The organism is Inquilinus ginsengisoli, assembly GCF_050434925.1.
GTDB classification, from domain to species: domain Bacteria; phylum Pseudomonadota; class Alphaproteobacteria; order DSM-16000; family Inquilinaceae; genus Inquilinus; species Inquilinus ginsengisoli_B.
The window spans coordinates 2802416-2857312 of sequence record NZ_JBNDJK010000001.1 but is presented as its reverse complement, the minus strand read 5'-3'; the positions used below and the strand labels follow the sequence as shown (position 1 = coordinate 2857312).

Below are 54897 nucleotides of genomic sequence, written 5' to 3'. Positions count from 1 at the left end.
CGGCCCATGCGCCCGATGTCGGCGAGGACGAGGCCGCGCTCGGCAAGAAGATGCCCAGCGTCACCTCGCAGGTGCCCGGCGCGGTGGTGAAGACGGCGGACGGCTATACCTATCTGCGGCCGGACCTCTTCCCCTCGCATTTCGCCGCCGACCTGCCGCTCGACCAGGCGAAGTTCGAGGCCCAGTCCCAGGTCCTGACCGCGGCGGCGGTGTTCTCGACGCCGATGACCGTGGCGGCCTGGAAGATCAAGCCGAGCTGGGGCATCGTCGCCGCCGCCGACAAGATCATCAGTCCGGATCTAGAGCGCTTCTACTACGAGCGCGCCCACAGCCGCGTCACCGTGCTCGAGGGCGCCAGCCACTCGGTCTACGAGTCCCGGCCGAAGGAGGTCGCCGCCGTGATCGAGCAGGCCGCCCGCATGGCCACGACGGTCGCGGCCCAGTGAATCGCCCCGGCCGTCCGGCTTCCTCGCAGGGAGGCCGGGCGAGCCCTTATCGGACGTCGGTGTGGAAGCGCTCCGGGCGAAACGGGACCAGCATCGGGTGCCGCTCGCCGGTGGCGATCTCGAAGGCCAGCAACTCGCCGGCGATCAGCCCGAGCGTGGCGCCGCTGTGGCTGAAGGCGACGAAATAGCCCGGAATCGCCTGCAGCTCGCCGAACACCGGGTCGCCGTCGCCGGGGATCGGCTTGCGGCCCACGCCGAAGCGGTCGAACTCCAGGGTCGGGTTGCCCTCCAGAACCTTCGAAGCCTCGGCCAGCAGGCCGTCGATGGTCTCCTGCCTTACGCCATAGCTGCCGTCGGGGCGGATCTCGACCTCTTCCTCCGACCACGCCGAGTCGAGCGCGAAGGCGCCGCCGGGTGCGGGGCGGATCGCCACGCGCGGCGTGTTGAGCACGGCCTTCAGCGGCGCGCCGGCCGGCTTGGTGGTGACCAGCAGCGAGACCGGCGTGCCGTCGTCGATCCTCTGCCCGGCCTCGGCCACCATGCGCGGCACCGACGGGCCGGTGGCGAGCAGCACGGAGTCCGCCCGAAGCTCCCCTCCCCGCGCCGTCGCCACGCCGACGGCGTGGCCGCCTTCGATGAGCACCCGCGCCGCCCCGGCCTCGGTGACGAGCCGGCCGCCGCGCTCCTGAAACTCCGTTACCAGGAGACGGATCAGGCTCGGCAGGTCGACCCAGCCCTCGCCGGGGTTGAAGATCGCGCCCTGCGATGTGATCACCGAGACATCGACGCCGGGTGTCACCGCCGGCACCTGACCGGCCTGGAGATGCTGCGCATCATAGGCCAGCGACACCTCGTGGCGGTACGCCGCCTCGATCCGGTTGCCGTCGTCGTCGGCGTCCCAGGTCAGCCCGCCGTCGAATCGCAGCCAGTCCACGCCCGGATGCTGGTGCGCCAGGGTGCGGTAGCGGTCGATGCCGGCCATGCGCAGCCGGTGATAGGCATCGGAGCGCCAGCGCGACGAGTTGAGCCAGGACAGCGACCGGCCGGAGGCGCCGTTCGCGACCGGGCCGTCATTCACCAGCACGGTCGCCACGCCGCGCCGGACGAGCTGGACGGCGGTGGAGACGCCGAAGATGCCGGCGCCGATGACGACGACGTTCGAGACTCTGTTGTTCATCACGGGTCTTTCGCCTGGATTAGAGGACTTCCGCCAGGAAGCGCTTGAGCCGCTCGCTCTGCGGCCGGTCGAAGATCGCCTCGGGCGGCCCGGCCTCGACCACCCGGCCTTCATCCATGAACACCACCTGGTCGGCGACCCGCCGGGCGAAGCCCATCTCATGGGTGACGACCACCATGGTCATGCCGCGGTGGCCGAGATCGGCCATCAAGGTGAGGACGCCTTTCACCAGCTCCGGGTCGAGTGCGCTGGTGACCTCGTCGAACAGGATGACCTCCGGCTCCATCGCCAGCGCCCGGGCGATCGCCACCCGCTGCTGCTGGCCGCCCGACAGCCGCGATGGGCGGTGATGCTGGCGGCCGGCCAGACCGACCTCGGCCAGCCGCGCCTTGGCGATGCGGTCGGCGGCGTCCTTCTTCAGGCGCTTGATCCGGGTCAGCGACAGCGCGACGTTCTCCAGCGCGGTGTGGTCCGGGAACAGGTTGAACTGCTGGAACACCATGCCGATCCGGCGGCGCAGCCGGTCCGGCTTCATACCGAGGATGCTGTCGCCGTCGAGCAGGATGTCCCCGCCCTTGACCTCCACCAGCCGGTTCAGGCAGCGCAGCAGGGTCGACTTGCCGGAGCCGGACGGGCCGATGACGCAGGTGACCGAACCGGCCTTCACGGTCAGGTCGACATCCTTCAGCACCTCGTGCTCGCCATAGGCCATGCTGAGGCCGCGCACGCTCAGGCTGCCGCCGTTGAAGCGGGTGTCCGCCTCGGCGCCCTGCGCGATGGCGCCCCTGAGCTCGCCAACCTCGACCAGGCCGCTGGTCCCCGCCCCGGACAGGCTGCGGCCGACGCGCAGCCGGGTGTCGATCCAGTTGACCAGATGGGTCAGCGGCACGGTGATCAGCAGGTAGAACACGCCGGCCAGCAGCAGCGGCGACAGGTTGCCGGTGACCACCGCCTGGTCCTGGCCGATGCGGAAGATCTCGCGCTCCGACGCCAGCAGACCCAGGAAGTAGACCAGGCTGGAGTCCTTCACATTGCCGATGAACTGGTTCACCAGCGCAGGCAGCACCCGGCGGATGCCCTGCGGCACGATGATCAGCCGCATCGCCTGGCCATAGCTCATGCTCAGGGCCCGGCAGGCGTCCATCTGGCCGCGGTCGACGCTCTGGATGCCAGCGCGGAAGATCTCGCCGATATAGGCGCCGGCGATCAGCCCGAGGGCGAGGATGCCGAGCGGATAGGGCGATGGCCCGAACAGCTCCCGCCCCGCTCGGGCCAGGCCCTGCCCGATCAGGAGGATGGTGACAATGGCCGGAAGGCCGCGGAACACATCGGTGTAGATCCGCGCCGGGATCCGCAGCCAGGGCGACCGCGAGATGCCCATGATGGCGAGCGCCATGCCGATGGCGACGCCGAGCACGGTCGAGGCCGAAGCCAGGATCAGCGTGTTCTTCAGCCCGACCGCGATCATCATGGGCAGCACTTCGCCCATCGCGTCCCAGTCGAGGAAGCTGCGGCGCAGGGTTTCGATCCAGTCCAAGCTGTCTTATCCCGGTCGTCGGCGTCAGGAGGACCTGCCCGGCCGCGGCGGCCGGGCAGGATGCGGCCTAGTTCTTGGGCAGGTACTGGTCCGGCATCGGCGAGCCCGGGAACCACTTCTGGTACAGCGTCTTCCAGGTGCCGTCCTGCATCGCGGCGTGCAGCCCCTGGTTCAGCGCGGTGCGCAGCGCGTCGTTGCCCTTGCGGATGACGAAGCCGGCCGGGGCGTCGAAGCTGGGGATGTTGACCGCGATCTTCAGAGCGGGATAGCGGCCGGTGTAGTCCTTGGCCGCCTCGTAATCGAGGAAGTGGGCGTCGACCGTGCCGTTGTTGAGGGCGGCGACGGCGGAGTTGTTGTCGGGGAACTTCACCAGATCGGTCGATGTGAAGTTCTTGGCCGCGTAGATCTCCTGCAGCGTGCCCTGCACCACGCCGAGCCGCTTGCCGGCGAGCTGGCCGGCATCGGTGACCTTCGGGTCGGAGGTCAGGACCGACAGGTAGCCGGCGAGATAGCCGTCGGAGAAATCGACCGTCTTCTTGCGGGCCTCGGTGGTGCCGATCGCCGCCACCGCCACGTCGAAGCGGCCGTTGGCGACCGACGGCATCAGGGCGGAGAACTCCTGGCCGGTGAAGACGACCTGGTCCTTCTTGAAGCCGATCCGCTCGGCCACGTTGAGGAACAGCTCGATGTCGAAGCCGGTGAACTGCCCGTCCGCCGTCGTGAAGGTGTAGGGCTTGGCGTCGCCCATGGTGCCGACGGTGATCATCGTCGGGTCGATCAGGCCGTAGGCATTGGTCTCCGCCATGGCAGTCCCGGCGACCGAGCCGCCCAAGGCCAGAGCGACTGCCAGCGCCCGGCCGGCCATCGTCAGCATCGCCGTAAAATTCCTCATGTCTCCCTCCGTTGCGTGGTTCGTCAGCCTGCCCATGCCCGGACCATGCCGGACCTCGTTTCGGTCATTGAGACCGATCTCATTTCTAAAGAGACCGATCTCACTAAATATGAGACCGGTCTCTTTCTGAAATTGTTAAAGCTGCATTGACCGTCCGTCAATCTCTCCTGTAGAGCAGCCCGATGGAACAGCCCCCGCTCGCGAAGCCGTCCGTCACCGTCGCCGACGTCGCCCGGGCGGCGGGCGTCTCGAAGGCCACGGCGGCCCGGGTCCTCGGCGGCTACGGCATCGTCAGCGACGCGGTGCGCGAGAAGGTGCTGGAGGTGGCGAAGGCGCTGGACTACCGGCCCAACGAGCTGGCGCGCAGCATGACCACGGGCCGGTCGGGCGCGATCGGCGTGGTGGTCGGGGACATCGAGAACCCGTTCTTCAGCGCCGCCGTGCGCGGCATCAGCGATGTGGCGCGCGCCGCCGGCTACACCGTGATCCTGGCCAATTCCGGCGAGGACATCGCGGCCGAAAAGGACGCCATTCGCACGCTGATCGCCAAGCGGGTCGACGGGCTGATCGTCACGCCGTCACGGTCCCGCGAGATCGACCATCTGCGGGATGTCCAGCGCTCCGGCCGGCCGCTGGCCCTGCTCGACCGCGCCATCCCGGAGCTCTCCGTCGACACGGTCACGGTCGACGACCGCGAGGCGGCCGAGGCGGCGACCCGCCTGCTGATCGAGCACGGCCACCGCCGCCTCGCCTACGTCACTGCCTGCGACACGCCGGAGCACACTTATCGCGACCTCGCCGACATCCACACCGCCTCGGTCCGGCAGCGTGTCGAAGGCTTTCTCGGCGCCTGCGGCAAAGCGCGAATCCCTTCGCCGGCCGTCCGGCTCGGGGCGATCGGCCGCCAGGCGACGCGAGAGCTTGCGATGGATCTGTTGCGGTCGCCCGAGCCGCCGACTGCGATCCTGGCGTCAGACAGCGTGATCGCGCTCGAAATCTTCAAGGTTGCGCGCGAGCTCGGCCGCTCGATTCCCGACGACCTGTCGCTGATCACCTTCCATGACGCCGACTGGACCAGCGTCACCAGCCCGCCGGTCACCGTGATCGACCAGCCGGTGCATCAGCTCGGCACGGCGGTGGCCGAGCTGCTGGTGTCGCGGCTGAAGGGCTATGACGGTCCGGCACGCCACCGGGTGATCCCCACCAGGCTGGTGGTGCGTGCCTCGGTCGCGCGACGGAATCCGGCCGGCGCGTCCCGGTAGCGGCTGCGCCGGGCCGATTCTGATCAGCATGGGGCGGATGGCTGTGGCTCGTGGTCGACGTGCTGCTGGTCGCGATCCTGGCCGGCGGCATGATCTACGGCACCATGCAGTGGCGCCGTCGCCGCCGCAGCCAGGAGATGAAGCGGGCCTCCGAGGGGGCGGTGCGCAGGAACTACCGCGAAGGCGGCTGACGCGACGACTCGGCCGCCATCCTGGTCCAGCGCTGGTCGGTGTGCCGGCCGGCATATTCGCGATCGATCTCGTCGATCAGCGCATCGGCCCGGTCCGGCTCCACCGCGGCGAGGATGGCGTCGAGCTTGGCTTCCATCCGGTCGTCGCCCTCCTTCGACTGCGGCGAGCCGACATAGAGCAGGAAGGCCAGGCCGCCGATCTGCCAGATGAGCTGCAGGAACTCCGATTGCCAGTTCTCCAGCGTGTCGCGCGACATCTCGACGACATAGGCCCCGATCTCCGGCGCGGCGCCGTGCTGCTTCTGCTCGTCGACATAGGCGAACCAGCCGAACAGCCAGTGCCCGATCAGCGAGATGACGAAGAAGCCGAGAGTCACCCAGCCATAGCCGTAGCGCTTCCAGATCGAGTTCGACATCACGGTATCTCCGTTCGGCCCTAGGGTACCGCCTTGTGCGAGTGCAGACGGTGTTACCCGTAATGACTTTCCGAAGACCCGTTCCGTTCCGGTGGATCATGGTTTCACAAGCAGAGCCGGCATGCAGCCGCCTGCCCCAATTGTCCCGCTTCACAATCCGCCCCGTCACGGTCGATACTGCCGAGCTTCGAGGGAACGATCAAAAACCCAAAAACAGGGTAGGCAGATGACCTGGATTCTTCGTTTGGCCACGGCCGCTGCGGCTGCCGTCGCGATGGCTATTGCCGTCCCGGCCGGCGCTGCAGCGCTGGTCGAGACACCGATGTATGAGCAGGACGTTGCGGCCGGCAAGCTGCCGCCGGTGGCCGAGCGCGTGCCGCAGGCGCCGCTGGTGGTCGACCTGGCGGCGGAGAAGAAAGAGCCCGGGAAACCGGGCGGCGAGATCGCCTGGATGGCCGGCCGCGCTCGCGACATCCGCATCATGAACACCTACAGCTATGCCCGTCTGGTCGGCTACGGCCCGGACTTCCAGCTGCATCCGGACATCCTGCAGTCGATCGATGTCGACGGCGAGAAGGTGTTCACCCTGCATCTGCGCCCGGGCCATAAATGGTCCGACGGCCAGCCCTTCACCAGCGACGACTTCCGCTACTTCTGGGAGGATGTGTCGCTGGACAAGGAACTGATGCCCTACGGCCCGGATGCACGCCTGCTGGTCGACGGCGAGCCGCCGAAGGTCGAGTTCCCGGACGCGCAGACCGTGCGCTATTCCTGGTCCAAGCCGAACCCGGATTTCCTGCCGTCGATCGCCGGGGCGACCCCGCTCTACATCTTCGCGCCGGCGCATTACCTGAAACAGTTCCACAAGAAATACACCGACGCCGCGGCGCTGGACGTCCTGGTCAAGGAGGCCGGCGCCCGCAACTGGGTCGCCCTTTACACCCAGCGCAGCAAGCTGATCGATTCGGCCAATCCCGACCTGCCGGTGCTGGAGCCCTGGATCAACACCACCAAGGCGCCGGCGGAGCGCTTCGTCTTCGTCCGCAACCCCTATTACCACCGGGTCGACAGCCAGGGCCGGCAACTGCCCTATCTCGACCGGGTCATCGTCAACGTCGTCGAGGGCTCGCTGATCCCGGCCAAGGCCGGCACCGGCGAGGCCGACCTGCAGGCCCGCGGCCTGCGCTTCGACAACATCAGCTTCCTCAAGGCCGGCGAGCAGTCGGGCGGCTACAAGGTCCGGCTGTGGCCGACGGCGCTGGGGTCCGAGGTCGCGCTGTATCCGAACCTCAACTGCAACGACCCGGACTGGCGGGCGCTGAACCGCGACGTCCGCTTCCGCCGTGCCTTGTCGCTCGCCATCGACCGCGATGAGATCAACCAAACTGTGTTCTTCGGCCAGGCCAGGCCGAGCCAGAACACGGTGCTGCCGGAATCGCCCTATTACGACGAGGCGCTGGCGACGGAATGGGCCCAGCTCGACCTGGCCAAGGCCAACGCCCTGCTGGACGAGATCGGGCTGACCAAGCGGGACGGCGACGGCATCCGGCTGATGCCGAACGGCAAGCGGCTGGAGATCGTGGTCGAGAGCGCCGGCGAGCGCAGCCTCGAGACCGACATCCTGCAGCTGGTTCGCGAGAGCTGGGCCAAGATCGGCGTGGCGCTGCACACCGCCCAGTCGCAGCGCGACGTGTTCCTGCAGCGGATCTTCGCCGGCGACACGGTGATGTCGGTGTGGATGGGCTGGGACAACGGCCTGATCACGCCGACGACGGTGCCGACGCAGCTGGCGCCGGTCGACCAGAACTGGCTGCAATATCCGAAATGGGGCCAGTATGTGCAGACCGGCGGCGGCGCCGGCGAGAAGCCGGATGTCGAATTCGGTCAGAAGCTGATGGCGCTGTACGCCGAGTGGCGCGGCACCACCGACGCGGCCCGCCGCGACGCCATTATGCGCGAGATGATCAAGATCCAGGCCGACGAGGTGACCTCGATCGGCACGGTGCAGGGCGTGCTGCAGCCGGTCGTGGTCAAGGCCCGGCTGCACAACGTGCCGGAGAAGGGCATCTTCTCCTGGGACCCCGGGGCGCATTTCGGCGTCTACCGCCCCGACACCTTCTGGGTCGATCCGTCCTGATCCATCCGAAGCGCCCGGCCCCTGGCCGGGCGCTTTCGCGTCAGGCGACCAGACGCCGACCGATGGCCAGGCAGGCCGCGCGGATGTCGTCGCGATCGGCGAGCGGGCCGAAACGCCCGACGAAACGGTCCACATCCATCGCGAAGGCATCGCGAATGGACGGATCGATGACGCTGAGGCTGCCGCGGCCATAGCCTTCCAGGATCCACATCGCCAGCCAGCCGGCCTCGATCGCCACGCCGGAGCCGAGGTTAAACAGCCCGCCGGGGCGCGCCCGCACCACCTTGACCAGCGCCGCGGCGAACGCCTCGACCGGCAGGAAATCCTTCAGCGTGAAGGGGCTGACGTCGTAGCGGATCACCCCCTCCTCGCGCAGCGACCGCAGCAGCAGGCCGAGGAAGGTGCGGCGGCCAGGCAGGTCCTCGAAGCCGAAGATGTTGGACAGGCGCAGGATGGTGAGGTTGGGGCCGAACCGGTCCTGCAGCAGCCGTTCGGTCACCAGCTTGTTGCGGCCATAGGCGTCCTGCGGCGCCGGGTTCCGGGTCTCGACCAGGGGCTCGTTCCCGGCCGGGCCGTAGACCTTGCGGGTGCTGACCATCACCACATGCGCATCCGCCGGCATGCGGCCGTCGCCCTGCGCCCGGCCGATCGCCTCGGCCACGATGCGGTCGCAATCGACCGCCGGATCATAAGCTTCGCGCTGGTAGCGCGGGTCGATGGCGAAGCTGACGACGCAGCCGATGCCCTCGAAGGTCTCGGGCCGCGCCACATCGGCCCAGGCGGCATGACGGATTCCATCGGCGCCGTGGGCAGCGACGAAGCTGTTGGCGAGAAAGCTCTTCCGCCCGATCACCAGAACGTCAGCCACGCCCCACCCCCAGGCCGATCTTTGCCGCGGTGCTACTGAGTCCGCACCACGGCAGACAATGCACGCCGCCAATCTGGCTGCGCCAGCCCGAACACCCGGCCGATCTTGCCGCAATCCAGCACCGAGTTCGAGGGGCGCCGGGCCGGGGTCGGGTAGTCCGAGGTCGCGATCGGGCGCAGCGCCGGGGCGGCGCCGCCCTTCTCGGCGAAGATCGCCGCGGCGAAATCGTGCCAGCTCGTGGCTGGGGCGCCGGCGAAATGGAAGGTGCCCCAGCCATCGAAGCCCGGCGCCTGGGCGCGCTCGCGGATCGCCAGGATCGCCGCGGCAATGTCGGCCGCCGCGGTCGGGCCGCCGCGCTGGTCGGCGACGATGCGCAGCTCCGGTCGCTCGGCGCCGAGCCGCAGCATGGTGCGCACGAAGTTGTTGCCATGCGCCGCGAACACCCAGGCGGTGCGCAGGATGACGTGGCGCGGCAGCGCTTCGCGCACCGCTGCCTCCCCCGCCGCCTTGCTCTCGCCGTAGACCGACAGCGGCGCGATCGGGTCGTCTTCGCGCCACGGCCGGTCGCCGTCGCCGCGGAAGACGTAGTCGGTCGAGATGTGCAGCAGCGCTGCGCCCGCTTCGGCACAGGCCCGCGCGATCACGCCGGGCCCGGTCGCGTTGACGGCAAAGGCCTGATCGCGCTCGGTCTCGGCCTTGTCGACCGCGGTGTAGGCGGCGCAGTTGGCGACGAAATCGGCGCCGCGCACGGCCGCGGCGACCGCGGCGGCATCGGTGATGTCGACCTCCGACCGCGCCAGCGCCCGCATGGCGAGGCCCCGCGCCTGGGCCAACTCGGCCAGCTCACGCCCGACCTGGCCACCGGCGCCGAGGACGACCAGCGTCATGCCGCGTGCCCGAGGCCGATGCGGCTGCGCTCGCCAGCCCGCGCGCACCAATCCCGATTGGCGATGTACCAGGCGACGGTCTCGCGCAGCCCCTGCTCCAGGCTGTGGTGCGGCCGCCAGCCCAGCTCGGTCTCGGCCTTGGTCGGGTCGATGGCGTAGCGGGCGTCGTGGCCCGGCCGGTCGGTGACGTAGGTGATCAGGCTCTCATACGGCTTCGCCGCCGGCTGCAGCTCGTCGAGGATGCGGCAGATCTGGCGCACCAGATCGATGTTGGTGCGCTCCGACCGGCTGCCGACCAGGTAGGTCTCGCCAGGGCGGCCCTTGGCGACGATCGCCCGCAGGCCGGCGGCGTGGTCGTCGACATGGATCCAGTCGCGGACGTTCTCGCCCTTGCCATAGATCGGCAGCGCCTTGCCCTCGAGCGCATTGAGGGTGACGACCGGGATCAGCTTCTCCGGATACTGGTAGGGTCCGTAATTGTTCGAACAGTTCGACACCATCACCGGCAGGCCGTAGGTGCGGTGCCAGGCCCGGGCCAGATGATCGGAGCCCGCCTTGCTGGAGGAATAGGGCGAGTTCGGCTGGTACGGGCTGGTCTCGGAGAACAGGCCGGTGGCGTCGAGCTCGCCATAGACCTCGTCGGTCGAGACGTGCAGGAAACGGAAGCCATTGCCCTTGGGCAGGCCGCGCCAGTGCTCCAGCGCCGCGGCCAGCAGACTGCCGGTGCCCATGACATTGGTGCGGACGAAGGCCAGCGGGTCGTCGATCGACCGGTCGACATGGCTCTCGGCCGCCAAGTGGTAGACGATGTCCGGCCGGTGCTCGGCGAACAGGTCCCGCATCGCGTCGACGTCGCAGATGTCGGCCTGGGCGAAGCGATGCCGGCCGGTCGCGTCCAGCCCGGCCAGGTTCTCCAGATTGCCGGCATAGGTCAGCTTGTCGATGGTGACGACGGACTCGCCCTCGGCGACGAGCTGGCGGACCAGGGCCGAGCCGATGAAGCCGGCGCCGCCGGTGACGAAGATGGTCATGCTGCACCGTGGTGGAAATGGGCGGGGGCGTCGGCGAGGCGCGGCCAGTTGCGGTCGCGGTCGTTGACGGTCATCTCCGCCGGCGCGATCGGCCAGTCGATGCCGAGCGCCGGATCGTCCCATCGGAGGCCGCCTTCGGCCTGCGGGGCATAGCCGGCGGTGACCTTGTAGACCACCTCGGTGTCGGGCTCGAGCGTGACGTAGCCATGGGCGAAGCCGACCGGAATCCAGATCCGCGAGGGCTCGGACGCGGTCAGCGTCACCCCGATCGAGCGGCCGAAGGTCGGCGAGCCGCGGCGGATATCGACCGCGACGTCGTAGATCGAGCCGCGGAGCACGCCGATCAGCTTGCCCTGGGCGTGCGGCGCGATCTGGTAGTGCAGGCCGCGCATCGTGCCGACCGCGGCGCTGCTGGCCTGGTTGTCCTGGACGAAAGTCATCGGCAGCCCGGCTTCGGTGAACTTCTGCAAGTTCCAGGTCTCGAAGAACCGGCCACGCTCATCACCGAACACGCGCAGCTTGATGAGCTTGACGTCCTCGATATCGGTATGAACCACCTGAACCAAGATGTATCCCCACGAAACCAACGCGATGCCGAAGGCGCAGCAACCTAGTGCGGCTGCCGGACTTTGTCGACCATCGCTGATTCGTCCCCGACGACCGTGATGTGGCACCAAGGGCTCCGTTGGCGTGGCGTCCGGCTCGGGCATCCAGTCGCGGCATGGCGGCATCGATCAGCCCGGTCTCGGATCTGTCCCGCTTCGAGCCGTGCACCGTGTCCGATCTGCTGTTTACAATCCAGCGGCCGCTGGTATCGTTCCGGGCAATCGGGTGGGGGGCTGAGCCACGCCGTGTCCGTCGTTTCCCTGTCATTGCCGGGCCTGACCCGCAAATCCAGAAGCCGACGGCTTCTGGATGCCTGGGTCGAGCCTGGGCGTGATAGTCTATAAGCAATACTCCTTCACCCGGTTGCTCTGGGTATCGTTTCCAAAATTTCGAGAAAATGGGGGATGCCAACATGAAACACAAACTCAAGGAAATGGCTCGATCGTCTCTGGTTCCGCTACTGTACCGGTATCCACCGACGTGTTTGGCCCCGGAGCGGCTATATCTGTATCTGCATTACCTGATCGAATACAAAGACGTCCCGGGAGACATCGTGGAAATCGGCTGCAATCTGGGCGGGACGGCGGCCGTGGCCCAAAATATGATCAGGCGGCTGGGAATCAACAAAAAATATATCTGCTACGACACGTTCGACGGGTTCGTTGAGCAGCAGTTTTCCGACGACGTGGGGCTGGGAACGCCGACCAGCAACCGGCACATGTTCTCCGGCAGTTCGCAGCGGCTGGTCGCGAAGATCCTGCGGCGCCACAATGCCGGGGAAGTCACGCTGATCCAGGGTGACATCACCACGATCCCGGACAGCAAGCTGCCGGCATCCTGCTCGGTCGTGCTGGCCGACGTCGACCTTGCGGAGCCGACCTATCACGCGCTGAAGCGCTTCTGGCCACGGCTTGCCCCGGGCGGCGCCATCCTGGTGGATGATTGCCCGGAAGGGAACGATTGGAAGGCTCGGATCGGCTACAGCCGATTCTGCCAGGAGGCCGGCCTGCCGGAGCAGTATCGCCACGGCATGGGCATACTGACCAGCGACAAGGCACATTGATCCTCCGATAATCTGGGATCCTCCGATAATCTGGCATCGGCGGCGGCAAGCAGAGCCAGGCCGTGTGCCGCTGCGCTCGGAGCATCGGGCCGGCGGCACCGCAGCCGCTCGCCCGGATGCCGCAAAGGTGCCGCTACGGATACCCCCCTACCCAGACGACGCGATGCCTAAGGCGCTGCAACCTGGTGCTGACGCCGGCCGCCGTCGACCATAGCTGGTTCGTCTCCCAAACGACCGGGCGCCTGTGCTGTTGTGACTTTGGCCCGGGCATTCGGTCGCGGCGCGGCGGCATCGCGGCACAATCGCGGCCGGCCGGGGTTAAGGGACGAAACGATCCGGACGGAGGCTGCTGTGGCGACCGTTGCGCTGACCTGCATTGAGACCGTGGCCGACCTGGCGACCCTGGAGGGTGCCGGTGCCGCCCTGGTGCTCGGCTATCACCGGCCGGGCGACGGCGGCGGCGGCCAGTTCGCCTGGGACGCCCAATCGGACGCCGCGGAGGATGGCGGGCTGGCGTTCCGCGGCTCGGCCTCGGCCGGCCGATGGATCCGCCTGACCAAAGGCGCCGTGGATGTCCGCTGGTTCGGCGCCCTGGGCGACGGCACCACGGACGACACCGCTGCGATCCAGCGGGCGTTCGACACCAACCGGGCGATCTATCTGTCGAGTGGCACCTATCTGGTCGGCAATCTGCGCTTCGGCACCAACCGGACCGACGGCCAGCAGTCGCAACACGGTGCCGGCATCGAAGGTGACGGGCTCTGGTCCAGGCTGAAAGCCAAGCCCGGCACCCAGGGATATGTCCTCAACGCCCAATCGACGGCCGGATTGCTGCTGCGTGCCTTCATCGTCGACGGCAACCGCCAATGCGGTGGCATCGACACCGGCTGGCCGAAGGGCCTCGGCAAGGCGCAGTTGAACCGCTATGAGAACGTCTGGGTCGAGAACTATGCCGGCCCCATCGGCTGGCAGGCCCTGCACAACGAGGACAGCAGCTTCGTCGCCTGCATCGTGCGGACGCCGCAGCCGGCCGATTCCGACGCCACCGCCATCAGCGCCTTCTGTTCCGGCGGGCCGGTCAGCTTCGACCGCTGCGTCTGGTACGGCGCCAAGCTGGTGATCGATTGCCAGAATGCACGCTTCAGCGCCTGCGGCGGCCACGGCATCGAGGTGCTCGGCCGTTCGGTCAACCTGCTGACCTTCAACAGCTGCTACCTCTACAGCAACGCCAAGTCGGGTCGGGTGGTCTGGACGGATCCGGCCAGCAAAGGCCACATCAACGCCATCATCTCCCGCGGCAGCATGTGGATCGCCACCGGCAAGGAGAAGGACGTGGCGATCTTCGGTGGGCGGTACTTCGCCGGGATCGATTCGACCGGCGACGAGTTCGTCACCGACGGCAAGGGCACGAAGGGCCGGGTCCTGGACGACGGCGTGGCCAATCACAGCGGCGAGTTCGTGTCCCGGGCCCATTTCCGGAGCGTCACCTTCGTGCCCGAACTGGCGATCACCGACCCCAGCTCCGGCGAGATGAAGGCGAGCTTCCAGAACTGCCGGACGGGGGGAATGAACGTTGCCGACCGGCTCTACATCGGCAACCCATCGACCCAGCGGGTGCTGCTCGAGCCGAACGGCCTCGACGTCTCGAACGCAGCGACCCCGGACACGCAGTTCCGCATGTTCAACGAGACGCGGACGGTCGCCGGCGGCGAATGGCAGCAGGTGTTCGACCAGCCGATGACCCAGGGCAGCGGCCAGGTCTACATCGTCAGCCGGGGCGGCCAGGGCCCGGCGCTGCATGCCCGCCTCACCCGGGCCACGGGCGAGGAAAAGGCGGATCAGATGTCGGTGCTGCAGGACCAGAACGCCGCCGACGGCGGCAAGATCGAGATGCGCTGGCTGGCGGGCAAGAGCCCCGAATTCCGCGTCAATGGGACCGGCAAGATCGTGGTCGAGATCGTGTCGGAGAGCATGGGCCACTGACCAGCCGCGCCGGCCCGACCGGGTCAGGCCGGCGCAGACCGGTCGGTCAGCCGGCCCGGTACATCCATTCCAGCGTCTCGCGCAGAGGGAGGGGCGGCAGCTCGCCGACCGCCGCGCGCAGCCGTTGCCCGTCGCCGCACACCCATTTCGGCTCATTGGCGCGGACCAGGGCCGGATCCACTTCGACGGCAATCTCGTAGCCGGCGATCTCCGCCATCATCCGCAGGACCTCGGCCAGGGACCAAGCCTGGCCGGAGCAGATGTTGAACACGTCGCCCGGAACCTCGCTGGTCAACAGCCGGCGATAGGCCCAGGCGACCTGTCGGACATCGGAAAAATCGCGCGAGACGTCGAGATTTCCGAGCCGTATGACCGGCTCCCGTTTTCGGAAGTGGCTGACGATCTTGGGCAGCAGGAAGCTCTCGCCCTGCCCCACCCCGGTGTAGTTGAACGGCCGCACGACCGTGACGGGCAGGCGGTCGGCGAACATCGCCGCGACATGCTCCATCGCCATCTTGCTGATGCCGTAGTCGTTGGCAGGACGGAGCGGCGCGGTCTCCGGCACCGGCGCGGCCGAGGCGGTGTTGCCGTAAACGCTGGCGCTGCTCGCCAGGATCACGGATTCTGGCCTCTCATCGAGGTCCAGCAGGCTGGTCAGAAGATTGCGCGTGCCGACGATGTTCGCCCGGTAGATCGCATCGACATTGCTGTGAGCCACGAACGAGATCCCGGCCAGGTGGACAACGTGCCGGGGCCTGACCTGCAGCACGAAGTCGCGCAGGGCCGATGCGTCCAGGATGTCGACGGCGGTCACGCTCATGCGAGCATCGGCCGGCGCCCGGTGCCCGGACCCGTACACGGAATAGCCCGCCTGGAGCAGCTCGCCGATGACATGCTGTCCGGTGAAGCCGGATGCTCCGGTGACCAGGACGCACCCGGCCGCCTCAGAATGTGACGCCACGTTGGTTCCTCTTCACATCGGCCTCGACCATCATCGAGCACAGCTCCTCGAGCGTCGTCCTGGGCTCCCAGCCGAGGTCCCGTTTCGCCCGCTCCGCATTGCCGATCAAGAGATCGACCTCGGCCGGGCGATGGAACTTGGGATTGACCCGGACCAGCAGCTTGCCGGTATCCTGGCAGCGGCCGGTCTCCGCCTCGTTGGCGCCCTCCCAGACCACGGTGGTGCCGACGGCCTTGAACGCCATCGTGGCGAAGTCGCGGACCGTCTCGGTGCGGTTCGTCGCCAGGACATAGGTGTCCGGCTGGTCGACCTGCAGCATCCGCCACATCCCGTCCACGTATTCCTTGGCAAACCCCCAGTCCCGCTTGGCGCCGAGATTGCCGAGCTCGAGCACATCCAGCGTGCCGAGATGGATCTTGGCCACGGAATCGGAGATCTTTCGGGTCACGAACTCGAGGCCGCGGAGCGGCGATTCGTGATTGAAGAGAATCCCGCTGGTGCCGAACAGACCGCAGGATTCGCGGTAGTTGACCGTCATCCAATGCGCGTAGAGCTTGGCGACACCGTAGGGGCTGCGCGGCCAGAACGGCGTCAGCTCATCCTGCGGCATGGCCTGCACCTTGCCGAACATCTCCGAAGTGGAGGCCTGGTAGAAGCGGATCTTCGGGTCGACGATCCGGATCGCCTCGAGCAGATTGAGCGCGCCGATGCCGGTGATCTCGGCCGTGGTCCGCGGCTGCGCAAACGACACGCCGACGAAGCTTTGTGCCGCGAGATTGTAGATCTCCAACGGGCCGGCCTGCTCAATGAGGCGAACGATGCCTCCCAGATCGGTCAGATCGAATTCCACGAGATGCAAGTCGCGATGACCGGCAATGCCAAGCTCCTCGATCCGCCAGAAGTTGGTCGAGCTGGTCCGCCGATAGGCCCCGTAGACGCGATAATTCTTCTCGAGCAGAAGCTCGGCGAGATAGGCCCCGTCCTGGCCAGTGATACCGGTGATGAGCGCCGTCTTCATATCGTTCTGTCCTATCGCCTTTTTATGTTGGCCCACACAGCCGATGGCCCGCGATATGCCGCAGCCGTCGCCCCCGCGTCGTCGCTGCGGACGAAAGCAAGCCGCCATGTCCGTTTGACGGCGGGCGACCCCGTCCCTTTCGTATTCGATCCGGGGCAACCGTGCCTAGGCGGCCTCGCCGCCGCAATTCTGCTGCGGAATCCGGTGTAGACGACTGCCCGGCTTCGAACTGTGGGACTCCGCCGGCGTCGGCCCAATTCCCCTGGGATTGGGAGCGGCCTTGGGCTACTGGGTCGTTTGGTTGGGCGGGAAACGGCGGAGAGCGTGTTGACAGCTGCGATCGACGATGGTGCCGCCTCGGGCGGCCGCCCGGTGGTGGTGAATACCCGGATCCTGCATGGAAACATCACCGGGGCCCAGCGCTATCTAGCCGAGTTGCTGAGCCGCGTCGGCCCCCATGACCGGATCGCCCCCCGATCGCCGGCGACCGGGATGCTCGGCCATCTCTGGGAGCAGGGCCCGCTGGCGCTCCATCGCCGCGACGCGGTGCTGTGGAGCCCTGCCAACACCGGCCCGGTGATCCGGCGGCGGCAGGTGGTGTCGATCTTCGACATGTCGCCGGTCGACCATCCGGAATGGTTCACGCCGCGCTTCGCCGCCTGGTACAAGATGATCGTCACCTCGGTCGCCCGGCGGGCGGCGCGGGTGCAGACAATCTCGCAATTCTCGGCCGGTCGCATCGCCGAGTTGTCCGGCCGCCCGCGCGAGGAAATCGAGATCGGCTACCCCGGCGTCGATTCACGCTTCTTTGGCGCCTCGCCCGACGAGGCCCTGGCCCGCTACGATCTCGTCGGCCGGCCCTATGTGCTGATCATCGGCACGCTGGAGCCGCGCAAGAACCTGCAGCGGGCGATCGAAGCCTGGCGGCTGGCGCAGCCGAAGCTGGGCTCCGACGTGGTGCTGGCGATCGGCGGGAGGCTGAGCAACCCCCGCATCTTCGCCCAGGCCACTCTGGGGGCGGACGTTCCGAACGTCCGGCTGCTGGGCTATGTCGACGATGCGCTGCTGCCCGGCCTCTATGCCGGCGCCTCGGCCTTCCTGTACCCGTCCCTCTATGAAGGCTTCGGCCTGCCGCCGCTGGAGGCGCTGGCGGCCGGGGCGCCGGTGGTGACCAGCCGCGACACCGCCATGGCCGAGGTCGTGGGACCCGACGCCCTGCTGATCGATCCGCACGATGCCGGCTCGATCGCCGATGGGCTGGTCGAGGTGCTGCGCGGCTCGACCGCCGCCACCATCCACGCTCGGCGGGCCGCCGGGCTGGAGCGGGCGCGCAGCTTCACCTGGGACCGCTGCGCCGAGGGCGTCCGCCGCGCCCTGCGGGCGGCGGCAGAGGCATAGGCGTCAGGCGCTGCGCAACGCCTGACGCAGCATCCGCTTGGCCGCCTTTGCCGCCCGGAACGCCGGGAAGCAGTGGGTGACCAGGAAGAGCTTGGGATTCGCCCAGGCGTGGCGCCGGGCCATCTCCGGAACCGAGCGCAGCTCTGGATGGTCGAGCGGAAAATCGCCCGAGCGCATCATGCCCATCGTGATGCCCAGCAAGCGCGTCTTGAAGCGGCGCAGGTTCCGGCGCGTCTCGGGCTTCAGTCCGCCGTTGTCGATGAGGTCCTGCATCGCCTCCATCGAGCGGACATAGCCGATGACATGGCGTTCGGTCAGCTTGCTGTACGAGATCGAGTTCCCCCGGATGCGCCAGAGGTAGAAATCCCGGCGGCTGAGATAGGTCGGCCCCGCCTTCATGAACAGCCGCGGCGTGTATTCGATATCCTCATGCAGAATCGGCAGGAATCTGATGCCATTGTCGCGAGAGACCGAGCGGCGATGGATATACAGCCAAGCCATCGCATAGAAGCTGCGCCGCCGGTACAGGGCATTGAAGGCGTCCTCGCCGCTCGGGAACAGGCCCTCGAGGCCAAGGTTGTAGCGGACGGCTACCGAATTCACCGCATCCTGCGTCGGGCCGGTGAAGGAGAATGTCGAGAAGCAGAACAGATCGACTTCCGGATGCCGGCTGTGCACGTCGTAGAAGGACCGGACGAAATCCGGGTCCAGCACGTCATCCGAGTCGAGGTAGTAGATGAAGTCGCCGGTGGCGACCGCGACCCCGTTGTTGCGGGCCTCGCCCAGACCGCAATTCTTGGTGTGCAGGATCCTGACGTTCGGGACATCGCCGTACAGCCGGTCGACGAGCCGCCCGCTCCCGTCGGTCGAGCCGTCGTCGACGATGATGATCTCATGCACCGGGGCGGTCTGCCGGAGCACCGAATCGACCGCCTCCTGGACGTAATCTTCGACGTTGTAGGTCGGGATGATGACCGATAGCTTGGGCGTTGAGACCTGCATCGCTTCCCGCCTCTAGGCCGCAAACAGCTCGCAATCGTCGACGCGGTTGGTCCACGCCTCGAAATAGGTCGAGTTCTTGCCGTAGGAATTGTCGAGCAGGACCGTCTTCATGCCCAGGAGGCAGGCCAGGATGTGGCCGTGCATGCGCGAGGTCACGATCCGGTCATAGGCCAGAATCCGGTCGATCGACCTCGCCACCATGCGGTCGGTGTAGCCGTACCAGAAGCGCTCGACCGGAACCAGCTTGCGGCCGGTCACGCCGTTGACCTGGTCGGTCCTGCGGGTCAGCAGGTTGACCATCCGGTCCCGGCGGGTGGTGAAGTCCGACCAGTCGAGCGGCTGGTCGATCTGGCCCTGGAACATCTCGGGGACGGCAACCGTCTCCTCGTCCCGGCGCATCATCCACAGCGTGCCGCCGCCGGTGGCGCCGGGCGCCTTCCGCGGCAGCTGCCCCCACAGGAAATGCGCCATGTCCGGGCACAGCTCGGTGTTGTTGGAGAATTCGCGCCGGAAGACGTCGTAGGTCCGCTGGTCCCGCGCCAGGAAGTGCAGGTCCTTGTGCCGCGCCATGACCTCGGCGGCCTGGCGCATCCGGGCCGGCTCACTGAAATGCATGGTCTGCGGAAAGATCACGATCCGGTGATTGCGATAGTGGTTGATGATCTTTTCCCGCAGAAGCTGGTGCGGATAGTAGATATCGCCGAAATTGCCGCCGCCATGCAGCACGATCGTGACATCCTTCGGCACCACCGGGAAGTTGCGCTCGTGCCACGGAAAGCCGAAATACGAGTAACGTCGGGTCACGTCGTAGCGCCGGTCCGCAAAGAATGCCTCCGTCCCCTTGAGGATCAGCAGGTCACCAACATTGAAGTGCAGCGGATAGTCGATATATAGAATTCGACTGCCGGGCTTTATATATTGATCAATGACAGAAAGGCGGCTCTTCAGATAATCCATCCCATTCATCTTGAATCACGCCTTCCGAGCTCGAGAGACTCGCCCTATTGATCAAATGGAGAGATATACAGCACGTCGCGTCCGAGGTTCGACGGAGGTTATAGTATAGAGCCGGGAAAGATGGCAATGCCGTGGCGCATCCCTCCCGTCACGCGCCGGCGCCGCCGTCCCGCAAGCGCCCGATCCGGTGGCGCAGCTCGCTGATCATTCGCCAATTGAACAGCGGCACGGTGATGACCGCGGTGACCAGGCCGACCAGGATCGCCGAGACCAGCCGAAGCACGGCCGGCGCGTCGGCGAGCAGATACTGCGTCAGCAGGACCGCGGCGATCATCGCCGCCATCGGCGCGAGCGGGCGGGCTATGGACACCACTTGGTCCCGGACCGGAATCCTGCCATAGCGGCTGACCATGACGTAGCTCCAGGGCAGCGAGACCAGATTGCGGGCGGCCCAGCCGAGCACCACGACGACCAGCGCCTGCTCGGCCGTGACGAAGCCGCTGGCCAGCGTGATCCCGCAGGCAACGAGGCCGTACAGGACCATGGCGTTCTGATGCCCCTTGGCCCGCAGCAACGGGCCGGCCAGGGCCCGCGACAACGGGAAGAACGCCGCCACGGCAAAGATCTGCATCAGGGGGGCCGCGGGCTGCCACCTGGCACCGAAGACCAGCGGCACGAGATCCCCCGCCACCAGCGCCACCCCGATGAACAGGACGCCGCCGGCGACGGTGATCAGGCTCGTCCCCGTCAGGAAGGCCCGGTTCGCATTGCGGTCGCTGCGGTCGAGATCGGCGAAGAACGACAGGCCGAAACGGACGACATTGGCCTGGATCAGGTTGCCGGCTTCCTCCACCACCCGCTGCGCGAACTGGAAGTACCCCAGGGCCACGACGCCGTGGAAATAGCCGACCTGCAGCGCGAAGAGGCGGGTGGTGCCCTGCCACAGCAGCAATTCAATGCTCATCGAGCCGCCGAAGGACGCCAGCGAGCGGAACTCGCCCCAGTCGAAGCGCAGCCGCGGCACCCGCGGCATCGCCCGCCACAGGACGATGGCGGACAGCGCGTTGGAGATCAGCACGCCGCCGACCATGGCCCAGGCCCCGGCCCCGAGCCAGCCGAGGACGCCGATGACGACGACCTGCGAGATCCGCGAGAGCATCATCCGGCGGGTCAGCACATTCGCCCGCATCTTGCGGGTGAGCAGTGCGGTCGGCACCGCCATCACCGCGTTGAGCAGCAGCATGAAGCTGGTCACGCCGAGCAGGGGGAACAGCATCGGGTCGTCGAAGAACCAGCCGATCGGTGCGGCCACCACCCAGCACAGAGCGAAGCCGGCGGCCCCCAAGGCCATCAGGCCGGTGAAGGCGGTATCGGTGATGCTGGCGTGCACCGAGCGATGACGGATCAGGGATTCTTGGATCCCCAGGCCCGTCGCCAGGCCGAGCAGCATGACGAGACCGATCACGATGCCGGCCCGGCCGATATCGGCCGGCGTCAGGAGCCAGCCCGCCACGAAGATCGAGGCCACGCCCGCCAATGCGTTGGAGACCGCCTCAGCGACCGCCCAAGGCGCGGCCCGCATCATGCGGGTTTCCAATCTTTTCGACATTGATCCGCCCAGATCCGCTCAGCTGGCCTCGCACCGGTCATGCTCGCCGGACCGGAGGCGGCGTGTCGCCTGCTGTCCCGGCGGCCTCGTCAAGCGATCATCGACGAGGCCGCATCGCCGTTACGCCCCGCCGATCTCGCTTTGGTACCACTTCCAGGCCGTCCGGATCGACTCATCCAGGCCGAAAGCGGGACGAAACCCGAGGACCGACGCCGCCAGCGAGGGATCGGCCACCAGCTCCGCCGCGTCGCCGGAGCGCTGCGGTGCCAGCTCCACCGGGATCGGCCGGCCGGTGACGCGCTCGGCCGTCCGGATCACGTCGAGCACGGTGTGGCCGGTGCCGGTGCCGAGGTTGAAGGCCCGCGGCACACCGCCATCGAGCAGGTAGCGCAGGGCGCGGACATGGGCATCGGCCAGGTCGGCGACATGGATGTAGTCGCGGACGCAGGTGCCGTCCTTGGTCGGATAGTCGTTGCCGAGCAGCCGGATATGGGGCAGCCGGCCGGCCGCCGCCATCAGCGTCAGCGGGATCAGATGGGTCTCGGGGTCGTGCCGCTCCCCCACCTCGCCGTCGGGATCGGCGCCGCAGGCGTTGAAGTATCGCAGCGCCGTCCAGCGCAGGCCGTAGGCCGCGGCGAAATCCCCCAGCATGCGCTCGATCATCAGCTTCGAGGCGCCATAGGGGTGGATCGGCGCCTGCGGCGTGTCCTCCACGATCGGCATGCGCTCCGGCAGGCCGTAGGTGGCGCAGGTGCTGGAGAAGACAAGATGGCGGACGTCGTGGCGCCGGGCCGCTTCGAGCAGGGCAAGCGATCCCGCGACGTTGTTGCGGTAGTACATCGCGGGATCGACGACCGATTCCCCGACATAGGTCAGCGCCGCGAAATGCAGGATCGCCACCGGCCGGTGGCGCGCCATCACTCGGTCGAGTGCCGCGGCGTCGCCGATATCGGCATGCTCCAGCGGCCCCCATTTGACGAAGTCGCGATGGCCGCGCGACAGGTTGTCGAGCACGACCGGAGCGAAGCCGGCGGCGGCCAGCGCCTTGCAAGCATGGCTGCCGATATAGCCGGCGCCGCCGGTGACGAGGACGACGCGGCTGCTGTTGCTCATCGGTTTACGACCTTTGGGGGTTAGGTGGCGGGAGCGGTCCGCGGCCTTAGGCCGCCGAGGCCGCCGGCGGCGTGGCCCGGGCCACGACGATGTCCTGCCGGTTCATGGTGACCAGCTCCGGATCGACCTTGGCGCCGGTCCAGCCGCCGCGGAGGACGGTCTCGATGGTCAGGCCGGCCGCGGCATAGGCGCCACGCAGCCAGGCCTCGTCCAGCGCGGTCAGGTCCTCGGGGATGTTCGGATTGTTGGTCCAGTAGCGGTCGCCCGGATACAGGGTGAGGTCGGTCTTCCCGTTCTTCAGAGCGGCCAGGGCGTCGTCGTTGATCAGGTAGTACGACGACGCCAGCTGGCCGCCGGGGCGCAGCACGCGGCCGATCTCGGCGAGATAATGTGCCACGTCGTCCGGATACATGTGGGTGAACACCGACCACAACGACACGACGTCGAAGGAATTGTCCGGGAAGGGCAGGACGAACTTCGACGGCGGGATGGCGCCGGAATGGTTGTAGAACTTGTTGAACAGGTCGACATGGATGAAGGTGAACCGGAAGTTCCGCGGCGTGATGTTGCGGCTGCACCACCGCACCTGGTCCCGGTCGATGTCGAGGCCGATGTAGCGGGCTGTGTCATCCAGATAGGACAACAGCGGAATCGTCTTGCGCCCCATGCCGCTGCCGATGTCCAGCATGACGGCGCCGCGGTCGAGCTGCAGCACGTCGCGGTAGAAGTGCAGCGCCTCGCGGCCGTTCTGAGTCCAGACCTCCCGCCCCCGCGGGCCGTCGCGCATCAGGCGCAGCGGCGGCATCACCTGATCCTGCGCACCGCGGTCGACGAAGTCCCGGATCGCCCAGGGAACGTCCCGGATCACGGAAAAGACCGGCGCCGGGACAATGTTTTTAATAGTCTGCTTGATGCTCATAACCCCACCTTCCAGGGCCGTCTCTAACAGCCACATGCTTCAACCCGTTCGCGGCACAATCCTGTTCGCCTGCCTTTGCCCCAGCAGCCGGGTCATGGCCGGAGCCAGCCGGAGCGTCAGGAACACGATGATCAAGAAGACGTCATCGATCTTCCATTGCAGCAGGTTGCTGGAGATCAGGAAGACGATTTTGTACGTGATGATGTTGATGGCCAGGACATACCGGCTGCCGCCCTTCTCGACAACCAGCCGGAACAGGAAGGCCTGGACGACCACCGTGAACCCGTCCACCGCCGACCAGAGGACGAGGCCGGGATAGCGGAAGGCGTCGTAGCCCCAGACCGACATCGGCAGCCGGAATCCACCCGACCCGGTGTTCAGGTCCGCGCCGATGATCCACTTCGTGTAGTTGGAGGGATTCCACTGGAAGTCGTAAGGCACCAGCCCGCCGAACACCGTCATCCCCATGGTCGGGTCGGGCCCTGCCTTGTTGTAGGCGTCCATGAACCACCAGAGGTCATAGATGTCCGACAGCCCCTTGATGATCGCATCGAGCCCGACCTCGGTCCGCAGCCCAAGCATTAAGAGCAGGATCTGGTTGACGGCGGAGCCGAAGGTAAAGATCAGCAGATACGCCGCCACGCCGGCGATGACCCAGCCGAGGCGACCCCGCATCACCAGCAGGATCAGCAGCCCTTCGACGATCGGCTGGGCCGCGACGCCGCGGCGGAGCGACAACAGCGCCAGCACCGCGGCGCAGCCCAGCAGGCCCAGCAGGAGGAACAACATGATCCGCCCGACATTGACCCGCGCCGGCAGCAGCAGGATGCCGACCAGCGTCCCGACCTGGTACAGAACCATGCCGCCCCGGAACAGCGGCATATAGGGTGCCGCCCGGGCGGTGTACTCGCCGGCGAAATACTTGGCGACCAGCGGGTTCTCCGCAAAGGCCGGGACGATACCGGTGAGCAGGTAGAACCCGCCGATGAAGGCGGCCGCCCCGGCCAGCATCAACATGGCCGCGATCGACAACAGCAGCCCGGCCCCCCGGTTCACGTCATCGACCAGGAGACCGTTGAACACCGCGTAGCCGCGCGGGGCGGTCAGCCCCCGGATCGTCGCGACCGCCGACAGGCACGTCACCGCCGACCCGATCGCGAGGATCGTGAGGAAGGATTCGGCGGTCCCCTGGTTCAACCCCTTCGCCGAGATGTATTGGGCCGTCCAGTAGAAGGCGCCCCAGCCGACCGCGATGGCGACGAAGGGAATGGACAGGACGAACGGCACGTTCCGGACGCTGGGAAAGACGAAGAACGACAGCATCTTGGTCATGCCGACCAGGAACAGGGCGAAGGCCATCCAGGACAGGCCCGGCAGGCTCCACGAGAAGGTGTAGAGATAGCCGTCGCTGCTGATCATTTCGTGGCGTTGGCCAGGTCCCCGAGCCCCCGCAGGGTGATGCGGAAGATCAGCGCGGAGGAGGCGGCGAAGATGGCAAAGACGCCGATGATGATCAGCAGCAGCAGCGGCTTGGGCGAGGTCGGATTGACCGACACCGTCGGCGGGTCGATCACGTCAATGGCGAAGGGCGTGTCGCCCTGCACCGCCAGCTGCCGGCGGCGCTGCTCGACCAGCAGCGGGATCAGCGTATCGCGCATGGTCAGGTCGGTGGTCGAGGACAGCAGGGCGTTGATGCGGCTCATCAGGGACGAGATCTGGTTGGCGATCTGCTCCCGGTTGATCTGGTCGTTGTCGGCGATGACGGTGCGCAGCACGTACAGCGCCGCCTGCGGATTGGTGTGATCGTAAGTGACGACCTGCGCGTTGCTGGCGACACCGGACTTCATGTTGATGGCGTCCTGGATGGCGTCCCGGATCCGGTCGGCGCTGGGCGGGGTGTAGGGCGGCAGGCCGGCGGCCTTCGCCACCTGCGCCTTGACCCAGGCGACCGGCCCCCGCGGCGGCGTCCAGCTCCGGGTCTCGGGATCCCATTCATTGGCGAAGAAGGCCTGGAGGAACTCCGGATCCTGCAGCAGGCGCTCGGCCAGCGAGGTGCTGGCCAGCGTCTGCATGAACCGGTCGAATTCCGGCGGCACCTTCTGCCCGCCGAAGAGAAGGCTGGCCACGCCTTCGCCGGAACCGCCGCCGAGCAGGCGCTGGTCGGGCTTGTCCGCGATGATCGGCATGATGATCGCCGATGCCGTGTATTTCTTCGGGCTGATCAGGATGAAGGCCACGACAGCGGCCTCGCACAGGATCAGCGTCACGAGAATGAACAGCCACGGGCGCTCGAAATATATCGAACGATACCAGCGGAAGGGGGCGCTCAACCAACGCATCAGATGGCCGTTGTCCAGACTGTTTGCAGGAAACGCGCAGCGCAGTGCGCTGCAGCGTCGTACGACTTCGATCACCACGCGTCGGCGGTCAGGCCGGCACCCGACCGGCATCGGCATCCTTCGGCGGCGGCGGGATATTGCCTCACACCCCTAACGATGTCTATACGGCCAGATCAAAACTTCACCTGAAAATAAGAGACCCCGGTCGACCCAGTAAAGGAGGAAGAATTACCTTAATCCTGCCGCAATTTGGCCGGCTTCAGGCAGCCAGATGCTTGTCCTGCATGAGACGACCCAGGTCGAGGGGATGTTGTGCAACGGCCCGCCCAATGCAGGGTATCTTGACCGGCGCCGGGCCGCGGCAGGGACGCCGGACCCAAGATCGGATCTGGTGTGTTTAGGGCCGGTTCGGTATGTCAAGCGACGCCCGGCCGATGGCAGGATGCGTCCGACCCTCTTCTAGGAATGAATGCGACTGGCCTGTGATGCCGAATTCCCGTACAAATGCTGCATTGCACAAGATGCCGAGATGGGCATGATGTCCTTGGACGCGGAGAAGGCTGTGTCTGGGCCGAAGATTGCCGAGGATCGCGTCGCGCTGGTCATTCCGACGCTGAACGCGGCGAAGCATCTCGACATCCTGCTCCCTGCCCTGCGGATGCAATCCTTCCAGCCGCGCTCCGTCCTGGTCATCGATTCCAGCTCGACCGACGACACGGTGGCCCGCTTCCAGGCCGCCGGGGCCGAGGTGGTGGTCATCCCGAAGTCGCAGTTCGACCATGGCGGCACCCGCCAGCGCGCGGTCAACCGCCTGCCGCCGCCGGTCGAGGTGGTCGTCTTCCTGACCCAGGACGCGGTGCCAGCCGACAGTGAAACCATCGCCCGGATCGTCGCCGCCTTCGCCGACCCCGAGGTCGGCGTCGCCTATGGCCGGCAGCTGCCGCATCATGGCGCCGGAGCGATCGAGGCCCATGCCCGGCTGTTCAACTACCCGCCCGAGAGCTTCGTCTTGCGGCCGCGGGATGCCGCGGCAGCCGGGATCAAGGCCAGCTTCTGCTCCAACTCCTTCGCCGCCTATCGCCGGCGAGCGCTGGAGATGGTCGGCGGCTTCCCCTCCGGCACCATCTTCGGCGAGGACGCGGCGGTGACCGGCCGGATGCTGCTGTCGGGCTGGGCCAAGGCCTATGTCGCCGACGCCCAGGTGCATCATTCGCATTGCTACGGCCTGGGCGAGGAGTTCCGCCGGTACTTCGACGTCGGCGTGATGCACGCCCGCGCCCCCTGGCTGCTGGAGCGCTTCGGCAAGGCCGAGGGCGAAGGCAAGCGCTTCGTGCAGTCGGAGCTGCGCCACCTGGCCCGGCATCAGCCGATGGCGATCCCATCCGCCATCCTGCGCAGCGCGATCAAGCTGGCCGCCTATCACTGCGGCCGGCGCGAGGCGCGGATCCCGCGCCCGCTGAAACGCCGGATCAGCCTGAACCGGCGCTACTGGGCCTGACGGGCGCGGGGCGCCGCCACCGCACGGATGCGGCATAGGCCCCCTTCCCGGCCGGTCCGCGATCTGCTTTAGAGGGGTGATGAGTAAGCCAGCCCCCGACCATCCGTCCCCAGATCGGCCATCCCCGGACCGCCCCAACGCGGCGCAGATGGCGTCGCCCTCCTACCGCCTGCCGGAGCTCGACCAGGACTTCCTGCTCGGCGATTCCATGCGCGGCGTGCGCCTGATGCTGGAATACGCCAAAGCCGAGGAATCCCTGCGGGCCTGGGGCGTGCGCTCCACCATCGTCGTCTTCGGCAGCGCCCGCGCCACCGAGGACGGGCCCGGCCGCCACGCCCATTGGTACGCCCAGGCGCGCGAGTTCGGCCGCATCGCGTCCGAGCGCGGCGGCGCCCTGACCGATCATGGCGGCCTGCGCGACAACGTCATCGCCACCGGCGGCGGCCCCGGCATCATGGAGGCGGCGAACCGCGGCGCGGCCGAGGCCGGCGCGCCGACCATCGGCTTCAACATCACCCTGCCGCACGAGCAGGAACCGAACGCCTGGTCCACCCCGGCCCTGACCTTCCGCTTCCATTACTTCGCCATGCGCAAGATGCATCTGGCGATGCGGGCCAATGCGCTGATCGTTTTCCCCGGCGGCTTCGGCACCTTCGACGAGCTGTTCGAGCTGCTGACCCTGCGCCAGACCGGAAAATCTTCCTCGCCCCTGCCGATCGTGCTGTTCGATGAGGCCTATTGGCGGGCCGTGATCGGCTTCGACGCGCTGGTCGAGCACGGCATGATCGACGCCCGCGACCTGCAGCTGTTCCACTTCGCCGACAGTGCCGAGGGGATCTGGTCGATCCTGGCCGAGCAGGGGCTGAAGCGCCGGTCGTGACCGCCCCGGCCTGCGGCCTTTAGCGAAATGTTTGCCTGAATATAACGGCGCGGTAAGATCGCGCCGACAGGCTATCGCTGGGCCGCAACCGAACGGGGACTGGACGATGCGGATCACACGACGCGGCTGGCTCGGCGCGCTCCTGGCCGGGGCGCTGGGCGCGGCCATCGGGCTGGGCGCTCCCGCCGCGGCCCGGGCGCAGGACATCACGGTGTTCGCCGCCGCCAGCCTGAAGGACGCGCTGGACGCCATCAACGCCCAATGGCAAGCCGACGCCAAGCACAAGGCGACGATCTCCTACGCCGCCAGCTCGGCGCTGGCGAAGCAGATCGACGCCGGTGCCCCGGCCGACGTCTTCATCTCGGCCGATCTCGATTGGATGAAGTATCTGGCCGACCGCAAGCTGATCAGGCCGGAGACGCAAGCGACCCTGCTGGGCAACCGCATCGTGCTGGTGGCGCCGAAGGATTCGACGGTGCAGCTGACCATCGCCCCGGATTTCGAGCTGGCCAAGGCGATCGGCGACGGCCACTTGGCCATGGCCGACGTCAAGGCGGTGCCGGCCGGCAAATACGGCCAGGCGGCGCTGGAAAAGCTCGGCGTCTGGGCCTCGGTGAAGGACAAGGTCGCCCAGGCCGAGAATGTCCGCGCCACCCTGGCGCTGGTGTCGCGCGGCGAGGCTCCGCTCGGCATCGTCTACCAGACCGACGCGGCGGCGGATCCGGGCGTGAAGATCATCGGCACCTTCCCGGCCGACAGCCATCCGCCGATCCTGTATCCGGTCGCGGTCCTGGCCAGCAGCGACAAGCCCGAGGCCCAGGCCTTCGTCGATTACCTGAAATCACCCGCCGCCAAGCCGCTGTTCGAGAAGCAGGGATTCACGGTGGTGGCGCAGTAGTCTCGTGCTCGACTTCACCCCCGACGAGCTGACCGCGATCCTGCTGAGCCTGAAGGTCTCGCTCTGGGCCATGATGGTCAGCCTGCCGCTCGGCGTGCTGACGGCGCTGGCCCTGGCGCGCGGCCGGTTCTGGGGCAAGTCGATCCTGAACGGCGTGGTCCATCTGCCGCTGGTGCTGCCGCCGGTCGTGACGGGATATATCCTGCTGCTGCTGTTCGGGAAGATGGGGCCGATCGGCTCGGTCCTTGCCCAGCTCGGCATCGTCTTCTCCTTCCGCTGGACCGGCGCGGCCCTGGCTGCCGGAGTGATGGGCTTCCCGCTGATGGTCCGTGCCATCCGCCTGTCGATCGAGGCGGTCGACCGCCGGCTCGAGGCCGCCGCCGGCACGCTAGGCGCCTCGCCCCTCTGGGTGTTCCTGACCGTCACCCTGCCGCTGATCCTGCCGGGCGTGATCGCCGGCGCCATCCTGGCCTTCGCCAAGGCGATGGGCGAGTTCGGCGCCACCATCACCTTCGTCTCAAACATCCCGGGCCAGACCCAGACCCTGCCCTCGGCGATCTACACCTTCACCCAGGTTCCGGGCGGCGATCTCGGCGCGCTGCGCCTGACGCTGGTCTCCGTCGTCCTCTCGATGGCCGCCCTCCTCGCCTCCGAGGTCATGGCCCGGCGCGCCGGTGTGCGGGTGCACGCGACATGACCCTCGAGGTCGAGATCCGCCACCGCCAGGGCGATTTCGCGCTCGACATCGGCTTCCGCAGCGAGGGCCGGCTGACCGCGCTGTTCGGCCGCTCCGGCGCCGGCAAGACCTCGGTGGTCAACGTCATCGCCGGGCTGGTGCGGCCGCAGCACGGCAGGGTGGTGGTGGACGGCCGCACCCTGGTCGACACCGACCGCGGCGTGGCCCTGCCGCCGCATCGCCGCCGCATCGGCTATGTCTTCCAGGAAGGCCGGCTGTTCCCGCATCTGTCGGTGCGGCAGAACCTGCTGTACGGCCGCTGGTTCACGCCGAAGGCCGAGCGCAGTGCCGAGTTCGGCCGCGTCGTCGAGCTGCTCGGCATCGGCCCCCTGCTCGATCGCCGGCCGGCGCTGCTGTCGGGCGGCGAGAAGCAGCGCGTGGCGATCGGCCGGGCCCTGCTGTCCAGCCCGCGTCTGCTGCTGATGGACGAGCCGCTGGCGGCGCTGGACGAGGCGCGCAAGACCGAGATCCTGCCCTATATCGAGCGGCTGCGCGACGAGGCGCGGATCCCGATCGTCTATGTCAGCCACGCCCTCAGCGAGGTGACGCGGCTGGCCGCCACCCTGGTGGTGCTGGCCGACGGCCGGGTCGCAGCCGCCGGGCCGGTGGGCGAGGTGATGGGCCGGGCCGACCTGTTCCCGCGGGCCGAGGCCGGCGCGGTGCTGGAGGCCGTGGTCGAGGACCATGACGACCGCTGGCAGCTGACCCGGCTGCGCGTCGCCGCCGGCTTCCTGACCGTGCCGTGGGTCGAGCTGCCGCCCGGCAGCAAGGTCCGCATCCGCATCCGCGCCCGCGACGTGATGCTGGCGACCCGCCCGCCCGACCATCTGAGCGCGCTGAACGTGCTGCCGGCGACCGTGACGGCGATCGCCTCCGGCGACGGCCCGACCGCCGAGATTCGCCTGGACTGCGCCGGCGAGGGCCTCCTGGCCCGGCTGACCCGCCGTTCGGTCGAGACGCTGGAGCTGGCCCCGGGCCGGCCGGTGCATGCGGTGATCAAGAGCGTCGCCTTCGACCGCCACTCCGTCGGCGGCGCCCTGCGCGGCCTGAACGGCGCCGATGCCGATCTGGAGGGCGGCTGACCTGCCGCTATTGAATTATAAACATCATATAATAGATATCCTCCGTGACCCACGACACCGGAGGGATGATGGGCGATGTGCTGGACCGGGCAATCGCGGCCCATGGCGGCTGGGACCGGTGGCGGGAGGTCCGCCGGCTCGCGGCGCGGGTGAGGATCGGTGGCGGCCTGTGGTCGTCGCGCGGCAAGGCGGGCGTCCTTGATGATGTCCAGGTGACGATCGACACCGGGCGGCAGCATGTCGAATACGCGCCGTTCGGCACGCCGGGCCGGCATTCGGTATGGGAGCCGCGGCGGACGGCAGTGGTGGCGGATGACGGTCGGGTCCTTGACAGCCGCGAGGACGTGCATGCGACCTTCGCCGGCCAGACGCGCGACACGCCCTGGGACGACCACCAGCTGATCCATTTCAGCGGCTACGCGATGTGGACCTACCTGACCACGCCGTTCCTGTTCCGCCGGCCCGGCTTCGAGGCCGAGGAGATCGGGCCGTGGCAGGAGGATGGCGAGGAATGGCAGCGCCTGAAGGTGCTGTTTCCCGCGGACATCCTCAGCCACAGCCGCGAGCAGGTGTTCTACTTCGACCGGGACGGCCTGCTGCGCCGCCACGACTACGTCGCCGAGCTGATCGGCGGCCTGCCGGCGGCGAACTACGCCTCCGGCCACCGGCCCTTCGCCGGGCTGATCCTGCCGGCCAGGCGCCGGGTCTATGTGCGCGGCCCCGATAACCGGCCGCTGACGGACCGGCTCGCGGTGTCGATCGACATCGACGGCGTCACGGCGTCCTGAGCCGCCGGCCCGCCGGCCCGGGGATCACCCGGGCCCGGCCGAGCCGGGGCGGCTCAGCCCTCCTGCGAGGCGGCGAAGGCGTCGAGCGCCCGGGTCGAGTAGACGATCGCGGCGCCGGCATTGATGCTGACGGCCACGCCCAGCGCCTCGGCGATCTCCTCCTTGGTCGCGCCCTGCTTGCGGGCGGCGTCGGCATGGACGGTGATACAGCCGTCGCAGCGCAGCGAAATGGCGACGGCGAGGGCGATCAGCTCACGCGTCTTGGCGTCGAGATGGTTGGTCTTGGCCCCGGCGCCGCCGAGCGCCGCATAGCCGCGGACCGTGTCCGGGCTGAGCTTGCCGAGGTCGCCGACACCCGCGATGAGCTGCTGCCGGTAGGTGTTCCAGTCGTGCATGTGCATGATGCGTCCTCCGTGGTGGATGCCGTAGATCTAGGATCGCCGCAGGCACCGCGATATGACTGCCGGGCGCAACAGCATGGCCCAACGGATCAAAGCCCCGATGACTCCGGACTCGCCCGAGGATCCCCTGAGCGGCTTGGCCCCGCTGCTGCAAGTGCGCCCGGTTCTTGACGATCTCTGCGAGTTTGGCGGGCTCTGGGCGTCGCCGCACGCGGCTGCGGGCGGCCCCGGCTGGGCCTATTTCCACATCGTCACCCGCGGGGAGTGCGAGTTGGACAGCCCCGGCCATGCCCCGCTGCGGCTGCAGGCCGGCGACGTGCTGCTGCTGCCGCATGGCGACCCGCATGTGATGCGCGCCCGCCCCGGAACGGCCGGCATCCCGGCCGGCACCAGCAAGGCTTATCGCAACGCCATCCGCCACCGCGCCAGCCTGGGCGTCGAGGCCGATACCGAGATCATCTGCGGCCGGCTGCAGTTCGAGGCCGCCGGCGAGAGCCTGCTGATCACCGCCCTGCCCGACCGGATCCTGCTGCGCGGGCCGGACTGGCCGGACACGCCGCGGACCCGGCTGCTGCTGGAGGCCATCCGCGACGAGCTGGATGCGGACAGGGCGGGAGCCGCCGCGGTCGCTCGCCACCTGGCCAGCGCCCTGTTCGTGATGATGCTGCGCGCTCATCTCGGCGCCGGCGAAGCGTCCAGCGGCCTTCTGCGCCTGCTCGGCCACCGCCTCACCGCCCGCGCCGTGCTGGCGATGCTGCGCGAGCCGGCGCGGCCCTGGACGCTGGACGACCTGGCCGCCCGGGCCGCGACCTCGCGCGCCACGCTGGTCCGGGCGTTCCGGGCCGCGGCGGACTGCCCGCCACTGGCCTTCCTCACCGATCTGCGGCTGGGCCTGGCCCGCCGGCAGTTGCTGCAGGGCCGGCCCGCGGCGCAGGTCGCCGCCGAGGTCGGCTATCAGTCGGAAGGCGCGCTGAGCCGCGCCATGCACCGCCGCCACGGTCTCCGCCCCGGCGAGCTCCGCCGGGCCGGCGAGGCGGTGGCCGGCTGAGTCCTCAGGTGTTCAGGGCATCGTTTAGCTGCCGCAGCGCCGCGCGGAGCCCGTCGGGTGCATCGACGATGTCGCACACGCTAACCCATCCCTCTTGGCCTTTGACCCGCCACATCTTTGGGGTCTCGTAGACGACGGCCCCCGGAATCGCCGCGGCGAGGGTCTCAGCGAAGCCTCGGAAGCGGTCCTTGGCATCGCCGATAAACCATGGGACCTGAACGTCGCCGGTGGGCTCGATGCCGAGAACCTCAAGCTCTCTACCACCCACGCTCACTTTGACCAGCAGCACCTCCTTGAGCCTCCAGGAGACGTGGAGATCACGGCAGCTGTCCAGCAACGCCAGCAGGCGCTCCGAGGACACCCCGGAGGCTCGCTCCAGACTGGACAGCCAGCGGGCCTGTTCCTCCGCCGCCTTCGTCGGGTCCGCTTCGGTCCTGGCCCGAGGAGACCGGGCAGCCGGAACGGCGATAGGCGGCACCACAGCACGCCTCGGAACAGTGAGCCGCTTCAGCCCGTCCCAGCCATCGACGAGCGGCGGGCGGTTCCTGGGATCGATCAGGCTGACCTCTTCGATCAGCCAGTCGTTCCGCCCAAAGTTGCAGGCCTGACAGGTCGTCAGCAGGTTCCCCGGGTCGTTGTCCCCGCCCCTGGAATGGGGTACCAAGTGGTCGACCGTCGCCGTCAGGGCGAAGAACGCCGCATGCTGCTCCCGATTGCTGCCTCCCCAACGGAGGGCGCCGGGAAGCCTCGCCTCCATCGCACGACGTGCCGTCGACAGAACGACCCTGCTGCCGCAGAACCGGCAGCGATACCCGTCGCGGGCATAGATCCCGTCCAGGATCGAACGGCCTGGCATGCGCAGCGCTGCCCGTTCTGCCTGGGCGACAGCGTCGGCAAAGCCTGCGACAGGTCGATACCGGTGGATCTCATCATCGACACTTCCCATGATCCGCGATGCCCAGTCATGGATCGCGGCCATGTCCGCACGTTGGATGCGATCGCGGGCGAGATTCTCGTTCCCCGCCAACAGGCCATCCGCGGCCTCGCTCAGCAGATCGACGGCTTCATCCAGCTCCGGAATCGGCGACAGAAGACAACGGCGAAGCCCCTCGGTCTCGCTCATCTCGTGCATCCTCCCGGCACCGTCTCGCCCGACCTTCCTGGCCGGGCGCCGGTGTCCGCGGACCCAGTATGGGCGGCCGCCGCCCTTCCGCCCAGCCCTTCACGAGACATCGGAAGAGAGCCTCCGGCGCGGCCGGAGGCGCCCGGGTGGTCAGTAGCTCAGCCCGGCCCCGAAGCGGTACAGCGGCGCCCGGCTGTCATAGGGCGCGTCCGAGGCCTGGGCCAGCACGGCGGCCATCGATGACGGCAGCTCAAAGGGCAGCCGGCCGCGCGGCCGGGCCTTGCCCTGCAGCACATCGAGCAGCGCGTCGTCGGTGATGCCGAAATTGCCGATCAGCGCCGTGGACCGGTCGCGAACATTGGCCAGGATCGCCGGACGGTCGAGATAGACCGTGACAATGGTCGGCACCGCCGCCGCGGCCGTCTTGATCGCCTCGTAATCGGCGTCGCCGTCGCGGAAATCCAGCCGCCCCTCATGCTGCCGGCTGCCGAAGGTGTAATTGGAGTGCAGCGTCTCGAACGGCGCCGCCGCCCGCACCAGAGCGAAATCGGCCTGGCGCGGGTCGGCGACCACGGTGAAGCCATGCGCCCGCACCGTCGCCGCGTCGACGCCGTGCAGCCAGACCCGCCGCAGCGACGGGCTCAGCGGCAGGATCGGGCGACGGCTCGGCCCGGGCCAGGCGCTGCCGCCCGCCGCCGCCACCAGCGGCCCGCGGGCGGCCGGACGGTTCTCCAGCAGCACCAGCGAGGCCTGCTGCGCCGCGCGCCCCTCGGCCGTGAAGCGGGCATTGCCAGCGATGCGCCCGGCCGCCGCCTCGTCGACATAGGGATTCTCGAACAGGCCGAGCTGGAACTTCTGCAGCAGGATGCGGGTCACCGATTGGTCCAGCCGCCGCTCGCTCAATTGCCCGGCGCGCACCGCCTGCACGATCGGCGCCGGGTCGTCGCCGCTGCCGCCGAACTGGTCGATGCCGGCGTCGATCGCCTTGACGAAGCGCTGCTGGACGGTGGCCTGCTCCATCCCCCAGGGCGTGCCGAAGCCGGCGAAGCCCGGCGCCTGCCCGTCCGGCCAGCCGTCGCGGCAGTTGGCGTCGCAATCCGCGGTGATGGCCCAGTCGCTGAGGATCACGCCGTCGAAGCCGAAGCGGCCGCGCAGCAGGTCGGTCAGCAGCTGCTTGCTGAAGCCGGCGCCGACCCGCTCCAGCGGCCGGCCGAACAGGGTCAGGCCGGAGGGCGGCACCGAATAGGTCGGCATCACCCCGGCGACATCGGCGGCGAAGGCGCCGCGGAAGGCCCGGACATGGTCCTGGAAGCGGCCGGCCGGGAAGGTCAGGTCCTGGCCGTAATGGTTGTGGCCGTCGAAGCCGTCGACCGCGGCACCGTAGCCGACCCAGTGCTTGACCACGGTGACGACGCTGCCGGGGTTCAGGCCGCGCCCGCCATTCTGGAAGCCGGCGACATAGGCCTCGACCAGGCGGCTCGCCAGGTCCGGATCCTCGCCGAAGGTGCCGTTGATGCGCGGCCACCGCGGCTCGGTCGACAGGTCGGCCTGCGGCGAGAGGGTCATGCGCAGGCCGATCGCCTCGTATTCCTGCCGGGCGATGTCGCCGAAGCGGCGTACGAGGCGGGAATCGCCGATCGCGGCCAGCCCGGTCGTCTCCGGCCATTGCGAGAACGCGGTGTTCTCGACGCTGGCGCCGGGGACGTATTGGAAATGGTTGCGCGGGTCGGAGCTGAGCATCACCGGAATGCCCAGCCGGGTCTGCTCGGCCACCTCCTGCGCCTGGTTGGCGGCCTGGGCCTGGGCCTGCGCCGTGCCGGCCAGGCGGCTGATCATGGCGCCGGCATGCCGGCCGGCGATCAGCGCCGACAGCGACTCCGCGGTCCAGCCGTCGCCGGTCGCGATCGAGACCGGCGTGGCGTGCAGCATCTGGCCGGCCTTCTCCTCCAGCGTCATGCGCCGGACCAGGTCCTGCGCCCGCAGCGCGGCCGGCAGACGGCGGTCCTCATACGGGTCCAGGCGGCCGTTGCGGTTCAGGTCCCGGTATTGGAATCCCCGCTCCGCCAGGATCGGCGCCGACCGCGACTCCAGGGCCGGCGCCGTGTCGGCGAGCGTCGGGCAGGCCGCCAGCCAGCCGCCGAGGCCAAGCATCGCGACGGCAGGCCAGATCCGTGACAAGGGCATCTTCTCTCCCCTCTGGGTTGGTGATTCTCGAACCCGTTTCACTAAACCTACCAATCACTCGGTAAGTTTACCAAGCCGGATCCTGCGTGCGGCGCTCCGCAAGGCCGCGCGGCCGTGCTAGAGAGCGGGATGCGTTCGAAGACCCCTGCGGCCGGTCCGGCCATCTCCCCCGAAGGCCCGAAGACCCGCCGGTCGCCCAAGGGACAGCAGCGGCGCCAGCAGATCCTGGACGCCGCCATGGAGATGTTCGCCCAGGGCGGCTATGCCGGGACCTCGATCGCCTCGATCGCCGAGAAGGCCGGGCTGACCCTGCCCGGGCTGCTGCACCATTTTCCCAGCAAGATGTCGCTGCTGCTGGCGGCGATGGAGGAGCGCGACCACGAGACCGGCCGGCTGCTCGCCGCCGAGGCGGAGGATCGCGACCCGACATCCGGAAGGCTGCAGTCCCCGGACGGGCTGACCTGGCGGCGAGTGCTGGACGATGCCCGCCGGGTGATGCGCCACAACGCCGGCAAGCGGAACCTGGTCCAGGTCTTCGCCATCCTCAATGGCGAGAGCCTGATCGACGGCCATCCGGCGCAGCCCTTCTTCCGCCGGCGCTCGGCCTATCTGCTGTCCTTCATGCAGGCCGCCTTCCAGGCCGGCATCGATGCGGGCGAGCTGCGCCCGGACCTCGACCCGCGGCAGCTGGCCTATGAGCTGATCGCGATGATGGACGGGCTGCAGATCCAGTGGCTGCGCGACCCGGAGGACGTCGATCTGGCCGCCGGCTTCGACGCCTATGTCCGGCGCCTGGAGCAGAGCATCCGGGCTCAGCCCGACGGTTGACCAGACGCTATATTCCATGGGATATATCGCGTCGGGTACTCGGGCACTCCCCGACAGCCTCCCAGGTCGCATGCCGGTCCCGTCCCAAGCCCGGCCCGCGGCCCAGCCTTCCGGGGCGGCGGTTCTTCCGCCGCCCTTTTTCTTGGCCACGACATACCGTGCCTGGAGATTGACTTCTCCCTCTTAGAGACCCGTCATTGCGAGCGTAGCGAAGCAATCCAGGGCCGCACGCACCGGCCCCTGGATTGCTTCGTCGGCTTCGCCTCCTCGCAATGACGGAGAGAAGCGGGGGCATCGCCAAGAAGCCATCGCTCTTGTCGACAAACTGCATTCCACCAGCCTATCATCCGCGCCAGATCGAGAGGCAGGGAAGGACACGCCTTTGGCGCGAGCGGCGAAACCACAGGAGGCCGGCGAGACCAAGGCCCGTGGCGGCGGTGTCGCCAAGGTCTATGAGGCGCTGAAGCATGACATTCTCGACCTGGTGCTGGCCCCCGGCTCGGCCCTGGACGAGACCCGCATCGCCGAGCGCTTCGGCCTGTCGCGCACACCGATCCGCGAGGCGCTGGTGCGGCTGGCCGCCGATGGGCTGGTCGAGACCCTGCCGAACCGCAACACCATCGTCGCGCCGATCGACTTCTCCACCCTGCCCGCCCATTTCGATGCGCTGACCCTGATGCACCGGGTCACCACCCGGCTGGCCGCCTTGCGCCGCACCGCCAGGGATCTGGACGAGATCCGCCTGCACCAGGCCGCCTTCGGCCGGGCGGTGGCCGCGGTCGACGCGATCGGCATGGCCGACGCCAACCGCGACTTCCACCTGGCGATCGCCCGCGCCGGCCGCAACCGCTACTACACCGAGCTGTTCGGCCGGCTGCTGGACGAAGGGCGGCGGCTGAACCGGATCTACTACGCCAGCTTTGACGACCACCTGCCGGCCGAGTTCGTGGCCGAGCACGAGGCCATCATCCAGGCCATCACCGAGCGCGACGCCGACCGCGCCGACAACCTGGCCCGCGCCCATGCCGGGCAGGTGGTGCGGCAGATCCAGGGCTTCCTGGCCAGCGGCGTCGCCGGCGACGTCGCCCTCGGCCCCGCGGCCGAGCCCGCCCAGCCTTCGCTGCCGGCCTGAGATGGCCGGCATCGCCATCATCGGCGGCGGCGTGATCGGCTGCGCCGCGGCGGCCTGGCTCGCGGCCGACGGACACGAGGTCACGGTCTATGAGCGCCGGCCGGAGGACCGCCACGCCTCCGCCGGCAATGCCGGGCTGCTGGCCTTCCCCGAGATCACGCCGCTGGCCCGGCCCGGCGTGCTGAGATCGGTGCCGCGCTGGCTGATGGACCCGCTCGGCCCCCTCGCCCTGCGCTGGCGCGACCTGCCGGCGCTGACCCCCTGGCTGCTGCGTTTCCTGGCCGCGGCCCGGGCGGAGCAGGTGGAGCGGTCGACCGCGGCGCTGGGCGAGCTGATGCGCGGGGCGCTGGACGACCATCACGAGCTGGCCCGCCGCGCCGGCATTTCCGGTCATCTGCGCCAGACCGGGGCGATCGACATCTACGACACCGAGGCCAGCTTCCGCGCCGCCCTGCCGGAGTGGGAGCTGCGCCGCCGCCTGGGCGGTTACGAGTTCGAGCCGCTGACGCCGGACCAGGCCCGCGCTTTGGTGCCGGATCTGGCCGGCGGCTTCGCCCGCGCCGTGCTGTGCCGGGCGTACTGGATGGTCGACAGCCCGCTCGGCGTGCTGCAGGGCCTGCGCCGCGGCCTGGGCGACCGGCTGGTTTCCGCCGCCGTGACCGCGGTCGAGCCCGGCGCCGAGGGCATCGCCGTCCGATTGGCCGACGGCACCGCCCGGACCTTCGACCGGGTGGTGGTCGCCGCCGGCGTCTGGTCGCGCGAGATCGTCCGTGGCCTCGGCCTCAAGGTGCCGCTGGAGACCGAGCGCGGCTACAACACCACCATCCCGGAGGCGCCGGTGCGCCTGCCCATGCCGGTGGTGTTCGCCGATCACGGTTTCGTCGCCTCGCCTCTCTCCGACGGCCTGCGCATCGGCGGCGCGGTGGAGTTGGCGGCAGTGGACGCCCCGGCCAATCTGGCCCGCGCCCGGGCGCTGCGCCAGAAGGCCCGGCGCTATCTGCCGGCGATCCCGGAGACCGGCGGCACCGAATGGATGGGCCGCCGTCCGTCCACCCCCGACAGCCTGCCGGTGATCGGCCCGCATCCGCACGACCCGCGCATCGTCTTCGCCTTCGGCCACGGCCATCTCGGCCTGACCCTGTCGGCCACCACCGCCCGCCTCGCCGCCGGCCTCCTGTCCGGCATCCCGGCGCCCGCCCCGTTCGGCATCGACCGCTTCCAGTGAGAGTGCCATGACCAAGAGCAGCTTCTTCTGCATCGACGCCCACACCTGCGGCAACCCGGTCCGCGTCGTCGCCGGCGGCGCTCCGCCTCTGAAAGGCGCGACGATGAGCGAGAAGCGCCAGGCCTTCCTGGCGGAGTTCGACTGGATTCGCACCGGGCTGATGTTCGAGCCGCGCGGCCATGACGTGATGTCGGGGTCGATCCTGTACGCCCCGACCCGCGACGACGCCGACGCCGCCATCCTGTTCATCGAGACCTCCGGCTGCCTGCCGATGTGCGGCCATGGCACCATCGGCACGGTGACGGTGATGGTCGAGGAGGGGCTGGTCCGGCCGAAGGTGCCGGGCAAGCTGCGGCTGGAGGTGCCGGCCGGCATCGTCGACGCCGAATACGAGCAGGACGCCGCCGGCCACGTCACCTCGGTGCGCATCCGCAACGTCCCGTCCTTCCTGTACCAGGAGAAGCTGGAGTTCGAGCTGCCGGGTTTCGGCCCGCTGGTGGCGGACATCGCCTATGGCGGCAACTTCTACGCCATCATCGAGCCGCAGCCGGGCTATGCCGACCTGGAGGCGCTGTCGGCCGGCGAGATCCAGCGCCTGTCGCCGATCGTACGCCAGGTGGTGAACGAGCGCGCCGACATGGTGCATCCGGAGGACCCGACCATCCGCGGCCTGCGCCATGTGCAGTGGACCGGCCGGCCGAAGCACCCGGAGGCGCATGCCCGCAACGCCGTGTTCTACGGCGAGAAGGCGATCGACCGGTCGCCCTGTGGCACCGGCACCTCGGCCCGCATGGCCCAGCTGGCGGCGCGCGGCGCGCTGAAGTCGGGTGACGCCTTCGTGCATGAGAGCATCATCGGCAGCCTGTTCCATGGCCGGGTTGAGGGCACGGCCAAGGTAGGCCCCTTCGACGCGATCATCCCGTCGATCGCCGGCCAAGCCTGGCTGACCGGCTACAACACCATCTTCCTCGACGACCGCGACCCCTTCGTCCGCGGCTTCACGGTCATGTGACGGCGGCGCCGGCCCCGCTACTGTATGGGCCGGAGCCACCCCCTCACCCGAAATCGCTGCGCGATTTCGACCTCTCCCCAAGGAGAGGTGTCAGGGGCCATGCTCCGATTCCCTCTCCTCGGGGAGAGGGAGGGGCCCGCCGCGTTGGCGGCGGGAGGGTGAGGGGGATTCGAGGAGAACGGGATGATCGACCGGGTGCTTCTGATCGGGGCCGGGCTGCACGGCATGGTGGCGGTGGCGATGGGTGCCTTCGCCGCGCATGGCATGGCCGCGGCGGCGCCGGAGCGGCTGGGCTGGGTGCACACCGGCGCGCAATACCAGCTGGTCCATGCCGTCGCCCTGCTGGCCCTGGCCCTGCTGGGCGCCCCGGGAATGCTGCGCTGGGCCGGCTGGTCCTTCCTGGTCGGCGCCGCGATCTTCGCTGGCACCCTCTACCTGATGGCCTTCGGCGCGCCGCGCTGGTTCGGCGCCATCACCCCGATCGGCGGCGTGCTGCTGATCCTGGGCTGGGCCTTGGCGGTGCTGGCCGCCTTCCGCCTGGCGGAAAGCTGAGGCGCGAGGCGTTGGCCGCGGCCGCCGCCCGCGCTAGGGTCTGAGTCATGGCCGATCTCGACCTCGACGCGCGCGACCTGATCTGCCCGATGCCGGTCCTGAAGGCGCGCAAGGCGCTGCAGGGGCTGGCGCCGGGCCAAGTGCTGGACGTGCTGGCCACCGACGCCGCGGCGCGCAAGGACTTCCCGGCCTTCTGCGATGCCACCGGCCATGTCCTGGTCGCGGTCGCCGACGAGCCGGACGGCGTCACCCGCTACAGCATCCGCAAGGCAGGATAGGGCATGGACACGCTGCTCTTCACCCACCCGGCCTGCATCGGCCACGACACCGGCCCCGGCCATCCCGAACGGCCCGACCGGCTGCGGGCGGTGCTGACGGCACTGGAGAGCGAGAGCTTCGCGCTGCTGCAGCGGCGCGAGGCGCCGGAGGCGACGATCGAGCAAATTGCCCGCGCCCATCCCGACGCCTTCGTCCGCCGCCTGCTGGCCGCGGTGCCGGAGAGCGGGTTGCAGCCGATCGATGCCGACACCGTGCTGTCGCCGGGGTCGGGCGCCGCCGCGCTGCGGGCCGCCGGGGCCGGCTGCGCCGCGGTCGACGCGGTGCTGGCGGGCGAGGCGCGCAACGCCTTCTGCGCCGTGCGGCCGCCCGGGCACCATGCCGAGGCGACGCGGGCCATGGGCTTCTGCCTGTTCAACAGCGTCGCGATCGCCGTCATGCACGCCCGGATGGCGCATGGGCTGGGCCGGATCGCGGTGGTCGATTTCGACGTCCATCATGGCAACGGCACCCAGGACATCTTCTGGTCCGAGCCCGACCTGTTCTACGCCTCGACCCACCAGTCGCAGCTGTATCCCGGCACCGGGTCGGAGGACGAGACCGGCGTCGCCGGCAACATCCTCAACGCGCCGCTGCCGCCGATGTCGGGCGGGGTCGAGTTCCGCCGGGTGATGGAGCGGATCGTGCTGCCGGCGGTCGACAGCTTCAAGCCGGAGCTGCTGCTGATCTCGGCCGGCTTCGACGCCCATGCCCGCGACCCGCTGGCCAATCTCGAGCTGCACGAAGGCGATTTCGCCTGGGCGACGCAGGAGCTGATGCGCCTGGCCGACCGGCATTGCGGCGGCCGAATCGTCTCCACCCTCGAGGGCGGCTACGACCTGCGCGCCCTGGCACTGTCCACCGCCGCCCATGTGCACACGCTGATGACCGGCTGAGGCTGGTCGTATATTGCAATGCAGCATCTATAACCTATTTATACTCCTCGCAATCAACCGAGCGCTTGCTGCGTTGCAGCAAGATCGCTCCGGACGCGATTGCCGGAAGGAAACGCCGCATCCCCCTCGAGGTTCATGATGTGGCCCTACACCCCGCTCGAAGCCGACTACCTGACCGTCGCCCTGGCGCCGGATGAGATCGCGCCGGACGAGACCGTGCCGCGCGGGGAGCTCGCCGCCCGCACTTTGGCGATGCCGGCGCATGCCAACCCGTCCGGCGACATCTTCGGCGGCTGGATCATGTCGCTGATGGACGAGGCCGGAGCCATGACGGCGATGAAGCACGCCCAGGGCCGGGTGGTCACCATCGCGGCCACCGACATGGCCTTCATCCACCCGGTCAAGGTCGGCGACGCCGTCTGCTGCTACGCCGAGGTCGCGCGGATCGGCCGCACGTCCATCACCCTGCACATCGAGGTCTGGGTGCTGCGCTCGGGGCTGGGCGAGCGCATCAGGGTGACCTCCGCCGAGTTCACCTTCGTCGCCCTCGACGAGGCCGGCACGCCGCGAGCCATCCGCCGGGCCGACGCCCGAGCTGCCTGAAGGACGGCGGCAGCCTCACCCAGGCCCGTCCGGCCACAGCCCGGCCAGCATTTCCGGCAGGATGGTGTCGTCAAGGGGGCCGGTCCCAGGCGCCGCCTCGCCGAGTCCGTCGAACTTGCCGTCCAGCGCCAGATGGGCAAAGCCGTGCACCACCGACCAGGCGGCCAGCACGGTGGTGAGGGCCGCGCGGTCGAGCGGCCGGCCGGCAGCGACGCCGCGATAGGCCCGGACCGCATCCTCGAGCTCGGCGAAGGCGGCCTGGCCGGCGGCGCGCAGGCGCGCATCGTCCCAGTTCAGCCGGTCCTTGCGGAACATCAGCAGGAACCGGGCCGGATGCGCTCGGGCGAAGCGGACATAGCCGATGCCCTGCCCGTGCAGCCGGGCGGCGGGATCGGTGCCGCCCTCGTCCGCGCCGTCGCGCAGGAAGCGGGTCAGAGTCTCGAACCCCAGCAACGCCACCTCGGTCAGAAGCCCGGCGGCGCTGCCGAAATGATGCGCCGGCGCCGCGGCCGAAACCCCGGCCCGGCGCGCCGCCTCGCGCAGCGTGAAGCCTTCGACCCCGCGCTCGGCCAGGATCGCCTCGGCCGCCGCGATCAGCGCCCGCTGCAGGTCGCCATGGTGGTACCGCTCGCGCGGCGTCTCGTCCGGCATTGGCTTCTCGAACTTTACAGTGTTCAGATCAGATGATATCGTCTCATCTTAACACCGTTCAGACCAGGAGGAAGCCGTGCTCGACCTGCTGTTCCGCGGCGGCAACATGCTCGCGATCCTCGGCTGGCTGGCGCTGGCCACAGCACCGCTGCTGCCGCGGCACAAGGCCCGGCTGCGAGCCGCGGCCGGGCTGGCGGTGCCGCTGCTCTTCGCCGCCGCCTATCTCGGCCTGGTCGGCATCTCCTGGGGCTCCGCCCAGGGCGGCTACGAATCGATCGAAGCGGTGCGAGCCCTGTTCGATTCGCCCGGCATGCTGGTCGCCGGCTGGCTGCACTACCTGGCCTTCGACCTGTTCGTCGGCGGCTGGATCGCGCGCGAAGGAGAGCGGGCCGGGCTGCCGCATCTGCTGCTGCTCCCCTGCTTCGCGCTGACCTTCCTGTTCGGCCCGATCGGCCTCCTGGCCTTCGTGCTGCTGCGGGCCGGCTTCGACCGCCGCGCCCCTGGCCTCGTCGCGGAGGCATGACCATGTCCTCGTTGGCCATCGATCCGCTGCCGCGCCGCCCGATCCGCGGGCCGTCGGCCCTGCTCCAGGCGGTCCGGCGCCGCGACCCCATCCTGGCCGGCTTCGGCCTGGCCCTGCTGGCGCTCGCTGTCGTCCTGGGCGTTGCCGGGGCGCTCGACGCTCGCCAGCTGCACGGCGAGGACGTCTGGGCCAAGCCGGTCAAGTTCCTGCTCTCGGTCGGGCTGTTCGCCCTGACCAGCGCCTGGTTCATCGGCGAACTGCCCGAGGCGCGGCGAGGCGCGGCCCCGATCCGTGCCGCGCGCTGGACTCTTATCGGCGCCGGCACGTTCGAGCTGGGCTACATCACCCTGCAGGGCGCGCTCGGCCAGCCCTCGCATTTCAACGAGTCGACGCCGTTCCACGCGGTCATGTTCGCGCTGATGGGGGTCGGCGCCGTGGCCCTGACCGCGACGGCCCTGCCGCTGGCGCGCGAGATCGCCCGGCACGGTACCGGGCTGCCCCCGGCGCTGCGCCTGGCGATCGTGCTGGGGCTGGTACTGACCTTCGTCCTCGGCGTCGGCGCCGGCATGGCCATCGCCACCCATGGCGGCCATGCCGTCGGCGGCATCCCCGACCACCCCGGGCTGCCGCTGCTCGGCTGGTCGACCACCGGCGGCGACCTGCGGGTGCCGCATTTCCTCGGCATCCATGCCCAGCAGCTGCTGCCGTTGGCCGGCGCCGGCCTGGCGGCCGCTTGGCCGCGGCGGGCGCGGCCGGCGGTCTGGCTGGTGTCGGTCCTCTATGTCCTGGTCACCCTCGCCGCCTTCGCCCAGGCGATGGCGGGCCGCCCGCTGATCGACCTGTGACTAGCGCGCCGGAGCCGTGACCCACAGCGCCCGCGCCTCGCCCTCGCCGGTGGCGATCGCGGCGTGGCCGATGCGAGCGTCGAAATACACCGCATCTCCCGGGCCGAGCTCGACCGAGCCATGGGTCTCGCTGAGCAGCGTCACCCGGCCGGCGAGCACATAGAGGAAATCGTCGCTGTCGTGCCGCTCCCAATCCTCGAAATCGTCGAGGGACCGGCCGCGGACGGTGACTTCGGAGGCCAGGAAGGGCGCGTTGCGCAGCTCGCCGCCGAACAGGCGCATGCGGTAGTTCGGCATCTCGGTGGTCGCCCCCTCGCCGGCCCGCACCACGATCCGGCGGCCGCGCAGGGGCGAATCGGCCGGACCGAACAGCGCCGCCAGCTCGATCTCGAAACCACGCGCCAGCTTCTGCATCGCCTGGAAGGTCGGCGACATCTCCCCGCGCTCGATCTTCGACAGGGCCGAGCGCGAAAGGCCGGTGCGGCCGGCCGCATCCTCCAGCGTCCAGCCCCGGTCCGAACGCAACCGGCGCACGGTCTCCGCCAAGTCGATCGGTGGGGTGCCGTCGTCCATCGGGGGCATGATCGATCTCGCCATTACACCCACCCGCTTGTCGGTCGGTGGTGTCAGCCGGTCAAGCGCGTTTCCACTATGATGGAATTTTCCACTATAGTAGACAGAACCAAGGCCGGCGCGACCGGCGGCTGTGGAGAGACGAGATCATGGAAGCGCTGGTGTTCGATCGGTTCGGCGGTCCCGAGGTGCTGGAATACCGGACGCTGCCCGACCCGGCGGTGCCGCCGGGCCATGTCCAGCTGGCGCTGCGCGTGGCCGGCCTCAACTTCGCCGACCTGCACCGCCGCCGCGGAAACTACCGCCTGGCCGGCGCGGCACCGCATATCGCCGGCTATGAGGGCGCGGGCGAGGTGGTGGCGTTGGGCGACGGCGTCGCGGGCATCCGCCTCGGCGGCCGCATCGGCTTCGCCGACGTGCCCTTCGCCAATGCCAGCCGCGTCACCGTGCCGGTCGACCGCGCCATCCCGCTGCCGGACGACATCGGATACCGCGAGGCCGCGGCGATCCTGCTGCAGGGGCTGACGGCGCAGTATCTGGTGGCCGACAGCGCCCCGGTCCGCGCCGGGGCCCGCGTGCTGGTCCACGCCGCGGCTGGCGGGGTCGGACAGCTGCTGGTGCAGATGGCGAAGCGGCGCGGCGCCACCGTCATCGCCCTGGCCTCGACGGCGGGGAAGGCGGCGATCGCCGTCGCTCGGGGCGCGGATCACGGCTTGACCTATGACGACGACTGGGTGGCCACGGTCCGGGATCTCAGCGATGGCGGCGTCGACATCGCCTATGATTCGGTCGGCACGACGCTGGCGCAGAGCTTGGACGCCACCCGGCCGCGCGGCACGGTGGTGGCCTACGGCACCGCCGGCGGGGACCCGCCGGCGATCGATCCGCGGCTGCTGATGGAGCAGTCGAAGGCGGTGGTCGGTGGCGACCTGTGGGACCATCTCGACAGCCGCGCCAGCCGGCTGGCGCGCGCCGACGCGCTGTTCGCCGCGCTGCGGTCCGGGGAGCTCGCCCTGCCGGAGATCGAGGCCTTCCCGCTGTCGCGCGGCGCCGACGCGCATCGCCGGCTGGAGAGCCGCGCCGTCACCGGCAAGATCGTGCTGGTGCCGGACGGGGCGGGCTGAGCCTCAGCCCAGCGCCGCCGCGATCTCCGCCCATTCCTGCTCCAGGCTGGCCTGGGACATCGGCTTGCCGGCCTGGCGGTACCAGTAGCCGGCGTTGCCGAGGTCGCCTTCCTTGCGGTGAAGGTAGGCATGAGCCCAGGCGGCGTCGGCGCCGTCCTCGGAATCGACGCAGCCATGCGCCCGGTCCCAGTCGCCCTTGGCGTCCCACCACAGCGCGGCGAGCGGCGGCGACAGGGTCGCGGGCGGCTGGTCCTGGTCCAGGGAATTTCTGAAAGCGGCGACATCCATCGGTCGGCCTCCCGGTTCGTCAGGGGCGCGGCACCCCGGGTCGGGGATCACTGCACAGCTCGGTGCCGGGCACAAGCCGGAGATGGAATCGGCACAACGAAACAAGGGGCCGAAGGCCCCTGGTCTCATCCATCGGAACGACCGGTCGGGGCCGTGCGGCCCCGGTCCTGATCAGTAGCCCTGGATCTGCATCCGCTTGCGCAGCGCCTTGCGCTGGCGGCGGACGGCTTCGGCTTCCTCGCGGATGCGGCGCTCGGACGGCTTCTCGTAGTTCCGGCGCTGCTTCATCTCGCGAAAGATGCCTTCACGCTGCATACGCTTCTTGAGGACGCGCAGCGCCTGATCGATGTTGTTGTCGCGGACGAGCACCTGCATCGGGCAAAGGCCTTTTCACTAATGGGTCGGGCGGGGTTACGCCTTTCAGCCGAGAATGTCGAGTACGATCTGACGAATCTCAGCGCGGGACAGCTCTGCCGTGTGTGCCGGCTGCCGCAGCGGGGTGGTGGCCAGCCGCGACGTCGGACGACGCCGGCGGCGGGACAGGGTCTTGGTCTTTTCGGTCTTCATGTCTGTTCTTTACGGTTCGGGCCCTTGGGGCCTCGTTGCACTCAATATCGCTTAAACCACGACGCAAAGGCCATCGGCCCGCCCGTCGCGGCACAAAGCACGATCGGCAGGCGGAGCGCCTGCCCTATCGTTCGGATCATGGTTGGGAGGGGGATCCGGGCCGGTTCCTCGGAACGACGGCGCAGATCGTGTCGAAACCGATCTCGACGCTCGATATAGGGGAACCGCGGCCGGTTTGCAACCCGCCACGAAAAACAGCCGATCGGCGGAGATGACAGCGGGCCGGATCGTTCCCACATCGAAATCATCTCGGTGGCTGACACTGGGGGGCGAAATGCGCTTCGGCATCGTCGGATTCGGCCTGGTCTTCACCCTGCTCCTGCCCACGGCTCCCGCGGCGGCCCAGGACCATCCGGTTGACCTCGAGCTGGTGCTCGCGGTCGACGTCTCGCGCTCGATGGACGATGATGAGCAGGCGCTGCAGCGCGACGGCTATGTCGGCGCCCTCACCCACCCGGAGGTGATCAATGCCATCACCTCCGGCGTGCATGGCCGCATCGCCATCACCTATGTCGAATGGGCGGGCGCCAACTCCCAGGCCGTGATCCTGCCCTGGCGGCTGATCGACGGCGCCGCGGCGGCACGCACGGCGGCGGCGGACCTGTCCGAGACCTTCGGCACGGTGATGCGGCGCGGCACCTCGATCTCCGGCGCGCTGCTGTTCTCCGCCGGGCTGTTCGACAACAACGGCTATGAGGGCATCCGCCGCGCCATCGACATTTCCGGCGACGGGCCGAACAACGCCGGCTGGCCGGTGTCGGGCGCCCGCCAGATGGCGCTGTCGCAGGGCATCACCATCAACGGCCTGCCGGTGATCCTGAAGCGCGGTGGCTTCGGCGGCCTGCCCGAGCCCGACATGCTCGACGCCTATTACCGCGACTGCGTGATCGGCGGCCCCGGCGCCTTCACCGTGGCGGTGCGCAGCCCGCAGCAATTCGCCGAGGCGATCCGGCGCAAGCTGGTGCTGGAGATCGCCGGGGCGGTACCGGAGGCGGCACCGGTCGCCTTCATCCCGGCCCAGGCCGGCGGCACCGACTGCATGATCGGCGAGAAGACCCGCCCGCGCTGGCTGGACCAGGACCAGCGGTAGGGCCTCCTGCCCCTACCCCTCCACCACCAGCCGGTAGCCGACGCCGGCCTCGGTCGCGATCAGCCGCGGCCGGGCCGGGTCGTCGCCCAGCTTCTGCCGCAGCTGGCCGACATAGACGCGCAGATACTGCATCGCGCCGATATGCGCCGGGCCCCCAGACCTCGCGCAGGATCTTCTGATGCGTCACCACCCGGCCGTGATGGGCGGCCAGCAGGCGCAGGATCTCGAACTCCTTCTTCGACAGCCGGATCTCCTTGCCATCGTCCAGCACCCGCAATGCCGGCCGGCGCATATTTGGCGGCGTTGTCGATCAGGTTGACCAGTGCCTGCTCTAGCAGGATCGGGTACAGCGGCAGGCCCGGCGCGATCTTCCCGGCCGGCAGGCGCTTTATGAGATCAACCGCTATTCGGCGGCAATCCGCTCCGGCGACTTCCTGTTCGTCTCGGGCCAGGTCGGCAGCCGCGACGACGGGTCGCCCGAACCGGTCTTCGAACAGCAGGTCCAGCTTGCTTTCGACAATCTCGCGGCAGTGTTGAAAGCCGCCGCCTGCACGTTCGACGACGTCGTCGACGTGACCATCTTCCACACCGACCCGTCCACGCAGTGGGAGACGTTTGCCGCCATCCGGCTGAAGGCGATCGGCGACGCGCCCTACCCGAACTGGACCGCGGTGGGCGCCAACTGGCTGGCGGGCTTCGATTTCGAGATCAAGGTCATCGCGCGCCTGCCGCAGCCGACCTGATCGGTCGCCGGCGGGTGTCAACAGCGGTTCGGGCCATGGCTTCATGCCCAGGCAGATGACTCGCACCGACCGGGACAGATGGGCGACGGCCGATCAGATGGATGTCCTCGCTCAGCGGCCGGTGTCGTTGCCGATCGCGTCCAGAACGGTGAGCACCCCGTCCAGGGTGTCGGCGACGCCGCCCTACCGCACCTTCTCGGCCGCACCGGCGGTCGCGGCAGTGTCGACCGACGCACCAGCGGTCGCGGCAGTGTCGACCGACGCACCAGCGGTCGCGGCGGTATCGACCGCCGCACCACCGGCCGCGGCGGTGTCGACCGCCGCACCAGCGGTCGCGGCGGTGTCGACACTGTACGTCTGCACCACACCCATGATCGCATCGGTGTCCTTGGACTTGTCGGTGTCAGCCATGATGGTCTCCCGCTATCCGCATCGTGGAAATCCCGGCATCAGCATAGACCGTCCGCTTCCGCCCGCGTGAGCTATTTCCTACCCCTCCACCACCAGCCGATAGCCGACCCCGGCCTCGGTCGCGATCAGCCGCGGCCGGGCCGGCTCGTCGCCCAGCTTCTGCCGCAGCTGGCCGACATAGACGCGCAGATACTGCATCGCGTCGATATGGGCCGGGCCCCAGACCTCGCGCAGGATCTTCTGATGCGTCACCACCCGGCCGTGATGGGCGGCCAGCAGGCGCAGGATCTCGAACTCCTTCTTCGACAGCCGGATCTCGCGCCCCTCGAACCGCACCCGCCGGTGCGGCACGTCGACGGTCAGCGGCCCGGCCTCGATCACCGCCTCGGCCGCCTCGTCCTCCAACCCGCCGCGGCGCAGGGCGGCGCGCAGCCGGGCGGTCAGCTCGGCGATGCCGAAGGGCTTGGTGACATAGTCGTTGGCACCGCGGTCCAGCGCCTCGACCTTCTCGGCCTCGCCGGCGCGAACCGACAGCACGATCACCGGCACGGCCGACAGCTCGCGGATCCGGCTCAGCACCTGCTGGCCGTCGATGTCGGGCAGGCCGAGATCGAGGATCACCAGGTCGGGCCGGTCCTGCACCACCCGCTCCAGCCCCTCGGTGCCGCCGGCCGCCTCGATCGGGGCATAGCCGTCGGCGGCCAGGCTGATCTTGAGGAAGCGGCGGATCTGCGGCTCGTCGTCGATGATCAGGATGCGTGGCGCTGGGCGAGGGTCGGGCGGGTTCGACATCGGTTCACACCCCCATCGAGGTGCCGGGCAGGGCCGGGGCCGCGAGCTCCGGCGGGAAGGTGACGGTGAAGACGGCGCCGCGCTGGTCGCCGCGGTTGCCGGCGGTGACTCGCCCGCCCAGGATCTCGACGAAGCCGCGGCAGATGGCCAAGCCGAGGCCGGTGCCCGCTTGGGCACTGTCGCCGTGGTGGATGCGGTGGAACTTGTCGAAGATCGCCTCCAGCTTGTCCTCCGGGATGCCGTCGCCCTCATCCAGCACCCGCAGCGCCAGCCCCTTCTCCTCCCGCGCCGAGACGGTGATGGTGGTGCCGGCCGGCGCATATTTGGCGGCGTTGTCGATCAGGTTGACCAGCGCCTGCTCCAGCAGGATCGGGTCGAGCAGGTACAGCGGCAGGCCGGGCGCGATATCGAGCACCAGGCGATGGCGGGCGACCAGGGCGGCGCAGCGCTGGGCCGCCGCCCCGACCACCTCCGCCACCTCGGTCGCCTCCAGCCTCGGCTGCAGCACGCCGGATTCGAGCCGGGTCATGTCGAGCAGGTTGCCGACGAAGCGGTTCAGCCGCTCGGCCTCGTCCTCCGCCGTCTCCATCAGCTCGGACCGCGCCTTCGGGTCCAGCGCCGCATCGTGGCGGCGCAGGCTGGAGATGGCGCCGATGATCGAGGCCAGAGGCGTGCGCAGGTCGTGGCTGATCGAGGTCAGCATCGCGGCGCGCAGCCGCTCGGTCTCCGCCACCACGCGGACCTCGTCGACATCCTTGACCAGGCGCACCCGCTCGATCGCCACCGCCGCCTGGTCCATCAGCGAGTCCAGCAGGCGCTGGTCGTCGGGGCTGAGCAGCGGCCCCGGCTGGTCGCGGTCGATGCCGACCACGCCGATCTGGCCGGAGGCGGTGCGCCAGGGCAGGAACAGCCATTTGCCGCCGGGCAGAGTGTCGGCCCCCCGCCCCGCCGGCCGGTCATTGGCCCAGCTCCACTGCGCCGCCGCCCGCTCCGCCTCCTCGATCCGGTCCTCCGGCGGATAGCCGGCCACCACCTGCAGCGACCCGTCCTGCGGCATCAGCACGACCACGCGCAGCTTCAGCATCGACGCGACCTGATAGGCCGCGGCCCAGAGCAGGTCGTCGGCCGACCCGATCGCCGCCAGCTTGCGGCTGAACCCGAACAGCTCCGCCGTCGCCCGGGCCCGCGCCGCGGCGCCGCGGGCCTGCAGCCGGGCCCGGCTCTGCAGGTTCGAGGTGACGACCGCGACCACCAGGAAGAACACCAGCGTGGTGACGTTCGACGGGTCGGCGATCACCAGGCTGTACAGCGGCGGCAGGAAGAAGAAGTTGACCGCGAAGACGCTCAGCAGCGAGGCGAAGATCGACGGCCCCAGCCCGTAGCGCGCGGCGCAGAACAGCACCGGGATCAGGAACACCAGGGCGATGCTGTTGGTGGTGGCGACGAAGGCGACCAGATGCGCGGCCGCGGTGGTGGCCGCGACGCCGACCGCGGCGACCAGATAGGGCCGCGGGTCGAAGCCGGCATCGGCCGGGCGGGTCTGGATCCGCTCCGCGCCAGGCTGGGCCTCCGTCCCCTCGCCCGCCATGACATGGACCGAGATCGACCCCGATTTGCGCAGCAGATCATGCACCACCGAGCCGTGCAGCATCTCGAACCAGCGCGACCGGTCGGACTTGCCGATGACGATCTGGGTGATGTTGTTGCGCTGGGCGTAGCTCAGGATCTCGGCGACGATGTCGTTGGCCGGGAGGGTGACGGTCTCGCCGCCCAGCTTCTCCGCCAGCAGCAGGGCGCGGGCGATGCGGTCGCGCTCGGCCTCGCCCAGCCGGTGGTGGCGCGACCCCTCGATGTAGACCGCGATCCAGCGCGCCCCCAGCCGGTCGGCCACCCGCCGGGCGTAGCGGACCAGCGCCTCGCTATTCGGCGCCTCGCTGACGCAGACCATGATGCGCTCGCCGGCGGCCCAGGGGCCGGTGATGGCATGGGCCCGCATGTAACCCAGCATCTGGTCGTCGACCCGCTGGGCGGTGCGGCGCAGCGCCAGCTCGCGCAGCGCCGTCAGGTTGCCGGGCTTGAAGAAATGATCGACCGCGCGCCGGGCCTGGTCGCGGATATAGACCTTGCCCTCGGCCAGCCGCTTCTGCAGGTCCTCCGGCGTCAGGTCGATCAGCTCGATCTCGTCGGCGCCGTCGATCCAGGCATCCGGCACCGTCTCGCGCACCCGGATGCGGGTGATCTGGGCGACGACGTCGTTCAGGCTCTCGACATGCTGGATGTTCAGCGTGGTCCAGACATCGATGCCGGCATCCAGGATCTCCTCGACATCCTGGTAGCGCTTGTCGTGCCGGCTGCCGGGGGCGTTGGTGTGGGCCAGCTCGTCGACCAGCACCAGGGCCGGCTTGCGCGCCAGGATGGCGTCGAGATCCATCTCCTCCAGGGTCCGGCCGCGATGCTCGGCGCGGCGGCGGGGGATGATCTCGTAGCCGCCGACCAGGGCCTGGGTCTCGGCCCGGCCATGGGTCTCGACCACGCCGATGACGACATCGAGCCCGTCGCGCCGCCGCGCCGCGCCCTGGGACAGCATCTCGTAGGTCTTGCCGACGCCGGGCGCCGCTCCGAGGAAGATCTTGAGGCGGCCGCGGGTTTTCGCGACCGCCTCGAGCAGGGCTTCCGGCGAGGGACGATGATCGTCGTCCGAGCGATCGGTCAATGACATCGGGGCAGGAGACTACGGGGTCTTCAGCCCGTCCAGCGCCATGTTGAGCCGCAGGACATTGACCCGCGGCTCGCCGATCAGGCCGAGCAGCCGGCCCTTGGTCGCCGCGTGCACGGCGTCGCGCACCTGGTCCGGCGACAGGCCGCGGGCGGCGGCGACCCGGGCGATCTGCAGCTCGGCATTGGCCGGGCTGATGTCCGGGTCGAGACCCGAGGCCGAGCTGGTGACCATGTCGGCCGGCGGGTTCCTGATGCCCTGCGCCGCCAGCGCGTCGACGTCGGCCTTGACCCGGTCGGCCAGCGCCTGGCTGGTCGGGCCGAGGTTGGAGCCGCCCGAGTTGGCGGCGTTGTAGGGCTGCGCGATCGACTGGCTCGGGTCGTTCGGATCGGCGCCAGAGGTCGCCGAAATCCGGCCGTGGAAGTACTTCTCGCTGGTGAAGTCCTGGCCGATCAGCGACGAGCCGATGACGGTGCCGTCGTCGCGCTTGATCAGGCTGCCATTGGCCTGGGCCGGAAGCAGCCCCTGGGTGATGCCGGTCATGGCGAAGGGATAGGCGATGCCGGTGAGGATCGTCAGCAAGACGACCATCACGAGGGCGGGTCGGATCTGGTTCAGCATGTTCGCCTCACGCCAGGCCGAGGGCGGTGACGATCAGGTCGATCGCCTTGATCCCGATGAACGGGACGATGAGGCCGCCCAGGCCGTAGATCAGAAGGTTGCGCCGCAGGAGAGCGGCGGCGCTGAGCGCCCGGTAGCGGACGCCGCGCAGCGCCAGCGGGATCAGCGCGATGATGATCAGCGCGTTGAAGATGATCGCCGACAGGATCGCGCTCTGCGGCGAGTGCAGGTCCATGACGTTGAGCACCCCGAGCTGCGGGTAGAAGGCCAGGAACATCGCCGGGATGATGGCGAAGTACTTGGCCACGTCGTTGGCGATCGAGAAGGTGGTCAGGGCACCGCGGGTGATCAGCAGCTGCTTGCCGATGCCCACCACCTCGATCAGCTTGGTCGGGTCGCTGTCGAGGTCGACCATGTTGCCGGCCTCGCGCGCCGCCACCGTGCCGGTCTGCATCGCCACGCCGACATCGGCCTGGGCCAGCGCCGGCGCGTCGTTGGTGCCGTCGCCGCACATGGCGACCAGCCGGCCCTTGCCCTGCTCCTCGCGGATCAGGGCCAGCTTCGCCTCCGGCGTCGCCTGGGCCAGGAAGTCGTCGACCCCCGCCTCGGCCGCGATCGCCGCGGCGGTCAGCGGGTTGTCGCCGGTGATCATGACGGTGCGGATGCCCATCCGCCGCAGCTCGGCGAAGCGCTCGCGGATGCCGCCCTTGACCACGTCCTTCAGATAGATGACGCCGAGCGGCTTGCCGTCCTTGGCCACGGCCAGCGGCGTGCCGCCGGACTTGGCGATCCGCTCGGTGATCTGCTCCAGCGCCGCCGGCATGGCCAGGCGCGGATTGCCGGCCATCTCGCGGACATGGGCGATGACGGCATCGACCGC

Annotated in this window: 58 protein-coding genes and 1 pseudogene (2 of these 59 only partly in view); 27 read left to right on the top strand and 32 right to left on the bottom strand. The window is 69.1% G+C overall.

All coding sequences use genetic code 11. From position 1 onward, the window contains the following. Positions 1-446, top strand: partial view of an alpha/beta hydrolase gene (locus tag QFZ27_RS13500; RefSeq protein WP_429226912.1) — the 3' portion only. It extends 352 nt beyond the left edge of the window; only the last 446 of its 798 coding nucleotides appear in the window; the start codon falls outside the window, past its left edge; the stop codon is at positions 444-446. Between the two features lie 46 nt (positions 447-492). On the opposite strand, the gene QFZ27_RS13495 is transcribed toward QFZ27_RS13500, so the two are convergent. The 3 genes from QFZ27_RS13495 to QFZ27_RS13485 form a co-directional block, all read right to left on the bottom strand. Then, complete coding sequence (locus QFZ27_RS13495; RefSeq protein WP_429226911.1) at positions 493-1623, bottom strand: NAD(P)/FAD-dependent oxidoreductase; 1131 nt, start codon at positions 1621-1623, stop codon at positions 493-495. A gap of 19 nt (positions 1624-1642) precedes the next feature. Next, complete coding sequence (locus tag QFZ27_RS13490; protein WP_429226910.1) at positions 1643-3160, bottom strand: amino acid ABC transporter permease/ATP-binding protein; 1518 nt, start codon at positions 3158-3160, stop codon at positions 1643-1645. A gap of 67 nt (positions 3161-3227) precedes the next feature. Further along, positions 3228-4052: an ABC transporter substrate-binding protein gene (locus QFZ27_RS13485; RefSeq protein WP_429226909.1), complete on the bottom strand. Its 825-nt coding sequence runs from the start codon at positions 4050-4052 to the stop codon at positions 3228-3230. A 182-nt stretch (positions 4053-4234) separates the two neighbouring features. On the opposite strand from QFZ27_RS13485, the gene QFZ27_RS13480 reads away from it, so the two are divergent. Both QFZ27_RS13480 and QFZ27_RS13475 read left to right on the top strand, forming a co-directional pair. After that, a complete protein-coding gene (locus tag QFZ27_RS13480) occupies positions 4235-5314 on the top strand; it encodes a LacI family DNA-binding transcriptional regulator (RefSeq protein WP_429226908.1) in 1080 nt (359 codons plus the stop codon). Between the two features lie 50 nt (positions 5315-5364). Continuing rightward, positions 5365-5505 carry a hypothetical protein gene (locus QFZ27_RS13475; protein ID WP_429226907.1) on the top strand — a complete coding sequence of 47 codons (141 nt, stop codon included), beginning with the start codon at positions 5365-5367 and terminating at the stop codon, positions 5503-5505. Here the strand turns inward: QFZ27_RS13475 and QFZ27_RS13470 are convergent. Next, on the bottom strand, positions 5487-5921 hold the full coding sequence (locus tag QFZ27_RS13470; protein ID WP_429226906.1) for a DUF6766 family protein: 435 nt from the start codon (positions 5919-5921) through the stop codon (positions 5487-5489). The genes QFZ27_RS13475 and QFZ27_RS13470 overlap by 19 nt on opposite strands. A 226-nt stretch (positions 5922-6147) precedes the next feature. On the opposite strand from QFZ27_RS13470, the gene QFZ27_RS13465 reads away from it, so the two are divergent. Continuing rightward, positions 6148-8058: an ABC transporter substrate-binding protein gene (locus tag QFZ27_RS13465; RefSeq protein WP_429226905.1), complete on the top strand. Its 1911-nt coding sequence runs from the start codon at positions 6148-6150 to the stop codon at positions 8056-8058. 40 nt (positions 8059-8098) lie between these two features. On the opposite strand, the gene QFZ27_RS13460 is transcribed toward QFZ27_RS13465, so the two are convergent. From QFZ27_RS13460 to rfbC, 4 genes are read right to left on the bottom strand one after another with little or no spacing between them, the layout of a single operon-like run. After that, positions 8099-8926 (bottom strand): NAD-dependent epimerase/dehydratase family protein, encoded by an 828-nt coding sequence (locus QFZ27_RS13460; RefSeq protein WP_429226904.1) that lies wholly within the window; start codon positions 8924-8926, stop codon positions 8099-8101. A 32-nt stretch (positions 8927-8958) separates the two neighbouring features. After that, positions 8959-9813 carry a dTDP-4-dehydrorhamnose reductase gene (gene rfbD / locus QFZ27_RS13455; RefSeq protein ID WP_429226903.1) on the bottom strand — a complete coding sequence of 285 codons (855 nt, stop codon included), beginning with the start codon at positions 9811-9813 and terminating at the stop codon, positions 8959-8961. Beyond that, on the bottom strand, positions 9810-10844 hold the full coding sequence (gene rfbB / locus QFZ27_RS13450) for a dTDP-glucose 4,6-dehydratase (protein ID WP_429226902.1): 1035 nt from the start codon (positions 10842-10844) through the stop codon (positions 9810-9812). Before rfbB ends, rfbD begins: the two co-directional genes overlap by 4 nt. Beyond that, on the bottom strand, positions 10841-11401 hold the full coding sequence (rfbC, locus tag QFZ27_RS13445) for a dTDP-4-dehydrorhamnose 3,5-epimerase (RefSeq protein WP_429232450.1): 561 nt from the start codon (positions 11399-11401) through the stop codon (positions 10841-10843). The genes rfbB and rfbC overlap by 4 nt, the downstream gene beginning before the upstream one ends. Positions 11402-11862: 461 nt before the next feature. Here rfbC and QFZ27_RS13440 point away from each other — a divergent pair, with 461 nt between their 5' ends. Together QFZ27_RS13440 and QFZ27_RS13435 are read left to right on the top strand one after the other, a co-directional pair. Next, positions 11863-12513, top strand: a complete 651-nt coding sequence (locus QFZ27_RS13440) for a class I SAM-dependent methyltransferase (RefSeq protein ID WP_429226901.1) — start codon at positions 11863-11865, stop codon at positions 12511-12513. Between the two features lie 351 nt (positions 12514-12864). Next, positions 12865-14496, top strand: coding sequence for a glycosyl hydrolase family 28-related protein (locus tag QFZ27_RS13435; protein ID WP_429226900.1), 1632 nt, complete (start codon positions 12865-12867; stop codon positions 14494-14496). 46 nt (positions 14497-14542) lie between these two features. On the opposite strand, the gene QFZ27_RS13430 is transcribed toward QFZ27_RS13435, so the two are convergent. Both QFZ27_RS13430 and gmd read right to left on the bottom strand, forming a co-directional pair. Continuing rightward, a complete protein-coding gene (locus tag QFZ27_RS13430) occupies positions 14543-15457 on the bottom strand; it encodes an NAD-dependent epimerase/dehydratase family protein (RefSeq protein WP_429226899.1) in 915 nt (304 codons plus the stop codon). Next, the gene (gmd, locus tag QFZ27_RS13425; RefSeq protein ID WP_429226898.1) at positions 15441-16634 is read right to left on the bottom strand and encodes a GDP-mannose 4,6-dehydratase; all 1194 of its coding nucleotides are present in this window, start codon (positions 16632-16634) and stop codon (positions 15441-15443) included. Before gmd ends, QFZ27_RS13430 begins: the two co-directional genes overlap by 17 nt. 168 nt (positions 16635-16802) lie before the next feature. On the opposite strand from gmd, the gene QFZ27_RS13420 reads away from it, so the two are divergent. After that, positions 16803-17873, top strand: coding sequence for a glycosyltransferase family 4 protein (locus QFZ27_RS13420; RefSeq protein ID WP_429226897.1), 1071 nt, complete (start codon positions 16803-16805; stop codon positions 17871-17873). A 3-nt stretch (positions 17874-17876) separates the two neighbouring features. Here the strand turns inward: QFZ27_RS13420 and QFZ27_RS13415 are convergent, their stop codons facing one another. The 7 genes from QFZ27_RS13415 to QFZ27_RS13385 all read right to left on the bottom strand — a co-directional run bounded on the left by QFZ27_RS13415 (position 17877) and on the right by QFZ27_RS13385 (position 25803). After that, positions 17877-18875, bottom strand: a complete 999-nt coding sequence (locus QFZ27_RS13415) for a glycosyltransferase (RefSeq protein ID WP_429226896.1) — start codon at positions 18873-18875, stop codon at positions 17877-17879. A 12-nt stretch (positions 18876-18887) separates the two neighbouring features. Continuing rightward, entirely contained in the window at positions 18888-19832 is a 945-nt protein-coding gene (locus tag QFZ27_RS13410; RefSeq protein ID WP_429226895.1) for a polysaccharide pyruvyl transferase family protein, read from the bottom strand. A gap of 148 nt (positions 19833-19980) precedes the next feature. Next, positions 19981-21417 carry an oligosaccharide flippase family protein gene (locus QFZ27_RS13405; protein ID WP_429226894.1) on the bottom strand — a complete coding sequence of 479 codons (1437 nt, stop codon included), beginning with the start codon at positions 21415-21417 and terminating at the stop codon, positions 19981-19983. A 144-nt stretch (positions 21418-21561) separates the two neighbouring features. Continuing rightward, a complete protein-coding gene (gene galE / locus QFZ27_RS13400; protein WP_429226893.1) occupies positions 21562-22554 on the bottom strand; it encodes a UDP-glucose 4-epimerase GalE in 993 nt (330 codons plus the stop codon). Between the two features lie 46 nt (positions 22555-22600). After that, the gene (locus tag QFZ27_RS13395) at positions 22601-23422 is read right to left on the bottom strand and encodes a class I SAM-dependent methyltransferase (RefSeq protein ID WP_429226892.1); all 822 of its coding nucleotides are present in this window, start codon (positions 23420-23422) and stop codon (positions 22601-22603) included. A 90-nt stretch (positions 23423-23512) separates the two neighbouring features. Continuing rightward, positions 23513-24892: a hypothetical protein gene (locus tag QFZ27_RS13390; RefSeq protein ID WP_429226891.1), complete on the bottom strand. Its 1380-nt coding sequence runs from the start codon at positions 24890-24892 to the stop codon at positions 23513-23515. After that, the gene (locus tag QFZ27_RS13385) at positions 24889-25803 is read right to left on the bottom strand and encodes a GumC domain-containing protein (protein WP_429226890.1); all 915 of its coding nucleotides are present in this window, start codon (positions 25801-25803) and stop codon (positions 24889-24891) included. The genes QFZ27_RS13390 and QFZ27_RS13385 overlap by 4 nt, the downstream gene beginning before the upstream one ends. A 571-nt stretch (positions 25804-26374) precedes the next feature. Between QFZ27_RS13385 and QFZ27_RS13380 the strand changes: the two genes are divergently transcribed. The 6 genes from QFZ27_RS13380 (at position 26375) to QFZ27_RS13355 (ending at position 31694) form a co-directional block, all read left to right on the top strand. Next, positions 26375-27310, top strand: a complete 936-nt coding sequence (locus tag QFZ27_RS13380; RefSeq protein ID WP_429226889.1) for a glycosyltransferase family 2 protein — start codon at positions 26375-26377, stop codon at positions 27308-27310. A 148-nt stretch (positions 27311-27458) separates the two neighbouring features. After that, positions 27459-28190 (top strand): LOG family protein, encoded by a 732-nt coding sequence (locus QFZ27_RS13375; protein WP_429226888.1) that lies wholly within the window; start codon positions 27459-27461, stop codon positions 28188-28190. 106 nt (positions 28191-28296) lie between these two features. Next, positions 28297-29088: a molybdate ABC transporter substrate-binding protein gene (modA, locus tag QFZ27_RS13370; RefSeq protein ID WP_429226887.1), complete on the top strand. Its 792-nt coding sequence runs from the start codon at positions 28297-28299 to the stop codon at positions 29086-29088. Between the two features lie 4 nt (positions 29089-29092). Further along, positions 29093-29785 carry a molybdate ABC transporter permease subunit gene (gene modB / locus QFZ27_RS13365; protein WP_429226886.1) on the top strand — a complete coding sequence of 231 codons (693 nt, stop codon included), beginning with the start codon at positions 29093-29095 and terminating at the stop codon, positions 29783-29785. Further along, the gene (gene modC, locus QFZ27_RS13360; protein ID WP_429226885.1) at positions 29782-30906 is read left to right on the top strand and encodes a molybdenum ABC transporter ATP-binding protein; all 1125 of its coding nucleotides are present in this window, start codon (positions 29782-29784) and stop codon (positions 30904-30906) included. The genes modB and modC overlap by 4 nt, the downstream gene beginning before the upstream one ends. Before the next feature lie 44 nt (positions 30907-30950). Next, on the top strand, positions 30951-31694 hold the full coding sequence (locus QFZ27_RS13355) for a hypothetical protein (RefSeq protein ID WP_429226884.1): 744 nt from the start codon (positions 30951-30953) through the stop codon (positions 31692-31694). Positions 31695-31747: 53 nt separating this feature from the next. Here the strand turns inward: QFZ27_RS13355 and QFZ27_RS13350 are convergent, their stop codons facing one another. After that, on the bottom strand, positions 31748-32095 hold the full coding sequence (locus QFZ27_RS13350; RefSeq protein ID WP_429226883.1) for a carboxymuconolactone decarboxylase family protein: 348 nt from the start codon (positions 32093-32095) through the stop codon (positions 31748-31750). Positions 32096-32171: 76 nt separating this feature from the next. On the opposite strand from QFZ27_RS13350, the gene QFZ27_RS13345 reads away from it, so the two are divergent. Further along, positions 32172-33143 carry an AraC family transcriptional regulator gene (locus QFZ27_RS13345; RefSeq protein WP_429226882.1) on the top strand — a complete coding sequence of 324 codons (972 nt, stop codon included), beginning with the start codon at positions 32172-32174 and terminating at the stop codon, positions 33141-33143. Positions 33144-33147: 4 nt separating this feature from the next. On the opposite strand, the gene QFZ27_RS13340 is transcribed toward QFZ27_RS13345, so the two are convergent. After that, positions 33148-34266: an HNH endonuclease gene (locus tag QFZ27_RS13340; RefSeq protein WP_429226881.1), complete on the bottom strand. Its 1119-nt coding sequence runs from the start codon at positions 34264-34266 to the stop codon at positions 33148-33150. Between the two features lie 150 nt (positions 34267-34416). Beyond that, positions 34417-36450 (bottom strand): glycoside hydrolase family 3 protein, encoded by a 2034-nt coding sequence (locus tag QFZ27_RS13335; protein WP_429226880.1) that lies wholly within the window; start codon positions 36448-36450, stop codon positions 34417-34419. 129 nt (positions 36451-36579) lie between these two features. On the opposite strand from QFZ27_RS13335, the gene QFZ27_RS13330 reads away from it, so the two are divergent. The 8 genes from QFZ27_RS13330 (at position 36580) to QFZ27_RS13295 (ending at position 43013) form a co-directional block, all read left to right on the top strand. After that, positions 36580-37278 (top strand): TetR/AcrR family transcriptional regulator, encoded by a 699-nt coding sequence (locus QFZ27_RS13330; RefSeq protein ID WP_429226879.1) that lies wholly within the window; start codon positions 36580-36582, stop codon positions 37276-37278. 382 nt (positions 37279-37660) lie between these two features. After that, positions 37661-38410: a GntR family transcriptional regulator gene (locus QFZ27_RS13325; protein WP_429226878.1), complete on the top strand. Its 750-nt coding sequence runs from the start codon at positions 37661-37663 to the stop codon at positions 38408-38410. A gap of 1 nt (position 38411) precedes the next feature. Then, positions 38412-39635, top strand: coding sequence for an NAD(P)/FAD-dependent oxidoreductase (locus tag QFZ27_RS13320; protein ID WP_429226877.1), 1224 nt, complete (start codon positions 38412-38414; stop codon positions 39633-39635). Positions 39636-39642: 7 nt separating this feature from the next. After that, positions 39643-40647, top strand: a complete 1005-nt coding sequence (locus QFZ27_RS13315; RefSeq protein WP_429226876.1) for a 4-hydroxyproline epimerase — start codon at positions 39643-39645, stop codon at positions 40645-40647. 183 nt (positions 40648-40830) lie between these two features. Continuing rightward, positions 40831-41199, top strand: coding sequence for a DUF423 domain-containing protein (locus QFZ27_RS13310; protein WP_429226875.1), 369 nt, complete (start codon positions 40831-40833; stop codon positions 41197-41199). Positions 41200-41246: 47 nt separating this feature from the next. Next, positions 41247-41477 (top strand): sulfurtransferase TusA family protein, encoded by a 231-nt coding sequence (locus tag QFZ27_RS13305; RefSeq protein WP_429226874.1) that lies wholly within the window; start codon positions 41247-41249, stop codon positions 41475-41477. A gap of 3 nt (positions 41478-41480) precedes the next feature. Continuing rightward, positions 41481-42410, top strand: a complete 930-nt coding sequence (locus QFZ27_RS13300) for a histone deacetylase family protein (protein WP_429226873.1) — start codon at positions 41481-41483, stop codon at positions 42408-42410. 135 nt (positions 42411-42545) lie between these two features. Further along, complete coding sequence (locus QFZ27_RS13295; RefSeq protein ID WP_429226872.1) at positions 42546-43013, top strand: acyl-CoA thioesterase; 468 nt, start codon at positions 42546-42548, stop codon at positions 43011-43013. Positions 43014-43028: 15 nt separating this feature from the next. Here QFZ27_RS13295 and QFZ27_RS13290 read toward each other — a convergent pair whose 3' ends face one another. Continuing rightward, positions 43029-43664, bottom strand: a complete 636-nt coding sequence (locus tag QFZ27_RS13290; RefSeq protein ID WP_429226871.1) for a TetR/AcrR family transcriptional regulator — start codon at positions 43662-43664, stop codon at positions 43029-43031. Between the two features lie 76 nt (positions 43665-43740). On the opposite strand from QFZ27_RS13290, the gene QFZ27_RS13285 reads away from it, so the two are divergent. Continuing rightward, positions 43741-44187: an ABA4-like family protein gene (locus QFZ27_RS13285; RefSeq protein ID WP_429226870.1), complete on the top strand. Its 447-nt coding sequence runs from the start codon at positions 43741-43743 to the stop codon at positions 44185-44187. A 2-nt stretch (positions 44188-44189) separates the two neighbouring features. Then, positions 44190-45032, top strand: a complete 843-nt coding sequence (locus QFZ27_RS13280; RefSeq protein ID WP_429226869.1) for a hypothetical protein — start codon at positions 44190-44192, stop codon at positions 45030-45032. On the opposite strand, the gene QFZ27_RS13275 is transcribed toward QFZ27_RS13280, so the two are convergent. Then, positions 45033-45614: a helix-turn-helix domain-containing protein gene (locus tag QFZ27_RS13275; protein WP_429226868.1), complete on the bottom strand. Its 582-nt coding sequence runs from the start codon at positions 45612-45614 to the stop codon at positions 45033-45035. 140 nt (positions 45615-45754) lie between these two features. On the opposite strand from QFZ27_RS13275, the gene QFZ27_RS13270 reads away from it, so the two are divergent. After that, on the top strand, positions 45755-46729 hold the full coding sequence (locus tag QFZ27_RS13270) for a quinone oxidoreductase family protein (protein ID WP_429226867.1): 975 nt from the start codon (positions 45755-45757) through the stop codon (positions 46727-46729). A gap of 3 nt (positions 46730-46732) precedes the next feature. Here QFZ27_RS13270 and QFZ27_RS13265 read toward each other — a convergent pair whose 3' ends face one another. From QFZ27_RS13265 to QFZ27_RS13255, 3 genes are all read right to left on the bottom strand, one after another. Beyond that, positions 46733-47017 carry a hypothetical protein gene (locus QFZ27_RS13265; RefSeq protein WP_429226866.1) on the bottom strand — a complete coding sequence of 95 codons (285 nt, stop codon included), beginning with the start codon at positions 47015-47017 and terminating at the stop codon, positions 46733-46735. A 171-nt stretch (positions 47018-47188) separates the two neighbouring features. Next, positions 47189-47392, bottom strand: a complete 204-nt coding sequence (rpsU, locus tag QFZ27_RS13260; RefSeq protein ID WP_225767343.1) for a 30S ribosomal protein S21 — start codon at positions 47390-47392, stop codon at positions 47189-47191. A 45-nt stretch (positions 47393-47437) separates the two neighbouring features. Next, on the bottom strand, positions 47438-47584 hold the full coding sequence (locus tag QFZ27_RS13255; protein WP_429226865.1) for a hypothetical protein: 147 nt from the start codon (positions 47582-47584) through the stop codon (positions 47438-47440). Between the two features lie 334 nt (positions 47585-47918). Here QFZ27_RS13255 and QFZ27_RS13250 point away from each other — a divergent pair, with 334 nt between their 5' ends. After that, positions 47919-48734: a DUF1194 domain-containing protein gene (locus QFZ27_RS13250; protein WP_429226864.1), complete on the top strand. Its 816-nt coding sequence runs from the start codon at positions 47919-47921 to the stop codon at positions 48732-48734. Between the two features lie 12 nt (positions 48735-48746). Here QFZ27_RS13250 and QFZ27_RS13245 read toward each other — a convergent pair whose 3' ends face one another. Together QFZ27_RS13245 and QFZ27_RS13240 are read right to left on the bottom strand one after the other, a co-directional pair. After that, positions 48747-48866 carry a winged helix-turn-helix domain-containing protein gene (locus tag QFZ27_RS13245; RefSeq protein WP_429226863.1) on the bottom strand — a complete coding sequence of 40 codons (120 nt, stop codon included), beginning with the start codon at positions 48864-48866 and terminating at the stop codon, positions 48747-48749. Positions 48867-48930: 64 nt separating this feature from the next. Next, positions 48931-49026 (bottom strand): annotated as a pseudogene (locus tag QFZ27_RS13240) (hypothetical protein); the annotation flags it as partial. Between the two features lie 103 nt (positions 49027-49129). Here QFZ27_RS13240 and QFZ27_RS13235 point away from each other — a divergent pair. Beyond that, positions 49130-49477, top strand: a complete 348-nt coding sequence (locus QFZ27_RS13235) for a RidA family protein (RefSeq protein ID WP_429232449.1) — start codon at positions 49130-49132, stop codon at positions 49475-49477. A 183-nt stretch (positions 49478-49660) separates the two neighbouring features. Here the strand turns inward: QFZ27_RS13235 and QFZ27_RS13230 are convergent, their stop codons facing one another. The 5 genes from QFZ27_RS13230 to kdpB form a co-directional block, all read right to left on the bottom strand. Further along, the gene (locus QFZ27_RS13230) at positions 49661-49888 is read right to left on the bottom strand and encodes a hypothetical protein (RefSeq protein WP_429226862.1); all 228 of its coding nucleotides are present in this window, start codon (positions 49886-49888) and stop codon (positions 49661-49663) included. 78 nt (positions 49889-49966) lie between these two features. Beyond that, entirely contained in the window at positions 49967-50680 is a 714-nt protein-coding gene (locus QFZ27_RS13225) for a response regulator (RefSeq protein ID WP_429226861.1), read from the bottom strand. A gap of 4 nt (positions 50681-50684) precedes the next feature. Continuing rightward, a complete protein-coding gene (locus tag QFZ27_RS13220; RefSeq protein ID WP_429226860.1) occupies positions 50685-53393 on the bottom strand; it encodes a DUF4118 domain-containing protein in 2709 nt (902 codons plus the stop codon). 18 nt (positions 53394-53411) lie between these two features. Then, a complete protein-coding gene (gene kdpC, locus QFZ27_RS13215) occupies positions 53412-54017 on the bottom strand; it encodes a potassium-transporting ATPase subunit KdpC (protein ID WP_429226859.1) in 606 nt (201 codons plus the stop codon). A gap of 7 nt (positions 54018-54024) precedes the next feature. Continuing rightward, positions 54025-54897: the 3' end of a potassium-transporting ATPase subunit KdpB gene (gene kdpB / locus QFZ27_RS13210; RefSeq protein WP_429226858.1), read on the bottom strand. Its footprint extends 1188 nt past the window's final position; only the last 873 of its 2061 coding nucleotides appear in the window; its start codon lies beyond the right edge, outside the window; its stop codon occupies positions 54025-54027.

What these genes read in the sequence shown, in the direction of transcription:
- QFZ27_RS13415 (WP_429226896.1), bottom strand. Translation starts at nt 18,875, where the DNA reads ATGCAGGTCTCAACGCCCAAGCTATCGGTCATCATCCCGACCTACAAC.
- QFZ27_RS13330 (WP_429226879.1), top strand. Translation starts at nt 36,580, where the DNA reads ATGCGTTCGAAGACCCCTGCGGCCGGTCCGGCCATCTCCCCCGAAGGC.
- QFZ27_RS13265 (WP_429226866.1), bottom strand. Translation starts at nt 47,017, where the DNA reads ATGGATGTCGCCGCTTTCAGAAATTCCCTGGACCAGGACCAGCCGCCC.
- rfbD (WP_429226903.1), bottom strand. Translation starts at nt 9,813, where the DNA reads ATGACGCTGGTCGTCCTCGGCGCCGGTGGCCAGGTCGGGCGTGAGCTG.
- QFZ27_RS13345 (WP_429226882.1), top strand. Translation starts at nt 32,172, where the DNA reads ATGGCCCAACGGATCAAAGCCCCGATGACTCCGGACTCGCCCGAGGAT.
- QFZ27_RS13350 (WP_429226883.1), bottom strand. Translation starts at nt 32,095, where the DNA reads ATGCACATGCACGACTGGAACACCTACCGGCAGCAGCTCATCGCGGGT.
- QFZ27_RS13310 (WP_429226875.1), top strand. Translation starts at nt 40,831, where the DNA reads ATGATCGACCGGGTGCTTCTGATCGGGGCCGGGCTGCACGGCATGGTG.
- QFZ27_RS13270 (WP_429226867.1), top strand. Translation starts at nt 45,755, where the DNA reads ATGGAAGCGCTGGTGTTCGATCGGTTCGGCGGTCCCGAGGTGCTGGAA.
- QFZ27_RS13245 (WP_429226863.1), bottom strand. Translation starts at nt 48,866, where the DNA reads ATGCAGTATCTGCGCGTCTATGTCGGCCAGCTGCGGCAGAAGCTGGGC.
- galE (WP_429226893.1), bottom strand. Translation starts at nt 22,554, where the DNA reads ATGAGCAACAGCAGCCGCGTCGTCCTCGTCACCGGCGGCGCCGGCTAT.
- QFZ27_RS13410 (WP_429226895.1), bottom strand. Translation starts at nt 19,832, where the DNA reads ATGGATTATCTGAAGAGCCGCCTTTCTGTCATTGATCAATATATAAAG.
- QFZ27_RS13405 (WP_429226894.1), bottom strand. Translation starts at nt 21,417, where the DNA reads ATGATGCGGGCCGCGCCTTGGGCGGTCGCTGAGGCGGTCTCCAACGCA.
- kdpC (WP_429226859.1), bottom strand. Translation starts at nt 54,017, where the DNA reads ATGCTGAACCAGATCCGACCCGCCCTCGTGATGGTCGTCTTGCTGACG.
- modC (WP_429226885.1), top strand. Translation starts at nt 29,782, where the DNA reads ATGACCCTCGAGGTCGAGATCCGCCACCGCCAGGGCGATTTCGCGCTC.
- QFZ27_RS13290 (WP_429226871.1), bottom strand. Translation starts at nt 43,664, where the DNA reads ATGCCGGACGAGACGCCGCGCGAGCGGTACCACCATGGCGACCTGCAG.
- QFZ27_RS13250 (WP_429226864.1), top strand. Translation starts at nt 47,919, where the DNA reads ATGCGCTTCGGCATCGTCGGATTCGGCCTGGTCTTCACCCTGCTCCTG.
- rfbB (WP_429226902.1), bottom strand. Translation starts at nt 10,844, where the DNA reads ATGACCATCTTCGTCACCGGCGGCGCCGGCTTCATCGGCTCGGCCCTG.
- QFZ27_RS13485 (WP_429226909.1), bottom strand. Translation starts at nt 4,052, where the DNA reads ATGAGGAATTTTACGGCGATGCTGACGATGGCCGGCCGGGCGCTGGCA.
- QFZ27_RS13480 (WP_429226908.1), top strand. Translation starts at nt 4,235, where the DNA reads ATGGAACAGCCCCCGCTCGCGAAGCCGTCCGTCACCGTCGCCGACGTC.
- QFZ27_RS13375 (WP_429226888.1), top strand. Translation starts at nt 27,459, where the DNA reads ATGGCGTCGCCCTCCTACCGCCTGCCGGAGCTCGACCAGGACTTCCTG.
- QFZ27_RS13390 (WP_429226891.1), bottom strand. Translation starts at nt 24,892, where the DNA reads ATGATCAGCAGCGACGGCTATCTCTACACCTTCTCGTGGAGCCTGCCG.
- QFZ27_RS13300 (WP_429226873.1), top strand. Translation starts at nt 41,481, where the DNA reads ATGGACACGCTGCTCTTCACCCACCCGGCCTGCATCGGCCACGACACC.
- QFZ27_RS13305 (WP_429226874.1), top strand. Translation starts at nt 41,247, where the DNA reads ATGGCCGATCTCGACCTCGACGCGCGCGACCTGATCTGCCCGATGCCG.
- QFZ27_RS13440 (WP_429226901.1), top strand. Translation starts at nt 11,863, where the DNA reads ATGAAACACAAACTCAAGGAAATGGCTCGATCGTCTCTGGTTCCGCTA.
- modA (WP_429226887.1), top strand. Translation starts at nt 28,297, where the DNA reads ATGCGGATCACACGACGCGGCTGGCTCGGCGCGCTCCTGGCCGGGGCG.
- QFZ27_RS13295 (WP_429226872.1), top strand. Translation starts at nt 42,546, where the DNA reads ATGATGTGGCCCTACACCCCGCTCGAAGCCGACTACCTGACCGTCGCC.
- QFZ27_RS13495 (WP_429226911.1), bottom strand. Translation starts at nt 1,623, where the DNA reads ATGAACAACAGAGTCTCGAACGTCGTCGTCATCGGCGCCGGCATCTTC.
- QFZ27_RS13255 (WP_429226865.1), bottom strand. Translation starts at nt 47,584, where the DNA reads ATGAAGACCGAAAAGACCAAGACCCTGTCCCGCCGCCGGCGTCGTCCG.
- QFZ27_RS13470 (WP_429226906.1), bottom strand. Translation starts at nt 5,921, where the DNA reads ATGTCGAACTCGATCTGGAAGCGCTACGGCTATGGCTGGGTGACTCTC.
- QFZ27_RS13465 (WP_429226905.1), top strand. Translation starts at nt 6,148, where the DNA reads ATGACCTGGATTCTTCGTTTGGCCACGGCCGCTGCGGCTGCCGTCGCG.
- QFZ27_RS13335 (WP_429226880.1), bottom strand. Translation starts at nt 36,450, where the DNA reads ATGCCCTTGTCACGGATCTGGCCTGCCGTCGCGATGCTTGGCCTCGGC.
- QFZ27_RS13275 (WP_429226868.1), bottom strand. Translation starts at nt 45,614, where the DNA reads ATGCCCCCGATGGACGACGGCACCCCACCGATCGACTTGGCGGAGACC.
- QFZ27_RS13230 (WP_429226862.1), bottom strand. Translation starts at nt 49,888, where the DNA reads ATGGCTGACACCGACAAGTCCAAGGACACCGATGCGATCATGGGTGTG.
- QFZ27_RS13225 (WP_429226861.1), bottom strand. Translation starts at nt 50,680, where the DNA reads ATGTCGAACCCGCCCGACCCTCGCCCAGCGCCACGCATCCTGATCATC.
- QFZ27_RS13340 (WP_429226881.1), bottom strand. Translation starts at nt 34,266, where the DNA reads ATGAGCGAGACCGAGGGGCTTCGCCGTTGTCTTCTGTCGCCGATTCCG.
- QFZ27_RS13315 (WP_429226876.1), top strand. Translation starts at nt 39,643, where the DNA reads ATGACCAAGAGCAGCTTCTTCTGCATCGACGCCCACACCTGCGGCAAC.
- rpsU (WP_225767343.1), bottom strand. Translation starts at nt 47,392, where the DNA reads ATGCAGGTGCTCGTCCGCGACAACAACATCGATCAGGCGCTGCGCGTC.
- QFZ27_RS13320 (WP_429226877.1), top strand. Translation starts at nt 38,412, where the DNA reads ATGGCCGGCATCGCCATCATCGGCGGCGGCGTGATCGGCTGCGCCGCG.
- QFZ27_RS13280 (WP_429226869.1), top strand. Translation starts at nt 44,190, where the DNA reads ATGTCCTCGTTGGCCATCGATCCGCTGCCGCGCCGCCCGATCCGCGGG.